A 54,252-nucleotide genomic window follows, 5' to 3' on the forward strand; every position below is an offset into this window, starting at 1 on the left:
CCACAACGTGGAGACCGTGCCCCGGATTTTCAAGCGGATCCGGCCCGCGTTCCGCTACGAGCGGTCCCTGGACGTGATCACGCAGGGCCGGAACCTGGGCATGGTGACCAAGTCCAACCTGATTCTGGGCATGGGCGAAACCCGCGAGGAGATCTCCGAAGCCCTGCGGGACCTGCACGGGGCCGGCTGTGACCTGATCACCATCACCCAGTACCTCCGCCCGTCCGAACGGCACCTGCCGGTGGACCGCTGGGTCAAGCCGCAGGAATTCGTGGACCTGCAGGACGAGGCCACAGAAATCGGGTTCCTGGGCGTCATGTCCGGCCCGCTGGTCCGCTCCTCCTACCGCGCCGGCCGGCTCTGGGCCACCGCAATGCGCAAAAAAGGCCGCGACATCCCCGCCGAACTCGCCCACATCGCCGACGGCATCCAGGACTCCGGCACCACCCGCCAGGAAGCCAGCACCCTGCTCGCCGCCGGCTAAACCACAACGCGGGGTCACATCCGACCCAAAAATCCGCCAACATCGGGCCGGGAGTGACCCCGCGTTGCAGTCCCCAACTGATGTCCGAGAAAACTGATGACCAGACAGGACCAATGATGTTCCCCATCAGAATCGAAATCATCCCTTCCGAAGGAATCGTTGAGCAGGTCCAGGCCCTGGTGCCCCGGACCACCACGCTCAGCGTCACGTGCCTGCCGCACCACGGCATTGAGCGGACCATGCGCACCGCGGTGGAGGCGGCAGACCTCGGTTACACCGTGGTTCCGCACCTGGCCGCGCGGAGCATCCGCAGCCGCGCCGAGCTCACCGAGATCATCCGGGGCTGCAGCGCCGCCGGTATCGGTGAGGTGTTTGTCATCGGCGGCGACCGGAAACAACCGGCAGGCACCTACGACTCGGCCCTTCCGGTGCTGGAAGACATTGCCCAGTACACCGGCGGGACCATGCGGGCCGGAGTTGCCGGCTACCCGGAGGGCCATCCGCTGGCCAGCCCGCTGGACCTGCTGGACGGCCTGCTGGCCAAGCAGCACCTGGCCTCGCATGTGGTCACCCAGATGTGCTTCGTGGCGGGAAAAATCCATGACTACGCGGCACTGTTGCGCCGCGAAGGCGTGCGCCTGCCCCTCTGGGCGGGCGTGGCGGGGTCCGTCCCACGGACGAAGCTGGTGGCACTCGCCACGCAGATCGGCGTCGGAAGTTCCCTGAAATTCCTCAGCCGCAAGGGCCCGCTGGCCCGCAAACTCCTGAGCGGGGACCGCTACTCGCCGGACAGCCTGATCAGCGGGCTGGCAACACGGCCGGGCAACATTACCGGCATCCACCTTTACAGCTTCAACAGCCTGGCTTCGGCGCCGGACTATGGCGTCCACCCAGCGCCGGAACAGGCATCCCCTTCCGCAGCACTCCACCCAGCATTGATTCGAGGAGCAGCACGTGAGCACTAAATCCACTACTTCCCACCAGGAGCCGCATCTCGAGCGGCAACTGACCAACAGGCACATCCAGCTGATAGCCATTGGCGGCGCAATCGGCACGGGGCTGTTCATGGGCTCCGGCAAAACCATCTCCGCGGCCGGTCCGTCCGTCATTTTCGTCTACATGATCATCGGCTTCATGCTGTTCTTCGTCATGCGTGCCATGGGCGAACTGCTCCTGAGTAACCTGAACTACAAATCCTTCAGCGACTTCGCCGCGGACCTCCTTGGCCCCTGGGCAGGGTTCTTCACCGGCTGGACCTACTGGTTCTGCTGGGTGATCACCGGAATCGCGGACGTCATCGCGATCGCCGGCTACTCCAAGGAACTCTGGCCCGGCCTGCCGCTCTGGATCCCGGGCCTGGCCACCGTGGCCATCCTGCTGCTCCTCAACCTCGTCACCGTGAAGGCGTTCGGCGAGACCGAGTTCTGGTTCGCGCTGATCAAGATCATCGCCATCGCGGCGCTGATCATCGTGGGCATGTTCATGATCTTCACGGGCTTCCAATCCGACGCCGGCCCTGCCACCTTCACGAACCTGTGGAGCCACGGCGGCATGTTCCCGCACGAGTTCATGGGTTTTGTGGCCGGCTTCCAGATTGCGGTGTTCGCGTTTGTGGGCATTGAGCTGGTGGGCACCACGGCCGCCGAGGCCAAGGACCCGGAGAAGAACCTGCCCAAGGCCATCAACTCCATCCCCATCCGCGTGCTGCTCTTCTACGTGGGTGCCCTCATCGTCCTGATGTCCGTCACCCCGTGGACCCAGTTCCAGGCCGGCCACAGCCCGTTCATCGCCATGTTCTCCCTGGCCGGCCTCGGCGCCGCAGCCACCGTGGTGAACCTGGTGGTGCTCAGCTCCGCCATGTCCTCGGCCAACTCCGGCATCTACTCCACCTCCCGGATGGTGTACGGGCTGGCCCAGGAGGGCGACGCGCCCTCGGCCTTCGGTGCCCTGTCACGCCGCAAGGTTCCGCAGAACGCCCTGTTCCTCTCCTGCGTCCTGCTGCTCTCCGGCGTGATCCTGATGTACGCCGGCCAGGATATCGGCAAGGCCTTCGACATGGTGACCACCGTCTCCGCCGTCTGCTTCGTGTTCGTCTGGTCCATCATCCTGGCTAGCTACCTGGCGTTCCGCCGCCGCCGCCCGCACCTGCACGAGTCATCGAAGTACCGGATGCCCGGCGGCGTGCCCATGGTGTGGGCGGTGTTCGCGTTCTTCGCCTTCGTCCTGTGGGCCCTGACCACGCAGCCGGATACGCTCCTGGCGCTGCTGGCCACACCGGTATGGTTCGTCATCCTCGGCGTTGCGTGGCTGGCCATCCGCCGCCGCCCGGCCCACCTTGCCCGCTACGCGGAGTTCCAGGCCGACCTTGCGCGGGAAGCGGAAACGTCCAAGGCCAGGGAACTGGAGAAGGTGCAGAAATGAGCACGGCCACCACGATCACCCCCAACATTCCCGCGACCACCCCTGCACACGATGCGGCGGCGCCGGACCCGGCCGCCGCCGTCGAACATGTCCTGACGGTTGACTGCGTTGAATCACCCGGGATTGTCCACGCGATCTCCGCCTTCCTGCTGGAGCAGGGGTGCGACATCATCGACATCAAGCAGTACGGTGACAAGGCGCAGGGGCACTTCTTCATGCGGGTGCACTTCGGGTCAGCGCAGGAACTGCAGAGCACTGAAGACCTCCGCCGCGGCTTCACGCCCGTTGCGGAGAAGTGGCAGATGAACTGGCAGCTGGAACCGCACGGCCGGAAGCGCCGGGTGCTGGTGATGGTATCCAAGATGGGGCACTGCCTCAATGACCTGCTGTTCCGGGCGCGGACGGGCGATATCCCGGTGGAGATCGTGGCTGTCGTCTCCAACCACCGCGACCAGGAGGGCCTGGTCCAGTGGCACGGCATTCCGTTCTTCCACGTACCCGTCACCAAGGACACCAAGGCCGACGCCGAGTCCCGGCTCCTGGAGCTCGTTGAGGCGTTCGACGTGGAACTGGTGGTCCTGGCCCGCTACATGCAGGTCCTGAGCGACGATCTTTCAGCCAGGCTGGCGGGGAAAACCATCAACATCCACCACTCGTTCCTGCCGAGCTTCAAGGGCGCGAAGCCCTATCACCAGGCGTACGAGCGCGGCGTCAAGACCGTGGGTGCCACTGCCCACTACGTCAACGCGGAATTGGACGAGGGCCCCATCATCTCGCAGCAGGTCATCGAGGTGGACCACACCTACACTGCCGATGACCTGGTGGCCGTGGGCCGGGATGCTGAGTGCGTGGCGCTGCGGAACGCGGTCCGCTGGCACTGCGAGGGCCGGATCCTGCTGCTGGGCAACCGCACCGTCGTCCTGCGGTAGGTTCCGCCGTCCGTCTCGCCTTAGGCAGGTGGACCGGTTGTTGACTGCCCCGCCAGCAACCGGCAACGATGAGGTATGACTGACTCCGGTGCGGGCCGGAAACGGCGGATAACAACCTGGATTAGTGCGCTGGCCGTGTTGGGCGCATGGCTTTCGAAGTCATACCGGTGGTTCAGGTGGCCCGCACTTTTGGAGCTGTGGGGCCAGGGATCTTGTTGGAGGTTCCTAGGGCCAGTCGGCAAGGCGGAACTGTACGGGCTGCATGATTCCGAGCAGGAGGTCGCCTGTCCATTCGGCCACACTGCGCTGGCGGTCATCGGGCGGGTCGGGAATCAGCGGCTGCCGGGGGTCCTCGAACGCCGTCTCCCGTGGAGCGTCGCTTGAGCTTTTCATGGTTCCCCCTCGGAGTGGTTGTGAAGCCACACTAGGCAGGCGGCAATGCCATGGGAAGGGGGTTTACCTACCGACGGGATAAGCTTCGCAAATCTTGAGGAACTCCCTTAAGGCAAACGGGCGACGGCGGGAGGTCCCGTCGTCGCCCGTTTGCTGGCTGTTTCCCCGGGACGTTGGCTGGTCCCCGCGGTGTTGCCTAGTCTTCGTACGTGTTGGCGATGTAGACATCGCAGGGCGCGTTGTGCGCGACGCTGTTGGCCACGCTGCCCAGGAGACGGCCGATGCCGCGCATCCTCCGGTTGCCCACCACGATCAGCCGGGCGTCCAGGCGCATGGCTTCCTTGATGAGGGAGTCAGCGGGTTTTCCGCGGGCGGCGAAGTGGGTGACCTCCACTCCCGGCCGCGTGTCGGCCAGCGATTTCGCGACGTTTTCTGAGGCATCGGAGTTCCAGACCCTCACCTCGTCCGAGCCGACGCCGAAGGTCTCGGAACGGTCGACGTCGAATGCTGTCACCACGTGAAGCGAAGCTCCCAGCGCCTTTGCAAGGTCCAGCGCTTTCTCAGCGGCCTTCAATGCCGAGGGGCTGCCGTCCACCCCTACTACCACTACTCCACTCATGCCTGGCTCCTTTGCTCGTGTACTTTCAGCGTTCACTGCCCAGTCTAGGGAAGTTCGGGCTGACGCCCTCCCTCAATTTGCGGATGGCATCGCTTTCGAGCCCGCTCAGGGCTTCCGGCTACTTGGGCAGGCCGGGTCATTTTCTTGCCGTCGCGGAGGGCGCGCGCGACCTGTTGGTTCAGGGGAGGCTAGAGCCCGGCACAGGCGAACGCTTTGCCACAGAACGCCCCCGGCCCGTCCGCGGCCGCTTGGGCTTCCGCTTCGGACGTATGCCGCTGCAGGGTTGGTCTCGGCGCGGCGGCAGGTCAGGGACGGGCATGCAAGACCTTGTCTATTGCATCTTCCGCTGGGGACTGCCCGATGTAAGCAAGATCCGGAGGACAACAAGGTGGGCCACCGCGCACTGTCTGCAGTTGTTCCGGGTTCCCTGGCCACCAGGGTGGTTCCCAGTCGCGATGTTCGGCTTTGTAGTGGCGGCCGGCGGGCGAGATCCAGCCGGGCGGCTCGTTTTCGGCTGCTGGAATGGGTGTCCAGCCGCTCGCATGTTTGAGGCGGTGGTGTTTGGGGCAGAGTTGGGCCAGGTTGCTGATGCCGGTGGTTCCGCCGTGCTGCCAGGCGGTGAGGTGGTCGGATTCGTTGTCGAGTGAATGGTTGTTGCAGCCGGGGAAGGTGCACTTTTCGTCGCGGAGGCGGAGTGCTTGTTTCATGGCTTTGGTGAGGCGGTAGCTGGTGCGGCCGATTTCAAGGGGTGCGCCGTCGCGGGGGTCCACCAGGACGCGGTGGAACGAGGTGGCGCCGTCGGCGACAAGTTTGCGGGCCATGGAGGCGGGAATGGGGCCGTACCCGTCCAGGTTTGCGGGTTCGTCGGTGAGGCCGAGCAGGGCGAACACCGGGACTGTGACGAGGACGTCCGCCTTGGGCGCCGGGACCTCGCCCAGGCGCGCAACGTTCCCGTTTGCAGGGGCCGCGTTTGCATGTGCAGCGTCCTCGTGTGCTGTGCCCCTGGTGCTGCTGCTGCGCGTGCCCGGTGTGCTGAGCAGCAGGCTTGCGGCGGTGTCGGGGCGGAGCTGGGTGAGGGTGCGGGACTCAGTGGGGCCTTGGAGTCCGCGGGCGAGGGCGGTGGTGCGGTTCCAGATGGCGGATGCGGTGTCACCGGGGAGGTACAGCGAGAGCCAGGCCATGCCGTCGCGGTCAGCGGAATATTCCATCCGCCGGTCCGCTGCTGCCTTGGCGTGGCGCCTTTCGAGGGATTCGGGGTGGTGGCGTTCGCGCCAGGCACGCACCTTTGCCCGGAACCGTGACGGGACCAGGTCACCGGGTGCGGCTCCGCGGGCCGGGTGGGGCGCGTCTGCGTCCAGGAAATGGGCGACCATGGCGGCGCCCGCGGCGCCAAGGCTGTGGGTTTCGTCGGCGAGGATTTTGGCGTGCTGCCAGGAGATGGTCCCGGCGGACAGGGCGGCCAGGGCCACAGGAAGGGAACACAGCTGCCGGGCTTGGCTGATGAGCGCCCCGGCAGCGGCGGAGCTTACGGTCAGGACACCGGCGATTTCCTCGATAATGGACATTTCCTGGAATGACCTGTCCTGCAGGGAGGCGTTCGGCGGGGTCATGGCGTGCTGGAGTTCGAGGATCTCCGCCGCGTCCCGGGCCTTGGCCGCGGCCAGTTGTGCTTCCAGCCGCGATACAACCGCCAGGCGCTCCAGCCGGTTATCGATCTTCTGCTGCAAGACATCCACAACAGGGGCCGGGCCGGCGGGAGCAGCAGGACCAGAATCAGTAGCTGGACCGGAACCAGCAGCAGTCACAGCATCCAGCCGGGCTTCCTCGAGGAACAGCGCGTTAAGGGCGCCAGCAGAGGCATGAATACCCTCCATCACCACTGCAGTTCCCCCGCCGTTTCCCATACCCATATCCTCGCGGGAGGGTCTGACATTCTTCCTTGGCAAGCAGGCAGGGCAAGTACGCAGCTAGCGCCGGGAACCTATGCAGCTAGCCCCGGGAACCGGGGTTGGCCAGCGGGATGATTTCCAGCCGCGTCGCCGGGCCCAGAATTACCAGGACGTGCCGGGCGGTGACGTTTTCCAGCGCCGCAGCGATCCGCGGAATGACGTCGCCGGCCGGGGTCGAAGTTTCCGCCGCAGCAGGCGTAGCCGCAGCAGGCGCACCCGCAGCAATGCCACCCGCCGCGGTACCAGCCCAGCCGGAACCAGTCCCGGCGGAGGCCGGACCCGCCTCCGGAAGTGCGGAGCCGCCGTCGTCCGCCCGGAGCCATAAGGTGACCCTGGCACCGCCCGTGGCCTCAGCGATGCCCCTTGCCAAAGCCTCCGCATCAGCCTGGTGCGCAGTGACCAGCGTGACTGCCTCGATGGTGTGTTTCCTGGCGGGCCGCGCAGCGGCGAGGAGGGCACGGTGGTGCCGCCACAGCGCGAAGTGGTAGCCCGCTACGAGGCCGGCGGCCACCAGGAGCCCGAACGGAGCCCGGATGCGGTCCAGGAGGCTGCCGCCGGTGACGTCCCCGAGCAGGAATTCGAAGAGCCGGTAACCGATCACCAGGAGCGTGATGAGTGCAACCACCGCGCTGACCCCAAAGAACGCGATGAGGTAGACGCGGCGTCCGGGCGGAATATCCTCGGCAGCCTGCGGCTGTTGCAGGGGCTTCCACGCCAGCCACCAGACAGGCCCGCCCACCAGGAGGGAACTGATGCCGCCGAGCAGCAGGGTGCGCGTGGCCCCTCCCGCCAGCGGCGACACTGCCGCAGCCAGCAGCGCATTCACTACAACGCCCACCCCGGACGCGGCGGCAGCGAGGGCCACGGCCGACGTGACCAGCAGGCTTGCCCGCATGGTGCCGGGGGAACGGCGGATCGAGGCCGTGCGGTGATACCGCCACACCAGCGCCCCCACGAGCGCCGCGGCAATGGCCGTGGCCAACGGCTCGAGCAGCTCGTTCAGGGGATTGTTCCTGTCGAACGCCAGGCGCAGGAACACAAACAGGACCGCGCCCGCGCCGCCAAGGGCAGTGATGCCGGCAGCGAAAATCCCGACGGCGATCATGATGACGTCTACGAGGCCCGTCTGGAAGCGGCGTCCGCCGTCCCTGAACCAGTGCCACCACCACACGATGGCCCCGCCGGCCGCCCACACCAGGGAACGGAGCACGGAGTACCACCAGGGTTCAACGGTGACGGTCAGCGGGAAGCCGCGAATGGCGACGTCGAACAGCCCGCCCAGGGCTGCGATCCCGGCGCCGGCGCCGAGCAGCAGGCCGAACACGGACCCGACGACGGCCCGCACGTCCTCCAGATGCGCCGTGGGCTTCGTGGGGTGTTTCCACATCCACCGGTGCCAGGCCAGGATGGCTGCCCACACGACGCCGTTGGCGAGCGTGGGCGCCCAATCGTTGCCCCGCTGCCCTATGAACGACGTTGCCAGCCCCAGGAAGGAAATGGTGAAGATGATGAGCGAGACACCGTACATGGCGGTGATATAGAGGCCCCAGCCGGCAGAGGTGCGTTCGGCCCCATCATCGAGCCGCCGCCAGACAAACCACCACGAAAGCAGGGCAAGCGGGCCGCCGATCAGGGTAAATGCCAAGGACCGGGCGAGCCCAGCCACGTCCGTGGAGGCCAGGACGGCCCCCGACGTGAACAGGCGTTCCAGCAGTCCGCTGAGGCCGGAGGCCGCGATCACCACCAGGGCAAACAGCAGGGCGTACTGGATCAGCCGGCGCAGGGTGGCCTGGGCGTGCCCCGACGCCGGGGCCGTCACCTCCGCGGGGGACGTCATGGCTTCACCGGTGTTCCCGAACAGGCCATCAGCATGTAGGGGGCCTGGCTGATCTTCCAGTTCCCGTTCTCCTTTACCAAAGTGAAGATGTCTTCCATCTCATACTCTGAGGGGCCGAAGGGGCCGTCCTGGTACGAGCTCACCATGGAGACCTTCACGGTGGCGGACTGGTCCCGCTCCGACGTTGACACCAGGACCACACGGGCGGGGCGGGGCTCGCCGGAGAAGGAGCCGCGGCAAGCCGTCCGGGCAGAACCGGTGAGGTAGGTCTCTGCAGTCGCCACGTCGCCGTCGATCACCGCCGTGCTGTAACGCTGGACAACGCCTGCCGGGCTGGCCTCGTCCAGCGGCGCGGGGTCTCCGCGGGAAAACACCACGGCAAGGGCAACCGCCACCAGCACGCCGATGATGCCTAGCAGCACGAGGATGATCCGGTCCGGTTTTCGCGCTGCATCAGTCATGGCGCAAGTATGCCGTTTTTGGACTACTTCCGCTGGTGTCTTTAGGCCCGACTCTTCCTGTTCACTTTTCCGCAACCGTGGGGTCCTCAGGTGTTATTGCGCGCCGACAATTCTTGTCACGCACACTCTGCCCCAACCCAACAACCGGGCAGTGATTCCCCCAGCTGTATCAAGGAGAACTTCGTGTTCGTGAAAAGCGCCGTCACCGCCCTCGTTGCCCTGGCATCCCTAACAGGGACCGCCGCGGCCCCCGCGGCCATTGCCCAGCCTTCCAGCCCTTCACCGGTCCTGGGACAGCCGCTGGCCGCCGCCCACGCCCACAATGACTACGAGCATGACCGGCCCCTTTTTGATGCTCTGGAACACGGCTTCACCAGTGTTGAAGCCGACGTCTGGCTGGTGGACGGCGAACTGCTGGTGGCGCACGACCTCGAGGATGTGAAGGCCGGCGTCACGCTCGAAAGCCTCTACCTTGACCCGCTGGAAGACCTGGTCCGCGGCCAGCAGGGCCACAGCGTATACCCGGGGTGGGACGGCAGCCTGCAGCTCCTCATCGACATCAAGAGCGAAGGCGAGGCCACCTACGCCGCCATCGAACAGGAGCTCGCTGAGCACCGCGACATCATGAGCCGCTACAGCCAGGGCAAAACCAAGACCGGTCCCGTCACCGCCGTAATCAGCGGAAACCGTCCGCTGGCCACCATGCAGGCGCAGGACCAGAGGTTCGGGTTCTACGACGGCCGCGCCGCCGACCTCACCTCCGGCATGCCGGCCGAGCTCATGCCCCTGGTCAGCAACAACTGGACCAAGCTCTTCACCTGGCAGGGCGTCGGACCCATGCCGGAGGCGGAACGCACCAAGCTGCACGCCTACGTTGCCGAAGCCCACTCCAACGGCTACCGCGTCCGCTTCTGGGCCACCCCGGACCAGGCCGGCCCGGCCCGGGACGCGCTGTGGAACGAGCTTGTCGACGCCGGAGTGGACCACATCAACACGGATGACCTCGCGGGGCTGCAGCAGTTCCTGACGGCCCGCACGCAGTAACCGCCCCCTGCCAGAGACAGGAACCACCCATGGCCTTGAAGACCCTCGCAACAACGACGACGGCGGCCCTCCTTGCGCTCGGCCTCCTTGCGTCCCAGCCGGCACACGCCGCCGACAACACCCCCAAAGAGGCCGACGGGCAGGACGCCTTCAGCTTCGGCGTCATCGGCGACATCCCCTACGGCGAACAGGAAATCGCGAAATTCCCTGCCCGCATCCAGGACCTCAACGCGGACCGCAGCCTTGATTTCGTGGCCCACGTCGGTGACATCAAGAACGGATCGTCCGTCTGCTCGGACGGGTATTTTGCCTTCATCCGCGAACAGTTCGACACCTTCGAGCTCCCGCTGGTGTTCACGCCGGGCGACAACGAGTGGGTGGACTGCCACCGCGCCAACAACGGCGCCTACAACCCGCTCGAACGGCTGGACAAGCTGAGGGAAGTGTTCTTCAACGAACCCGGCAAGACCCTCGGCGCCACAATGCCGGTCAAATCCCAGGAGGCCCTCGGTCTTCCGGAAAATGTCCGTTTCACCGAGAACCGGGTTGCCTTTTCGGTGGTGAACGTCCAGGGCAGCAACAACTCGCTCCAGCCCTGGAGCGGCCTCGGAGAAACCGCCGTGACGCCCGAACAACAGGCCGAAGTGGAGTACCGCACCGAGGCTGTCCTGGCGCAGATCCGTGCAACTTTCAGCGACGCCGCCCGGCGCAACGACAGGGCCGTGGTGCTGATGACCCAGGCCGACATGTTCGACCCCTCGCTGCTCGCTGCCGCCTCGGCCAATCCGGCGGTAGTCTCCGGCTTCCGGGAGATCGTGGACGCCATCGTTGAGGAAACCAACCGGTTCGACGGCCCGGTTTACCTCATCAACGGCGACAGCCACGTCCTCGCGGAGAACCAGCCCCTGGCGCCGGGCTCGCCGTGGCTGGACATCTACGGCCAGGCGGAAGCCGCCGACGACCTTCAGCGCGTCACGGTGGACGGCTCTGCCAATGCCACCAACTATGTCCGGTTCACGACGTCAGGGAACAGTGCGGGCGGCCCGGTCCTGTCATGGGAAAAGGTCCCCTACACCCAGTAGCCCCACACTTCTGAAGCGGACGACGGCGGGAGGTCCCGCCGTCGTCCGCTTGCTTCCTGAAGGCGGCAAGAGAGGGAGCCTGCCGCCCTGTCCTGGTGCCCTGTTCAATGCCCCTGTATCAGGTGGTTCTGCAGGACATAGACGGTCCGCTGGGCGCACTGCTTGATCCGCCGGAGATGGGCCGCCGCGATCAGGGGCAGGGCCACGGCCGGGTCCGCACTCCCGGCTTGGCGGCGCAGGGCCTGCTCGAGTTCGGCGGCATACGTTGCCAGCCTCTCGGCACCCACCATCTGGCTGGAGGTCTTCAGGCTCAGGACCGCGTCCATGGAGCCCGCCACGTCACCGGTGGTGAGCGAAAGCCGCACTTTTTGCAGCCGCTGGGGCATTTGCGCAATGAAGTTCTCCACAAAGACTTTCCATACGCCCTCGTCATCCTCGAGATCGTCACGCAGCCGTTCGAGTACGGCGGGGTCCAGGAGTGGCCGGGCATAGGCGTCCGGCTGAGTCACGGCAGAGCCTCCGTGCCATTCATGACCGCCCCTTCACAGCCGGAACACCCGCGGTGTTTGTACGCAGGACTTTTGAAGGACGGTACGTGCCGGGAGGGTGGAGGGCACGAGTGGTGGGTACTCGAATTTTCGCGGGTACTGCTCGTGCCCGCCGCCGTCGTCCTTCCTTGCGTCCCTCCGGTAGCCTGTTGCAATGGTGAGTGGAATGGCCGATTTGGGCGCGGAGGCGATCCTGCTTGCCGGAGCAGGGCGGGCCATTCTGCTGCAGCTTGCCGAGCCGGGGGTGGCGCGGGGCGTCGCCGAGCACAGCACGTTCACGGACCGTCCCATCAACAGGCTCAAGGGCACCCTGACGTACGTCTACGCCGTGGTTTACGGCACCGACGAGCAGGTGAAGGAAGTCCGCCGGAGGGTCAACCGCGCCCACGCACCTGTGCGCCGGGCTGCCGATGACAAGTCCCCGGGGTACAACGCGTACGACGCCGGGCTGCAGCTGTGGGTGACAGCGACGCTTTATGACACCGCGCTGACCATTATCGAGAAGGTCTATGGTCCACTCGACGACGAGTCTGCCGACGCCATGTACCGCGATTACGCGAAGCTGGGCACGGCCCTGCAGCTGCCCGGGCAGATGTGGCCGGAGGACAGGGCTGCTTTCGGACACTACTGGGATGAGAAGATGCGTGCACTGCGGGCTGATGAGAATGCCGTGCGCTTTGGCCGGGGACTCCTGTATCCGAAGCGTGCAGCGCTGTGGTACCTCGCCATCATGCCCTTCGCCAGGTTCCTCACCGCAGGCCTCCTGCCGGACCAGTTGCGCCAAGACTTCGGCCTGGCCTGGAGCCACCGCCATGAGCGCCGCTTCAACCGCACTTTCAAGATCCTGGCGTTGACCTATCCGAAGCTGCCCGTGGGCATCCGGCACTGGTTCAAGGACTACTGCCTGAACCAGCTCGACATCAGCTCCCGCCAGGCAATGGCTGCGTAGTCCCACCCCGCTGGAGTCGGCGTGGGCGCCGTGGGGCCTGGCGGTATTCGGTCATGCGGGCGCCCCTGGTATTTGATGGCTGTTTTGGTCGGCAGGACTGGACTGCGCCCGGCTGTAGCGGCTTACGGGACGGTCCAGGCCGAAATGCCCACGCAGTGTCCGGCCCGTGTACTCGGTGCGGAAGAGGCCGCGGGACTGCAGGATGGGAACCACTTCCTCCGCGAAGGACTCGAAGCCGCCGGGCAGCCACGGCGGCATGATGTTGAATCCGTCGGCTGCGCCGTCCTCGAAGAACAGGTTGAGTTTCAGCTGCCGGCCCATCAGAATGCACCGCCGATCGAGGCCAGTTCGGCCGCCGCCGCACCCGCGAAGCGGTTCTCCGGACGGGCCAGGCCGTAGTGCTCGCGCAGGGTGGCCCCGCTGTATTCGGTGCGGAACAGGCCGCGCTCCTGCAGGATGGGCACCACCTGGTCCACGAATGCTTCCAGCCCCGAGGGCAGCACGGGCGGCATGATGTTGAAGCCGTCCGCGGCGCCGCCGTCGAACCATTCCTGGATGGCGTCCGCCACCTGGACAGGCGTGCCGGTGAAGGTCCGATGGCCGCGGCCGCCGCCCAGGCGTCCGATCAGTTCCCGGACTGTGAGCTTCTCCCGGCGTGCCAGCTGGACGATCAGGGTGTAGCGGCTCTTGGCGCCCTCGATCTCATCCTCGCTGGGCAGGTTGTCCGGCAGCTGGCGGTCCAGGGGCAGGTCCTCGGGCGCTACGCGGAGAGTCTTGGCCAACTGGATCCTGGCGTACTCGGGCTTGATCAGCCGGTCCAGTTCCCGCTCCAGCTCCAGCGCCTCTTCCTCCGTGGCGCCGATGACCGGCACGATGCCCGGAAGGATCTTGATGGCCTCCGGGTCGCGGCCGGCGGCGGCGGTGCGGGCCTTCAAATCGCGGTAGAACTCCTGCGCGTCGGCGAGGGTCTGGTGGGCGGTGAAGACGGCGTCCGCGTACCGGGCGGCGAGTTTCTTGCCGTCCTCGGAGGATCCGGCCTGCACAATCAGCGGATGCCCCTGCGGCGGGCGGGGGACGTTGAGGGGGCCGCGGACCTTGAAGTGCTTGCCCTCGTGGTCGATCACGCGGATCTTTTCGGCGTCGCCCCAGACGCCCTCCGCCTTGTCCGCGGGCACGGCGTCGTCCTGCCAGCTGTCCCACAGCTTCTGCGCCACCTCGATAAACTCTGCGGCACGTTCGTACCGGGTAGCGTGGGCGGGCTGGTCGTCCACGCCGAAGTTGCGGGCGGCGTCCGGACCGGCGGTGGTGACCACATTCCAGCCGGCGCGGCCACCGCTCACCCAGTCCACGGAGGCGAAGCGGCGGGCCAGGTTGAAGGGATCGTTGTAGGTGGTGGAGGCCGTGGCGATCAGCCCGATGCGTTCCGTGGCGCCGGCGATGGCGGTCAGCAGCACCGTGGGCTCGAGCTTGCCGGCCGGGCGGCGGCCCACCTCGCCGAAAAGGACGGGTGAGTCGGCGAAGAAGATGGAGTCCAGCTTGCCGCGTTCGGCGGTGCGGGCCAGTTGCCTGTAGTGCTCCACGTTGGTGTTGGAATGCGGGTCGCTTTCGGGCAGCCGCCACGATGCCTCGTGGTGGCCGGTGCTCATCAGGAAGGCGTTGAGGTGGAGTTGGCGGTAGGGACGAGTGGTGGCAGTCATGGGGTAATCCTTCGGGTCTGGAGGTTCAGTGACTGGCGCCGACGACGCCAAGATCGGTGAGGAGGTCGCGGCGGAGGGCTTCGTGGCCGGCTGCGTCCCTTGCCGTTCCGACGTCGGGAGAAACGGTGCGGACGGTGGCAACGCGGCCGCTGTCGAGGACAACGATCCGGTCCGCGAGTGCGATGGCCTCGTCCACGTCGTGCGTCACGAGCAGGACAGCCGGCCGGTGGGCGGCAACGAGGTCCCGGAGGAGTCCGTGCATCCTGATCCGGGTGAGGGCGTCGAGGGCGCCGAACGGTTCGTCTGCCAGGAGCAGTTGCGGCTCACGGACCAGCGAGCGGGCCAGTGCCACGCGCTGCTGTTCGCCGCCGGACAGCTCGTGCGGCCAGGACTTCTCACGGCCGGCGAGCCCCACTTCGGCGAGGGCCTTGCGTGCCCGGGCCTCGGCGTCGTGCTCCCGCAGCCCCAGGGTGACGTTGCCCAGCACGCTGTCCCACGGCAGGAGCCGGGAGTCCTGGAACACCACGGACACGCGCTCGGGGACCGTGATCACACCGCTGCCGCGCACGTCGTGGTCCAGCCCGGCGAGTGCCCGCAGCAGGGTGCTCTTGCCGCAGCCGCTGGGACCGAGCAGGGCCACGAACTCGCCCGGCGCAATGTCAAGGTCCACGCCGTTCAGGACGCCTTTGGGGCCAAAGCTGCGGATCAGGTTGCGGACCGCAACTGCGTTGACCGCGCCGGAAGGGGCCACGGCGGAAGGGGCGACGCCGGAAGGGGCGACAGCGGTCAGCCCGCCAGTGTGCGCTGCGGTCAGCCCGCCAGGGTGCGCTGCCATGAGAGGGCCTTTCGTTCGAAGAAGCGGACGGCGCCGTCGGACAGGAGCCCGAGAAGGCCGTAGACGGCGAGTCCGAGGACGATGATGTTGGTCTGGCCATAGGTGCGGGCGAGCTCCATCATGTAGCCGATGCCGCTGGTGGCGTTGATCTGCTCCACCACCACCAGCGACACCCAGGCGCCCGTGACCGCGAAGCGCAGGCCGAGGAAGAAACCGGGGAGGGCGCCGGGGAGGACCACCTTGCGGATGAAGGCGGCGCGGCCAAGGCCCACGGTCTGGGCAAGCTCCACATAGCGCAGGTCGATCCCGCGAAGGCCGGCATGTGTCTGCAGGTAGATCGGGACAAAGACGCCCAGGGTGATGGTGAGGACCTTCATGGTCTCGTCGATGCCGAACCACAGGATGAGCAGCGGAACCAGGGCCAGGCCGGGGATGGCGCGCTTGATCTGCACCGGCCCGTCGATGAGCGCCTCACCCACGCGGCTCAGCCCGGACAGCAGGGCCAGCAGTGCGCCGACGACGATGCCGAAGAACAGCCCCAGCCCTGCCCGCTGGGCGGAGATGGCGAGGTTTTCCTGCAGCCGGCCGTCGGCGAGCAGTTCCCCGGCGGTTGCCACCACCGTCCAAGGCTCGGAGAGGATCCGGGGATCCAGCAGCCCCGTGGCGGATGAGACTATCCAAAGCCCCAGCAGGGCGGAGGGGCCCAGCAGCCAGGCCAGCTGCCGCCGTCGTCCCGGTCCCAGCCGGCGGCCGGTGGGCCGGACATCCTCCCGCGCGGCGAGCGCCGGGTCCAGGTGCGGTTCGACGGCGGGGCGCTCCAGCACAGGGGCGGCGCTCACGCTGCACCGCCCTTGCCCGCCGCAGCGAACGCCGTGCCTGCGATGGCCTCGAAGCGGGTGTCATAGAGGTCAGCCGCCTTCAGTTGGGGCTTCTTCTGCTCCCGCGCCAGCAGGTCGATGGTCTGCTGGTGGCGTTCGACGGCCTCGGTCCAGGACGTGGGAACGTCCCGCTTGCCCGCGGCGTCGATCAGGTACTGCCCGTCCTCGGCGGAAAGTCCCTGGTCCTTGATGTAGTAGCCCTCCAGCCACTCCCTGGGGTGGTCCTCGATCCACCGCTGGGCCTTTCCCCAGGTCTCCACGTACTTGGCCAGGGCGGCGGCCTTAGCGGGATCTGCCAGGACCTTGGCGGGGGAGTACAGGTGTCCCGGATCATCCCGCAGGCCGTGCCGGAGGGTGGTGGCGCCGTCGGCCTTGTACTTGGCGAGGTAGCGCTTGATCTGCACCCCGCCCAGCGGCGCCGCATCCACCTGCTTGCTGGACAGCGCCGAGGAGTAGGCGTCACCGGTGCTGGGGAGCTCCACCAGTTTGACGTCCTCCTGCTTGAGCCCGGCCTTCTCCAGGATCCGCAGGACCAGGGCGCCCTGTGCCTGTCCGGGGCTGTACGCCACCTTCTTGCCGCGCAGGTCCTCCAGCTTGCCGATGCCGGCTCCGGGAGCGACGCCCAGTTCGTAGAGCGGGTGGTTCACGGCGTCCTGGCGGTAGGCGCTCGCGATGATCCGCACGTCCAGGCCGGTCCATGTTGCGTGGATGGGCGGGATGTCCGCCACGGAACCGACGTCCAGGGCGTTGGCCCTGAAGGCCTCCGTGGTCTGCGGGCCGCCGGAGATGTTGGCGAATTCCACGTTGATGCCGTTCAGGTCCTTTATCAGGCCGGACAATTCCAGGGCCACGCGGATGCTGGGGTCGCCTACCTTGATGGTGGTCCCCGCGGGGACTGAGGTGGCGAGCGGGGCAAACGACGCCTGGCTGGCCGGGTTGCCGGCTGTGGCGGTGCCGCCGCAGGCCGTCAGGAGGCCGACGACGGGAATGGCCAGGAGTGCGCCCAGCGCCTTGCGGCGGGTAAACGGCCGGACGGAGGTCGGCTGGGGCGGGGAAAATGCAGGGAAGGTCATGGCATGCCTTTCGAAGGGTGGAATGGCGGGTGACCGGGCGCGGCGAATCGCCCGGTGACCCGGGAAAGCGGGGAGGGATAAAGGAGGGTACCGGCGTCGGGCGAATGCGCCCGACGCGCCGGAACCCTGTGCTGGAGAACCTGTGGAACTGCTGCCGAAGCTAGCGCCGGTCTGCTGCCATTCGGCGGGTCGGAACCATTCGGAAGCTGCGACAGCACGGACCCCACGTGGCGGCGCTGTCCGCGCGGCTGGAGATGTCAGGCATCGGGTCCTCCTTCTCGTATCAGGTGCTGTTTTCATGGGCCTGGCCGGTGCCGTTGAATCACCTAAGCACGCCTGTCCAGGCCTTGGCCAGCAGTACGAAACGGAAGCTCAACAGGACGAAACGGAAGCTCAACAGGACGAAACGGCGCTACTCATTGCGCCATTCGCGGGTCACAACGGGCAACGCGGCGCCATGGTCCGCAATGCGGGTTAATGTGGCTGGAAGGGTTGTGGGACGTTGCTGACAGGAGAAACACATGGATCGCCGGGTCCTCGCCGCGGCAGCCGCGGGAACATGCATCCTGCTGGCTGGCTGCACTGCCGCCCCGGCTCCCGCGCCGGCAACCACGTCCCCTGCACCGGCGACCTCCGCCACGCCTCCCTCCGCTCCGGCGTCCTCCGTCCCCGCAACTGACCCCGCGCCCGCAGCGGCAGCCACCATCGCCGGCACGCCCCAGCCGGTTGCCACAGGCCTCAAGGCTCCGTGGTCGGTGGTCTTCCGCGACGGGACGCCGCTGGTCAGCGAGCGGAACAGCGGGCAGGTCCTGGAACTTTCCCCTGATGGCTCGGCGCGGTCCATCGGGACCGTCCAGGGTGTAGCTGCACGGGGAGAATCAGGGCTGTTGGGCCTTGCCGTTGGCAGCCAGGGCGACCTGTACGTGTATTCGACGGCGGCGGACGGCAACCGGGTCCAGCGGTTTCCGGTCAACGGCGAACCGGGCTCACTGTCGCTGGGGCAGCCGGACACGCTCCTCGAACGCATCCCGTCCGCGAGTATCCACGACGGCGGCCGGATCGCCTTCGGTCCCGACGGCATGCTCTACGTGACGGCCGGTGATACGAGCCGGCGCGACAGCGCCCAGGACCGGGAGTCGCTCGCCGGAAAGATCCTGCGGATGACTCCCGACGGTGGCGTCCCGGCGGACAACCCCTTCCCGGGATCGCTGGTCTACAGCTACGGCCACCGCAACCCGCAGGGCCTGGCGTGGGCGGACGACGGAACCATGTTCGCCACCGAGTTCGGCCAGAACACGTGGGACGAGCTGAACATCATCACCCCCGGCGCCAACTACGGCTGGCCAACGGTGGAGGGCATCGCCGGCAGGCCGGGCTTCGTGGACCCGGTGCAGCAGTGGCAGCCCGGAGCCGCAAGCCCCAGCGGCATGGCCCGTGCGGGCGGAACACTGTTCCTGGCCAACCTGCGCGGACAGGTCCTGCGGTCCGTCCCCGTCTCCAGCCCCGCCACATCCACGGAGCATTTCAGCCGTGAGTACGGCAGGATCCGGGACGTGGCGCTGGCCCCTGACGGCCGGCTGTGGATCCTGACCAACAATACCGACGGCCGCGGCGATCCCCGCCCCGGGGATGACCGGATCCTCGCCGTCGACCTCGAATGGTGAGCCGGCGCCCCGTTAGGTCCGCGCGCCGGCCTGGGCCAGTTCCACGATGTTCTCGGTGGCGGCCCAGGAAGCGAGGAGTTTGAGGGCCTCATCGGAGGGGCTGCCGGGTGTGGCCGGGTAGACGGTCAGCGAATGCCCGGGGTCCTCCTCCAGCCCCAGCACCTGGAAGTTCAGTTCCAGGAGCCCCACCACGGGGTGCTGGAAGAGTTTTGTTCCCGCGTAGTGGCGGCGGACGTTGTGCGCAGCCCAGCGCGTCCGGAACTCGTCGCTGCGCATGGAGAGCTCCCCAATGAGTTCGGCAATCCCCTTGTCGTGCGGATTCCGGCCCGCCTCGCGCCGCAGGATGGCAACATTGGTGTTCGCTGCCCGTTCCCAGTCGATATAGAAGTTGTGGGCCCGGGGATCCAGGAAGATGAACCGCGAGTGGTTCGCGGGCCTGGCCGTGCTGCGGTACATGTCGGAGTACAGCGCGTAGCCCAGGGTGTTGGCGGCCACGATGTCCATCCGGTTATTCCCGATGAATGCCGGCGCGCCGGTGATGGTGTCCAGCAGGAACTGCAGCTCCGGCCGGACCCCTGACGGCACCGGGGGCGCCGCCCGCTTGCGTCCCGACGTGTTGGCTGTCCGGGCGAGGTCGTAGAGGTGGTCGTGCTCGGCGCGGTCCAGCTCCAGTGCGCGGGCGATGGCGTCAAGGACACTGTCCGAGGCACCCGTGAGGTTTCCGCGTTCCAGGCGCGTGTAGTAGTCAACGCTGACGCCGGCAAGCCTGGCCACTTCCTCCCTGCGGAGCCCGGGGACTCGGCGGCGCCCGCCGTAGGGTTCAATTCCTGCCTGCTCGGGCGTGATGCGCCCACGTCGGGTGGACAGGAACTGTCGTACCTCGGCTCGGTTATCCATAAAGGACACGTTACGACGAATCGGAAAGCCGTAAGGAGGGTCTGCCAAAACCCGTTTCAGCGGGGCCCTCGCTCCGCCTTCCGGCGGCCGGTTTGATGGGAACAACCCTTTTCAGCCATCAAGCGGATGGAGCATCAACCCATGCTGCCTACCACTGTGCGGGCGCCGTCAGCGAGCACCGTTCCCGCAACCCTGGTGGCCACGGTCATCTTCCTGACGGCCGTGGCGCCGCTGGCAACGGACATGTATGTTCCGGCCTTTCCCCGCGTTTCGGCGGAGTTCAGCACCACAGCGTCCGCCGTGCAGCTGACCCTGACCACGTTCTTCGCCGGGATGGGGCTGGGACAGCTGGTGGGCGGGCCGTTCAGCGACCAGCGCGGCCGGCGGCTGCCGCTGGTGGCCGGCACCCTGCTGATGACGGCGGCATCGGTTGCGTGTGCCGTTTCACCGGACGTCGGAATCCTGATGCTGGCCCGCTTCGTGCAGGGCTTTGGCGGCGGCTGGGCCATGGTCATCGGCCGAGCCGTCATTGTTGACCTGGCCCACGGTCCACAGCTGGTCCGGGTACTCAACATCGTGATGGGGATCGGCGGTGTTGCGCCCATCATCAGCCCGCTGCTCGGGGCGGTCATCCTGCAACTGACCGGGTGGCGGATGACGTTCTGGACGCTCGCCGCCCTTGGCATCCTCATGACGCTCTGTGCCCTGTTCGTCGTTCCGGAATCGCTCCCGCCGGAGAAGCGCCACCCGGGCGGGCTGGCTGAATTCGGCCGCGCGGCCAAGTCCGTGCTCTCAAACCGCCGTTTTGTTGGCTACGTGGTGGTGGCGTCGTCGGCCTTCATTGCCTTGTTCGCGTATGTGGCGACGTCCGCGTTCATCCTGCAGGGCATGAACAGCCTGTCTCCGGTCATGTATTCGATCGTGTTCGCCGCGAACGCCGGCGGCATGACCATCGCGGCCCTGCTGTCTGCCCGCCTGGCAGGCCGCGTATCAACGAGGAAAGTCATCTTTGTGGGCCAGCTCCTCGCCCTTGCCGCGGGGGTGGCCATGCTCGCCGGGGCGCTGTGGTGGGACACTACGCTGCTGGTGGCCATGGGCTGCTTCTTTGCCCTCATGGTGGCCCAGGGCCTGATCAACACCAACGGCGGCGCCCTCGCCTCGGCGGAGGTACCCGAGCACCCGGGGACCAGCTCGGCGGTCCTGGGACTCGTGCAGTGGACCACCGCCGGAATCGTGGCGCCGATCGCGGGCCTGGGCGGCGAGGACACGGCCATTCCCATGGCGCTGCTGATGATTGGCGGCGCACTGCTGTCCCTGGTGGGACTCCTTGTCCTGGCCCGCCCGCACAACCCCTAAGGGTAGGACTGCCAGAACCAGTTACAACAGGGCCACCGCTACGGACCTCGGAAGCCGGTGTGATGGCATTGCCCGCCTGTACCATTTCAATAATCCCCCAAAACAGACCTCAGGAGACCCATGACCACCGTCAAGGCTTACGCATCCCCGTCCTCGACTGAGGACCTCATTCCCACCACCATCGAACGCCGCGAAGTCGGCCCCAACGACGTCCTGATTGAGATCAAGTTCGCTGGCATCTGCCATTCGGACATCCACACGGTCCGCGGCGACTGGGGCCCGCAGCAGTACCCGCTGGTTCCCGGCCATGAGATCGCGGGCGTCGTCACCCAGGTAGGGCCCGCCGTCACCCGGCACGCCGTGGGCGACCGCGTCGGCGTTGGCTGCATGGTCAACTCCTGCAAGGAGTGCGCCAACTGCCTGAAGGGCGAGGAGCAGTACTGCCTCAAGGGCAACGTCGGCACCTATGGGGCCGTGGACCGCGACGGCACCATCACCCAGGGCGGCTACTCCACCCACGTTGTGGTGACCGAAGACTTCGTGGTCCGGATTCCCGAGGGCATCGAACTCGACGCCGCCGCGCCGCTCCTCTGTGCCGGCATCACCACCTACTCGCCGCTGCGCCACTGGGGTGCGGGACCCGGCAAGAAGGTCGCCGTCGTCGGGCTCGGCGGGCTCGGCCATATGGCCGTCAAGCTTGCCCACGCGATGGGCGCCGAGGTGACCGTGCTGTCCCAGTCGCTCAAGAAGCAGGAGGACGGCCTGAAACTGGGCGCCGACCACTACTACGCCACCAGCGATGAAAACACCTTCGCCGACCTGGCCGGCAGCTTCGACCTGATCATCAACACCGTCAGCGCCTCAATCGACATCAGCTCCTACCTGCAGCTGCTGACCCTCGACGGTGCGCTGGTGAACGTCGGCGCCCCCGCCGAACCGCTCCCGGTCAACGCATTCGCGCTCATCACGGGCCGCCGCTCCTTCGCCGGTTCCATGATCGGCGGCATCCGCGAAACGCAGGAGATGCTGGACTTCTGCGCCGAGCACGGCCTCGGCGCGGAGATCGAGGTCATCCCCGCGGAGAAGATCAATGAGGCCTACGAGCGCGTCCTCGCCTCGGACGTCCGCTACCGCTTCGTGATCGACACCGCCACCCTCTAACAACGCAACGCGTTCGACGGCGGCCGGTCCCGGAAAGGGGCCGGCCGCCGTCGTGCGTGCGGGCGCCTTCTCCGGCAATCCCGTGCCAGGGACGCAACGAATAACCGGCATGAACTACTACACCCCGGCGGCGCAGGACCGGGCCCGGGACGCCGCATCCGATGCCATCGATAAAGTGCTCAACGGCATGTCCGAACCGTTGAGCAGGCACGCCCTGAACGCGCGCTGGAAGAAGGCGTGCGAAGCCATGGACAGGTACCTGGAAGCGCAGGACACGGGCGAGGAATAGGCCCCGCTCCGGTCAGGGCCGCAGGGCTGCGAGGATTTTCGCCGCCGGGCCATCGACCGTGTGCTTAAAACCCGTTCCGGCCCACAGGCTCATGTATTCCGGATCCCCGGCAGCCGATGCTGCCGCGCGCAGGGGAGCGGTGAGGTGGTGGATCTCCGGGTATCCGTAAGGGGCGTCACCGTCATGCCGGCGCATGAATTCGTTGTGCAGCCCGCGTGCGTTCCGTCCCGAGAAGGACCGGGTGACCGAGGTGGCGGTGAAGCGGCCGGAGGCCAGGGCCATCCGGTGCGGTGCCTTCGTTCCCGCCTCGTCCGCACGCAGGAAGGCTGTTCCGGCCTGGACCGCCACAGCTCCGCGGGCGAGGGCGGCCTGTGTGTCGGCAGCGGTGGTGATTCCGCCGGCTGCTATCAGTGGGACCCGGAGATCCGCCAACTCCTCAAGCAGTCCGTGCAGGGACTCATTTTCCGGCCGCCGCGCGGGGTCGAAGGTGCCGCGGTGTCCGCCGGCCTCGGGTCCCTGGACGCAGAGCGCGTCAACGCCTGCGTCCACTGCCCGGAGTGCTTCAGGCCGCGAGGTTACTGTGCTGATGACGTAGACGCCCCGCTGACGCAGGGCGGCCACCACGGCTGGGTCCGGAAGATCGAAAGTGAAGGAGGCGACGGCGGGCGCCTCCTTCAGCAGGACGTCCAACTTGGCGTCCCATTCGTCGTCGTCGTGGCGCGGATCGCCCAGGGCGGCGCCCAGGCGTTCCGCCTCCGGCGCCAGGGAACGGGCGTACTGGTCCAGTGCCTGGGGGCTGATCATCGAGGGCTGCGGGACGAACACGTTGACGCCGAAGGGGCTATCGGTCAGCCGACGGGTGGCCTCGATCTCCGCCTTCACGGCTGAGGCGGTCTTGTAGCCCGCTGCAAGGAAGCCCAGTCCTCCTGCCGTGCTTACCGCAGCCGCCAGTTCCGGCGTTGACGGACCGCCGGCCATCGGCGCCTGGACCACGGGCGCCGGCAGGGAGGAGATATTGAATAGGGGCTTGTTGGTGGCGGGAGAATCCAAGATGTCAGGCCGCTTTCTGGCTGGGGGTCAGTACAGGAAAATGCTGATCCACTCGCGGTTGTGCGCGTGGATCAGCACCAGGAACAGGACAAAGTCGAATAGCAGGTGGACGCTCACAATGTAGGACAGCGACTTGGTGACCGTGAACAGCCGGGCCTGCAGCAGGGCAAACGGGAAGATGAAGAAGGGCGCCCAGGAGTGGAAGCCCAGCTCCCACAGGAAGGACGTGAACAGAACGGCCTGCAGCAGGTTTGCCTGCCAGTCCGGGAGGTGCCGGCGCAGCAGGGTGAACGCGGTGCAGATGAAGAAGAGCTCGTCCCAGATGCCCAGCACGTTCGTCCCCAGGAAGAGACGGACGATGCCGTCAGGGTCGCTCACTGCCGGCCAGTTGTTGTAGACGCCGGTGCGGATCATGTACACGGGCATCAGGGCATAGCCGATCACCAGGACAGCAGGCAGGTACCATTTTTCGGCGCGCGTCCACGGCGTTCCGGTCCTGATCGGGAACCGGATGGCGTGGTCCTTGGTGACGAACCGCGAGACAGTGTAGGGAATGCCGACGGCCAGGACCATGGCCGTTCCCATCACCACCATGTGCTCGGTGCTGATATCCGTGGTGATGGGGACCAGGCTCATGGCCGTCAGTCCAACTCCGATCAGGGCAAGGTCAACCAGCAGGCGGCGGCTGATGAAGCCGGCCACCGCCAGCGCGGCGGCCAAAAGCAGGAAACCCGAAAGGCGGTCCTGCCACGCGAAGAGCAGGAAGCCCGACGCCGACACAAGGGCCGCCGGGAGCAAGGAAAGTGATGCCGCGGCCGGCTGTCCAGTGCCCGCCATGGCGGTGTCGGCTTGCGCTTGTGGTTGCTGCCTCATGGTTACCTTTGTTGCTCGGGCGGCGCTCCGGCCTGGATGCCACACAGTCTACTTGCCGCCCACCAGAGCAGGGAAAGGCCAGCGTCAACCCCTCGCCGGGCGGGCGGTTAACGCAAGCGGACGACGGCGGGAGGTCCCGGCGTCGTCCGCTTGCGTCTTGGTGTGGCCGCCTAGGCGGAGGCCAGCGCCTTGCCCTCGCCGCGCAGGCTCAGGGTGAAGGTGTTGGGGCCGCTGCAGGTGACGGCGACGCGGCAGGTGGTGGTGTTGTGCCGCGCGGAAAGGTCGCTGACCGCGGAGTCAAGGGTGTGGTGGAGCGTGGACCGGTCCCAGATTTTGAGGGTCACGGAGTCATTGGCATCGAACGTCATTATTCAACTTCCATTTCTTGCGGTTGGCGGCCTGGAGCTTCATTGCCCGGGCCGTGTCCTCGTCTATGAGGACGGACTGCAGGTGGGAAAGCGCATTCCCGTACTTCAATAGTGGCGGCTGCCGAAAGGGTTGGCAACCGAATCCGGGCCGATGTGACCAAGCACACCGGCCGCCGGCGGGCTGCGGTCTTCTTTGGGTGCAGGCCCGGCCGACATCTTCCATAGTGCCCAGCCGGCAGCATTGCCCTCAACATTGTTGCCAGTGAATCTCATCACGTCCGCCGGCGCAGGCCGATGCCCGCGCCGGGGTGTTAGGCGTCGAAGTAGGTCTTGATTTCCTTCTCGCCGGAGATGGAGGCGATGACCGCCGCCGCCACTTCGCGGAGCTTGATGTTGCGCGTGCTGGAGGCCTTGGTGAGGATTTCGAACGCCGTTTCCCGGCTGCACCGGTTCTCGGCCATGACGGCTCCGACGGCCATGTCGATGATGGTGCGCGACTGCAGGGCGGTGGAGAGGTCGGCTTTCGCCTCGCTGAGTTGTGTGATGCGAAGGACCAGCCTCAGCGATCCCGCTGCCTGGCGGGCAAAGGACTCCACCGTGGAGATGTCTTCAGCTGAAAAGCCGTCGCTGCGGCCTGAGTAGAGATTCAGGACGGCGTCGGCATCACCGGCCAAATCCAGCGGCACGGCCAGGATGGAGCCGACTCCCTCTGCCCGGGCCACTTTCACGTACGGGGCCCAGCGGTGCTCGCCCGCCAGGTCTTGGACCAGCAGCGGACTTTTTGTGCGCAGGGCCGTAAGGCAGGGGCCGTCACCGAAACCGTTCTGCAGTTCGTCCAAGGCACGCGCTTCGGCGTCACTGCTGGCCACCGCTTTGGGTCTTTTGTGGCGGATTACAGTGACTCCGGCGTGGACCTTGCTGCCTGGCATGGACAGCCGGTCAGCGGCAACCACGGCAAGGTCGGTGAGAAAGCCGGCGATGTCCTGGCTGTCCAGGACCAGTTCCTGCAGCGTTATGTCTATTTCCGCAGAATTCGGCGTGACGGGAGTACCGCCCGCCCCGTTCGCGTGGGTTGTCATGAAGCATCACCATCTGTCAGTTCCGTCATCGCCGTGGCAATCAAGCCCACTTGCGCGGCCCCTCTGCGCTCTTCGGCTGCCCGGTCCGGTTTTTCGGGTCCCCCGGCCCCAAGGGGGTTCATCCCTTACCCTCCGTCGCCGTGCCTCGTTGGGAGATCTGCTCCCTGCACGATGTCGTGGGCGATTTCGTGAATCTTGCGGTTGCTGGACTTCGCAGCCATGCGGAGGAGTTCCAGGGCACCGTCCCGCCCGCCCCTGTGCTGAAGCATTATCAGGGACACGGCAGCATCGACGATTGCCCTCGATTTGAGCGCCGCCCTGAGGTGCTCGGGGTGGACCTCCACCCCGTGCAGGCGCATTGCTATCCGGAGGACCCTGGACATGGACGCTGCATGCTGCTCCAGGAGGACCACTGTTTCCTCATCGAATGCACTGGCCGTCCCTGCATAGCAGTTCAAGCTCGCCCGGGATGACCTTCCTGTGGGGATGGGGACAGCGAGGACGGAGCGGACGCCCTCCTGGAGTGCCGCCTCTGCGTAGCCACTCCAGCGCTCGTCGCCCAAGAGGTCCGGAACCCACACCAGGCGCTGGTGCCGGGCCGCGGAGAGGCAGGGGCCCTCGCCGAACGAATACTGGGTTTCATCCAGCCGCCGGCCCTCTTCGCTGCTGCTGGCGACCGTTGACAATCCGCCGTCGCGCTCAACGGTGATGGTGCATGTGACCGGGCCGTCGGCACCCGCCATGGATGCGGAAAGGGTGGCCAGTCCCAGGAGGAATTCAGGGAAACCTGGACTTTCGAGCAGCAGGTCCTGCATCTGGTCCGACGTAGTGAGTGTGCTTTCCTTGGCCATCAGGCCTCGATCTCCCTGGGTGCACCAGAAGCCTGGCCTCTGGCTGGCGGCCGCTGCTCTCTACGCTGGCTGGCCCGAGTATTCAACCTCCGGATGGTTTCTGTCCCGAAAATCTCCTACTACCGACATTACGCCCCTGCAGGGGCTATTGATATGCGGCCGCCCAGTGGAGCTACTCGTCCCGGTCCGGCTGCCGGCTGGTGCTGTCTTCGCTGCCGGGTTGCCCCTCGCCTACGGAATCGGGAACACCGGAATGGGGGCCGCTGGAATCGGGGCCGCTGTCGAAGTCGTCAGAGTAGGGTGCGCGCGGCCGCGGGAGATCGTCAATCAGCTCGTTTGCCGCCAGCGCCAGCAGGTCGCGCTGGACCGGGGGCAGGGAGAGGAGCCCTTGAAGATAGGCTTCCACCTCATATTCCCCTGCGTCTCCCGACAGGCTGAAGTATTTCAGCCACAGTTCTGATGCCGGGATATCCGCTGCCTTCATGGCTGCCCGGAGCCGGCGCCGCTGTTCCGGTTCGTTGGGATCAAAGCCCATTGCAGGTCCTAGGCCCCGGGAGGCAGCGTCCCGGCGAGGACGCGTTCGCTGACGTGCTGCAATGCTGTGTTCTCGTTGCGGGCAAATTTCATCAGCTGCTGCAGGGCGGCTTCATGGGTTAGGCCCAACCGCTCCATCAGCGCTCCGCAGGCACGGTTCACCAGGTCCCGGGTGTAGAGGGATGCCTGCAGGCCCTCGGTCATTCGGTGCGGGGCTTCGCTGGCCTGGATGTGGGCGAGCAAGGTGGCCGCCGGGGCCGCGAAGAGCTGGAGCAGGGCCGCGCTGGATTCGTCATAGACGCCGGGAGCGGCGGCGTACAACTTAAGTGCGCCAAGGGATTCGCGGCCGGCAATCAGGGGTGCGCTGACCACTGACGTTATGGGCAGGCCCCTGACGGCCTTCCGCCACTCAGGCCACCGCTGCTCACGCGCCAGGTCACTGACCAGCATGGGTTCCTCTGCCGCCCACGCGGTCAGGCAGGGTCCTTCGCCGCACTCGTATTGGATGGCATCGGCCTTGCTCACAATCCCGTCGGTGTACCCGCTGCTGGTGCGGCGCCCGCGGGCGTCCATGAGCGAGACGCCGGCCCCAATGGTGCCGGCAACCGACTCCTTGGCGGCCTGCGCCAGGAGCCGGACAGCCGTGGTGGCCTTTTCCTCCGTCAGCAGCAGCCCCTGAATCCGAGCAACGAGAGTGCTGAGCTCGTCAAGGGGAAGTTGCTGCGCCATAGTCTCAGCATAGGGCCAAGCCCCGGAGGTCTTCCCTTCCCGCATCGGGAATTTCCCGCGGCCGGGCCCGCCCAAACGTCGGCTGTGGTCCGCACAGCGCGGGGTTCCCGCGATGGGGGCGGCGTACCCGCAGCCCATCAGCAGGCGGGACAGTAAGATGGGCCCATGTCGAGTTCACCGGATAGAGAACAGATCGAAGAGCTTCAGAGCATTCTGGTGGGCGCAGACAACGTTGTTGAGTTCCTGACCGGACTCGCCGGGCTTGCTGCAGCATCTGTTTCCGACGTTGCGGGCGACCACATTGAATGTGCAGTCACCCTGAAACTGCGGCGAAAGCCCACTACTGTCGCCGGCAGCAGCCAGCGCGCAGTCGAACTGGACCAGGTTGAACAGTCCGTGGGGGACGGTCCGTGCATCAAAGCGCTGCGGGAGATGTCCCCGGTGATCGTGGACGATGTTGCCACGGATCCCCGGTGGCCGGAGCTGACCCGACAGTTGGCAGAAGCAAACGTCCGCAGTTCCCTGGGGGTGCCGCTGGAGATCAGCAACGAGGCCAGCGTTGCCTTGAATTTCTTTGCGTCGAAGCCGGGCATGTTCACCGCCAATGTTTACGAAAAGGCCCTGGGCTTCGCTGCAGCCGCGCACAACACGCTCCATCTGTCGGTCCGCCTCGATACTGCGCAAAGCCGCGCGGACAACCTGGAGGCGGCCATGCAAAGCAGGACCGCCATCAATCTGGCATGCGGAGTCATCATGGCCCAGAACAGGTGCTCCCAGGCAGAAGCGATGGACATCCTCACCAAGGTTTCCAGCAACCGCAACAGGAAGTTGCGGGACGTCGCAGCGGAACTGATCGAACAACTGACCGGTGACAGCGTCCAGACGCACTTCGACGCATAAGGAAGGGCTGCCCTGCCGTCCGGATCCTCAGGCCGCACGCAGGACGGATACGCTGCAGCCCGTCCCGGACCTGCGGATGTCCCAGCAGTTGCCGCTGCCGAGCACCTCAAAGCCGTCATCCCCCGGTGCAGCCAGGACCAGGGCTGTGTTCTCATCGATGGCTACAGCCCTGTCCACCAGGCCCCCGGCCACGGCACCCACAGCCCGGCTGAGCGTGCCCGCCTGGGCCGCATGCACATCCACGGCGAACGGGGCCAGGCCCAGTCCGCCCCGGATCTCGACGTCCGCCAGGCCCTCTGAGCATTCCCCGCCACAGACTTCTATGCCGCGAATGACGTGACCCCCTATCAGTGCCCTCCGGGGCGCCACCATGGCCCCTGCGGAAAAGCCGAGGTACGGCGTACCGGCACCAATCACCCGTGAGATGGCGGCCGCAGAGGTGCTGAGCCCGTCCCAGTACGCCGGCGTCAGCCCGCCGCCCACCACCACGCCGTGGACGCCGTGAAACACGGCCGGATCCGCCGGACAATCCGAAGTGAGCAGGACCGGCACCAGCGCAATCGGTGCGCGGGCCAGGAGCGGTTCCGCGTACTCCCGCAGGGCTTCCTCAGGGTTCCCGCCGCGGTGGTGCACCGCCACGGCAATCCGGACGGGACGTTCCCCGCCGCTGTGTTCCTGGACGTCGCGGACGAAGCGGTCGAACAGTTCAGGGAAGGCTGCAGGGTCCGGACCGGCGCCCGCCAGAAAGATGCTCATGGGCTTCAAGCTACCGGGAAGCGGGGCCTTTGCGGCGGAAGGGTGGAAAGGCTATCGGCGCCCATTGACACCGGGGCCGCGCGGGACTATCGTACAACCAAATGGTTGTATATCAGTCCAGCGAAACCGAACTTGACCGCCTGTTCCAGGCGCTCGCCGACAGCACCCGGCGCGATATTGTGCGCCGGGTGACGGTGGGGGAGTATTCGGTATCCGGCCTCGCTGGCCTGTACGCCATGAGCTTCGCCGCAGTCCAGAAGCACGTTGCGGTGTTGGAGCGCGCATCCCTGGTGACCAAGGAAAAGCGCGGAAGGGAGCAGATTGTGCGGGGTAACCATGAAGGCCTGCAAAAAGCCCGGCGGCTGCTCGACGAGTATGAGGCGATCTGGCGGCAGCGCGTCGACCGGATCGCAGACATCCTGGCTGAAGGATAGGAAGGTTGCGCAATGCCTGTTATCAGTTCCACCAAGAATCTCGAGGCCCTCAGCCTCACCCTCGTAGCGGAGTTCGACGCCGGCGTCGAGCGCGTCTGGCAGGTCTGGGAAGACCCGCGCCAGCTGGAGCGCTGGTGGGGTCCGCCCAACTATCCGGCCACGTTTGACCGGTTCGACTTCCAGCCCGGCGGGAAGGCCGACTATTACATGACCACCCCCGAAGGTGAGAAGCCCCGAGGCTGGTGGAAATTCAGGACCATCGAGCCGCCGCGCAAGCTCGAATTCGATGACGGCTTCGCTGACGAAACCGGAGCGCCCTTGGACGCCATGGGCAGTGCCCACGCCGCTGTTGGCCTGGAGGACATCGGCGGCCGCACCCGCATGACCATCATGTCCACCTTCGATTCCGAAGAGCAGATGGAAGAGATGGTCAAGATGGGCATGGAAGAGGGCATGAAGGAGGCTTTAGGCCAGATCGACGCGATCCTGGCCGAGCACGCCAACGCCTGACCCGCTCAGCCTCACGGCACCAGGGAAAGCGTACGACGACGGGACGTCCCGCCGTCGTACGCTTTCCTTTGTCCGCGGGCTGGCTGCGCCGGGCAGGCGTTGAACGGGGCCGCGAGCTTCTGAATACTGGAAGGAAGCATCATTCCTAAGTGAGGCGGTGGCGGCGGTGGGCGGCGGTGCGAAGGATATCCGGAGGCGCCTGGAGCGCGCCGCTGAGGTCCGGTCCTACCGCGGAGCCGGCATCAGCGCCGAGGAGGAAGCCGCGCTCGACGCCCTCGATGCGCAGGAACGCGAGAAGCGCAAGAAGGTAAGTGACGCAGCCCGGGCAGAATACCTGGTCCGCGATGCCATGGCGCAGGGCAAATTCGACAACCTCAAATACGCTGGCAAACCGATTCCGGGGCTGGGGGAGCGGTACGACCCCGACTGGTGGGTCAAAGGGCTCATCCAGCGGGAGAACCTCAGCGGGCTTGGCCCCGCCGCGATCCTGCTCCGTACCGAGGACGCGGAGCTTGATGCCAGGCTCGATGCCCAGTACACGGAGCAGCAGGTGCGGGACATCCTGCAGGACTTCAATCGGCGGGTCATCGATGCCAGGCGCCAGCTTCAGGGTGGTCCGCCGGTGGTCACCAAGACCCGTCTGGTGGACGAAGAGGTGGTGCGGTGGCGCGAACGCCGTGCCGCCCGTCCTGCAGAGGCGCCGCCGGAACCGGAACCGCGGCACTCGTGGTGGCAGCGGCTGTGGAAGGGGACCGGCTAGCGGGTTGCTTCCACGACGGGTGGTTTCCGCCTATGGGCGGGCGCTGGGTGAGGGACTCGGGCCGATCATCGATGGTGGAGGAGGCGGGAACGGCCCGGCGGGATAGAGCGGCACTACCTTAAGCATGTAATTGGCCCACTGCGGTCCGGCGATCATGTAACCGTCAAGGCGGGGGTAGAAGGTGCCGTTGATGGTGACGTTCTGCCCGGGCCGCTTCTGTCCCTCGAGTGCGTCGCCGAAGAACGATGCGGTGGCGAGGCCGGTGGTGTAGCCGACGATCCACGTGGAACCGTTGGTGTTCGAGGTGCCGGTCTTGGCCGCCACCGGGAATTTGTTATGGGTTTTGGGGTTGATCCAGACGCCTGAGCCCTTGATCAGCACGTCCTGCAGCACACTGTTGACCCCGCGGGCCACATCCGGCTTCACTGCGTTCCGGCACTCGACCGGCTGGGCCGGCAGGGTGCCGCCGGTGGCATCCTTGACGTCTACCAGCGCAATGGGTGTGCAGTAGCGGCCGTCGTTGGCAAAAGTGGCAAAGGCATTAGCCAGGTGAAGGGGAGCAACTCCGATCGCCCCCAAGAGGTTGCCCAGCTGGTGCATGTTGATCGGGGTCCCGTCGAGCCCGCTGTGGAGGCCCACAGCGTCCACCATCTTCTGGATGCCGCAGAAATCAAGCTGTGCGGCTGTGGCAAACGTGGCCGTGTTGATCGAGTTGTAGAGCCCATAATTGATGGGCATCTTCCGGTAGAAGCCCTCCTCGGCGTTCTGCAAGTCATCAGCGGCGCCCAGCTCCGGGTTATTCTGGGCGGTGCTGTAGGCGCCCAGCACCTTTCCGCAACTGGACTTCCATGGGAATCCCAGCGGATACACGCGCCGGGACGCGTCCACTTCCGCTGTCAGCGATTTGCCCTCGTTGAGCCACTCGGCAAAGGTGAACGGCTTCATGGTGGACCCGGGCTGGAAACCGCCGGCTCCGTTCAGGTCGTTCCCCTGCGGATCCTTGGCATCCACGTTGAAGTTCAGTTGGGTGTCGAACTTCCCCGGTTCGGGAAGGAACACGGTGTTCTGGGCCATGGCCAGGATCTTGCCGGTCCCGGGCTGCACCGTCACCAGCGCCGCTCCCCACCGGTCCGGGTTGGGCCCGGCCGTACCGTCCACCTGCGCCTGGGCGGCCGCCTGCAGCCTGCTGTCCAGGGTAGTGACGATGGTGAGGCCCCCGCGGTACAGCTTCCTCTGCCGCTCTATCAGGCTCGCCCCGTAGGCAGGGTTGTTCAGGATGAGATGCGAGATGTAGTCGCAGAAGTAGGGCGCCATCGAGGCGTTGGCGCAACCTTGCCGCTCCGGACTGATTTTGAGTTCAATGGGCGTAGCCACGGCTTCGTCGTGCTGGGCCTGGGTGATCATGCCTTGGCGGAGCATCTCCGAGAGCACCTGGTTCCGGCGGACAATCGACTTGTCAGGGTTGACCGCCGGGTTGTAGAACGTCGGGCTGTTGACGAGTCCGGCCAGCAGGGCTGCCTGCGGAAGGTTGAGGTCCTTGGCGGTGGTGCTGAAGAAGTAGCGTGAGGCTGCCTCGATGCCGTAGGCGTCGCTGTTGAAGAACACGATGTTCAGGTATCCCTCGAGGATCTGCTCCTTGGTGAACTTCTTCTCCAGCGCAATGGCCAGTTTCATCTCGCGCAGCTTGTCGCCGACGTCTTTTTGCCCGCTCAGGATCACTTCATCCGGCCTGTCCTGCGAAAGGCGGGCCTCATTTATCACGTTGGTGACATATTGCTGCGTGATGGTGGAGGCGCCCTGCTGGCTGCCCTTGGTCAGGTTCGATATCAGGGCCCGCACGATCCCTTGGGGATCAATGCCGGCGTGCTCGTAGAACCTGCTGTCCTCAATTGCCACGATGGCATCCCTGATATAGGGCGACATCTGGTCCAGGGGGATCCTGACGCGGTTCTCCGCGTAGAAGGTGGCGATCGGCTGGCCGTCGGACGTGAGGACCTTGGTGGATTGCGACGGCGGCTGGACGGTCAGTTCCTCCGGCAGGCTGTCGAAGAAGCCAATGGAGTTGCTGACACCGAAGCCGGCGGCCGCCACGGCCGGAACGACCAGGCTGGCGGCCAGGACGCCGCACAGGGCACTCGCTGCCAGGAATCCGAGGAACCGTCCCAAGGCAAGGCTGAAACCGCGGCTGCGCTTCCTCTTCTTCGCCATTCTTCAGCCCTCAAGCCTAGGGGTGCCAAAAGACTACGCCGGTGGGAGGGTGCGATCCACACCTGGAAGATCAGGATTTGGTCACGCCGAAACCATTGACTGGCCGATAACTAGCGACATATCGTTAACTATCGCTGAAAAGCGAAGCGAATACTACAAAAGTGAAGGGAGATGCCACCATGAAAGGCATTCCTGAAGGAAAATTTCCAGGGCCTGGATTCGGCAGGGGTCGGTTTGAGCGCGCCCGGGGCCTGAGGGGTCCGCATGGGCACCGGGGCGGCGGGTTTGGCCCTGGCTTTGGACCCGGGTTCGGACCGGGCTTTGGGCCTGGCTTCGGCCCGGGGCTGGGGCGTGGTCCACGAAGGGCCAGCAGGGGTGACGTCCGTGCCGCCATCCTCTCGCTCCTGGCGGAAGCGCCCTCCAATGGTTACGGATTGATCAAGGCGATCGCCGAAAAAACAGGAGGAACGTGGCGGCCCAGCCCCGGGTCCATTTATCCAACCCTTCAACAACTCGTTGACGAGGACCTGATCTCAGCGCTCAGTGAGGGCCGCGGGACGGAGTTCACCCTTACGGACGCGGGCCGGGCCTACGTTGCGGAGCATGCAGAGGAGATGGAAAACGCCTGGAACGCCGGGCAGGACAGCCCGGACCGCGACTTCCACCAGAGCATCGGGAAACTGATGGGCGCCATTCACCAGTTCCGCAGCGGGGTCACCGAGGAACAGCGCGCCGCCGCCATCGAAAAGATGGATGAGGCCCGCCGGGCGCTGTACAAGATCCTGGCCGACTGATCAGGCGAAAGAGTCTTCCTTGCTGTGCTGTGCAGTCGCCCCGGACACCGCGTTGGCGGACCTGTCAGGGGCGGACACTGCGGCAGGGGAGGGGGATGCGGCATGCGGCAGCGGGTTGAAGCCCGCTCCGATTTCCCCGAACGCATAGGCACTCTCGGCATGTTCGGCCAGGTCTACACCGGCAGCCTCCGCCTCGTGGCTGACCCGGAAGCCGATGGCCTTGTTGATGGCACGGCCAATGACAAGGGTTCCGACGCCGGAAAGCAGCAGGGTGATCACTACGGCCGCGGTCTGCGCGATGAGCTGCTGGACACCGCCGCCGTAGAAGAGCCCGCCGCCCAGGCCGTCTGCCGGGAGGGCGATGAAGCCCAGCGCGAGGGTGCCGATGAGCCCGGCGCCGAGGTGGACGCCCACCACGTCCAGGGAGTCATCCAGGCCGAACCGGTACTTGAGGTCCACGAAGACCGCGCAGGCAGCTCCCGCCACCAGGCCCAGGCCCACTGCAGCCAGCGGGCTGATGTTGGCGCAGGACGGGGTGATGGCCACAAGCCCGGCCACCACGCCGGACGCCGCGCCGAGGGAGGTGGGGTGGCCGTGGCGGATCTTCTCCGTCACCAGCCAGCTGAGCATGGCGGCGGCCGGAGTCACCAGCGTGTTCACCCAGATCAGGCCGGCCTGTTCCGCAGATGTTGCGGCCCCGCCGTTGAAGCCGAACCAGCCAAACCACAGGATGGCAGCGCCGAGCATGATGAAGGGGACATTGTGCGGCCGGTGGTTGGGGTCTTTCGCGAACCCGTGGCGCTGTCCCACGATCAGGGCCAGGACCAGGGCGGCCGTTCCGGAGCTGATCTCCACCACGGCGCCGCCCGCGAAGTCGATGACCTGGCCGAACACGGCGGTGACTGCGCCGCCGGCGCTCATCAGCCCGCCGCCCCACACCATGTAGGCGAGCGGGCAGTACACAACCGTGATCCAGACGGGTACGAACAGGGCCCAGGCCCCGAACCTGGCGCGGTCCGCGATGGCTCCACTGATCAGGGCAACGGTGATGATGGCGAAGGTGGCGCTGTATCCGGCCTTGATCAGGTCGGCGGAGCCCATCAGGTTCTGCAGGCCGAAGTTGGCAAACGGGTTGCCGAAGAGGCCCAGCACGCCGTCGCCCGTTGTCATGGAGTAGCCCCACAGGACCCAGACAACCCCTACGATCCCGGCGGAGATGAAGCTCATCATGATCATGTTCAGTGCGGCCTTGGCCCGCGTCATGCCGCCATAGAAAAGGCCAAGCCCGGGCGTCATCAGCAGTACCATCGCGGCTGAAATCATCAGCCAGACATGTTGGGCAGAAATCTCCACCTGCGGGTCCCTTCGCGTTGCGCCTCGAAGCGGGGCGCTCTTCCAGGCCCTCGCATTTCCCCCGCTGTCCATCTTTCGGGTTTTGTGTTTCGGGAAATGCGCCTCAAAGTTGCGTCCGCGTTACAGAAACGGCCGGTGTGTGAAGTCCCCGTGTCCGTTATGTTTCGGCTGTGTAAACAGCTGCCATCCGCAAGGGCGCGGGGTTGCCGGTCTTCGCTCCGTAGACCCCGCAGTACAGGGGCGGGCGGGATACAGAAGGTGAGAAGCGTCGTCGCACGCTGGACATGGGGAGATTACGGCGCGGTGAACGGGAGCTCACCGCTCCGGCGCGTTGAAATGCCCGGCCTAGAACTGCCGGGCGTTGGCCAAAACCGGAAGTTTGGCGCGCACGTCGTCCACCAGGGACGGGTCGATATCGACGACGGCGAGTTCCGGCTTTCCGCCCAAGGTTGCCACGGCGGTGCCAAAGGGAGTGATTACGGCACTGTGGCCGATGCCCGTGGGGGCTGTGCCTGCAGGGCCGACGCCGATGGTTTCGGGATCGCCCTGGCCGCAGGCAACCACGAAGGTGGTGCTGTCCAAAGCGCGTGCCCGCACCAGGAGGTCCCACTGCTCGGCCTTGCCCTCTCCCGCGCCCCACGACGCGCACACGATGTTGACCTGTGCACCCCGGCGGGCGTTGGCGGTGAAAAGGGCGGGGAAGCGGACGTCGTAGCAGGTGGCAAGTCCGAACACCGTGCCATTAAGTTCAAAGGTCACCGGAGCCAGGCCCGCGTCCACTGTCTTGGATTCGGCGAAACCGAAGGCGTCAAAGAGGTGGACCTTGTCGTATGAGGTGTCCAGGCCGGGGCCTGTGACCAGGAGGGTGTTGCGGACCCGGCCGTCCTTTCCGGGCGTGAACATCCCGGCCACGATCGCAATGCCCAGTTCCCTGGAGATGGACCGGACTTCCCCGGCCCACGGACCGTCCAGCGGTTCGGCGATGTCGCGGAGGGAATGGCCAAAGGCGCGCATGGCGGCCTCGGGGAACACCACCAGCTCCGCGCCGGCGGCCTTGGCCTGTGCAGCGTAGTCCCGGATCAGCTCCAGGTTGGCTGCGGGATCTGCGCTGCTGATGATCTGGGCGACTGCAAGGCGCATGGAACTCCAATCTCTTCACGGCGCGGTGCGGCTCCGGTGCAACGATGCCGTGCAGCTACTGCTTGTAGCCTTCGACTTCGTTGACCGGGCGGGTTTCGGCGTCATTGGGGTTCTCGCCGGAACCGGCTTTGGCCCTGCGCTGTCGCAACAGGTCCCAGCACTGGTCCAGGCTTTCTTCCACCTGCTTCAGCCGCGCCTTGTCCGGCACCTGGCCGTCTCCGGATGCCTCGCGGAGGGAGTGCTCCTCTTCCACAAGGGACCGGATGCGCGCCAGGAGATCTTCATCGTTCATGTCTACCCCTTAGGCCGGAACGGTTTTCCCTCAGCGTACGCCTGTAACATCAGAATCATGCCCACTGTGCTTGATATGGCAGGTCCAATCCTCGAGATGCTCACCTGGTTGTGCCTGCCCGCAGGGCTCGGACTGCTCTTCTATACCGGGTTCCTCCGCCGCTTCGTTCATCCCTGGGCAGTAGCCGAGGCCGTGGTGTATTCCGACAGCACAGGGGTGGGCTTCCGGTGGTTCGACCGCAAATTCCAGGTGCACCACGCGCCCATGTCGCCCCATGACATCAGGGAGCTGGCGGTGGGCGATACCCTCCCCATCTACTATCACCCCAAGCGCCCCACCCAGTGGCAGACCTCGGCGCCGGAAGAAGCAGGGAGGACTGCATCCGTGCTGGGCCGCTGCCTCACCGCCATCGGCGCTGTGGCCCTGCTCGCCGGCTTTGTCCTGCCGATGTTCTAGGTGTCCGCCGACGGCTTCAGCCGGCAAGGACCACGCCGATGCCCAGGCCGCCCAAGGCGACCCCTGCGAAAGCCGTCCAAAGCACCGCGGTGATGTCGGCGTCGAGCCTTTCCCGGGAAAGTCCGCGGGACCTGGCACTGTACCGGCGCCGTTGGGTCAGGTAGATGGCCAGCGCTGCGGCTGCGGAGACGGCGAACAGCAGCAGGATGGGAAGGCCGTGCTGCGGGAGCCAGCGCAGGAAGATGGCGCTGACCGTCACCAGGGCCAGCATGGTCCGGCCCCAGGCGAGCGAGGTTCGCTCCGGCTGCAGGCCGGGGTCGCCGTGGCCGCCGGCGGTGCGTGACGCCGCCACCAGGTCAGCGCCAGAGGATGAAGACGAGGACGACGGCGGCCGCCAGGGCGCCTGCCCCGGCCAGCAGCGGAACAATGAGCGGCAGCGGCAGCGGCGCCTTGTTCCGCATGCTGCGCTCCACGCGGAGCCACCGCACGGCCGATCCCGCGCTCAGCAGCAGTCCCAGCAGGAGCAGCAGCACCGCCAGGCCCTTGCGGACCGGTTCCAGGAAGAGCCCGGCGGTGAATGCCTCGATGGCGATCCCACCGGCCAGCAGCGCGAGCGACGTGCGGATCCATGCAAGGAAGGTGCGTTCGTTGGCGAGGGTGAACCGCGGGTCCGGTTCTTCTCCGCCCGGCAGCAAACGCTCGGCGATTTTCCCGCGCGAGGGTGGGACGGAAGCGCTGGCGGGCTGCTCGCTGTTGGTCACGGTGCCAGTTTAGCCATGGGCCGGCCTGACTGGACGGCGGGAATGCCCGGGGCGCCGGTGCAGTTGGGGCAGGTATGGAGCGCATCGGATTTCTTTCCTTCGGCCACTGGGGTCCCGGGCAGGGCTCCCGCACCAGGACCGCCGGCGACGCCCTCCTTCAGGCCATTGACCTTTCGGTGGCCGCGGAGGGGCTCGGACTGGACGGGGCGTTCTTCCGCGTGCACCACTTCGCCCGGCAGCAGGCCTCGCCGTTCCCGCTGCTTTCCGCGATCGCCGCCCGCACCAACAGGATCGAGATCGGGACCGGCGTCATTGACATGCGGTACGAGACCCCGCTGTACATGGCAGAGGAGGCCGCGGCCACAGACCTGATCAGCGGCGGCAGGCTGCAGCTCGGCATCAGCCGCGGTTCCCCCGAGCCCGCCCGCCAGGGTGCGGCAGCTTTCGGGCACGTTCCCGAGGCGGGGGAGACTGACGCCGACATGGCCCGCCGGCACACTGCCCTCTTCCGGAAGGCAATCACCGGCGCGGGGGTGGCGGAGGCGGACCCTCGGTATACAGGCGGAACCAGGGGACTCCTGCCCGTCCAGCCCCAGTCACCCGGGCTCGCGGAGCGGATCTGGTGGGGAGCCGGCACCAGGAAAACTGCGGTCTGGGCCGCGGAGCTGGGCATGAACCTGATGAGTTCCACCCTGCTCACTGAAGATACCGGTGTTCCCTTCCACGAACTGCAGGCCGAGCAGATCCGGCTGTTCAGGGAGGCCTGGACCGCAGCCGGCCATGCCCACCAGCCGCGGGTTTCGGTGAGCCGCAGTGTCCTCCCCATCGTGGACGCAGAGGACAACATGTACTTCGCCGGCAGCGCCCTGCGCGACAGCCGGGACCAGGTGGGAACCATTGACGGACTGACTGCCAGGTTCGGGAAAAGCTATGCAGGCGCCCCGAATGTCCTGGCGGAGCAGTTGGCGGCCGACACTGCCGTGCAGGCCGCGGACACCCTCCTGCTTACCGTCCCCAACCAGCTGGGTGTGGACTTCAATGCCAAGCTTTTGGGCAACATCGCCCGCTATGTCGCACCGGCACTTGGCTGGAAGGCGGCCCGCCCCTGACGCGCTAAGTGCATGCCGTAACCTTGCCGCCTTCCCGGTTAATATCAGCCGGCCCACGCGTAAAGCGGTAAAATAAGCATACTTACTGAAGACTGGGGAACCTTCTGCACACCGCAGCCGTTACTCTTATAGTGCGGCTTTGGGGGGCTTAGCGCCCTCATTACAGCGTGACTGCGGAACGGTCATATAACGAAGAGAGAGAAATATGGCCCGCGCCGTTTTAGGCTTTATCCCATGATCCGGCTACGTCAGCTGGCCCAGGCGGCCTCCGTCCTCACCACGCCCTTGGCGCCGGAGGACATCCTCGCGCTGTTCAACCCCGTCTATTCTGCGCGGCAGCTTCGCGGCGTGGTCACCCGTGTGGTCCAGGAGACGGCGCAGTCCGCCACGATCTTCTTCCGGCCGGGCCGCGGCTGGCACTCCCACCTGGCAGGCCAATGGGCGCGCATCGGCGTCGAACTTGACGGCGTCCGCCACTGGCGGTCCTACTCCCTTAGCGCCCCTGCTGGCAAGGACCCTGCCATCACCGTCACCGACGTCGGGGCGGTGTCCGGCACCCTGGTGCGCACCACGAAGCCGGGCGATGTCCTGTTCCTCGCACCGCCGCAGGGCGACTTCGTGCTCCCCGAGCACCCCCGGCCCCTGCTGATGGTCACCGCGGGGAGCGGCATCACTCCGGTGATGTCCATGATCCGTACCCTTGTTCCCCGGCGTCCGGATGCCGACGTCGTGCTGGTCCACTCGGCCCGCACGCCCGGTGACAGCCTGTTCCGCGAGGAACTTGCCGAGCTCGCGGACCAGTTCCCCAACTTCCGCCTGGCCCACTGGTACACCGGCGAACAGGGCCGGATGGACCTTACCAACACCGACCAGCTGGACGAGATCTGCCCGGACTGGAAGGAACGCTCGGCGTATGCCTGCGGTCCGGACAGCTTCCTGGACGACGCCGAAGCCCTCTGGAAGCGGGCCGCGCTGACTACCGCGGCTCCGGGCTCGGACGTTGCTGTGGCAGGTGACCCCGGGAACCTAATGATTGAACGGTTCAACACCACGTTCAACGCCGGCGTAGGGCACGACGGCGGCCTGGTCACCTTTGAAGCGTCCGACAGGGAAGTGGAAGCCGACGGCGACACTCCCATCCTGGACGTCGGTGAGGACGCCGGCGTGCTGATGCCCAGCGGTTGCCGCATGGGTATTTGCCACAGCTGCCTCACACCCCTCCTGGCCGGACAGGTCCGGGACCTCCGCACCGGGGAAATCCATGGCGAGCCCGGCCAATTGATCCAAACGTGTGTCTCGGCAGCCGCCGGACCCGTCAACCTCGAAATCTGAGGAGCACCACGGTATGTCTGTAGTTACACCCAGCAAAACCACCGCCGGAGATGCCTCCCACCAGGAGAAACCTGCCGCGGGAAGCAGGACGCGCCCCGGGAAGCTGGCCGAATCCGGCAGCCCCACGGTGCGGCCCCCGGCCGCCGCCCACCTGAGTGATGAACAGGTGGCGGAACTCGGGCGCGAACTGGACGCCATCCGCGACGAGATCCTGGCCAAGCGCGGGGCATCCGACGCCGCCTACATCCGCCGCGTCATCAAGGTCCAGCGCGGCCTGGAGATTTCCGGCCGCGCCGCGCTGCTGGTCAGCAAGAACAAGGCAGCGTGGGTCACCGGCACCACGCTGCTGAGCCTGGCCAAGATCCTGGAAAACATGGAGATCGGGCACAACGTCCTGCACGGCCAGTGGGACTGGATGCGGGACCCTGACATCCACTCCACCACCTGGGAATGGGACTTCGTCACGCCGTCGCGCTCCTGGCAGCACACCCACAACGACCTTCACCACCGCTGGACCAACGTGGTGGGCAAGGACAACGACGTCGGATACAACCTCCTGCGGATGGACGAGAACCAGCCGTGGAAGCCCTTCAACCTGGGCAACCCGCTCTACAACGCGATCCTTGCTCCCCTTTTCGAGTGGGGCATCGCCATCTACGACCTCGAGCTGACCGAGTACCAGGAAGGCAAGAAGTCCAAGGAAGCGCTGCTCAAGGACCTCAAGGCCCTTGGCAAGAAGGTTGTCACCCAGTTCACGAAGGACTACGCCGCAACCCCCGCGGTGGCCATGCTGACCGGCTCCGGCAAGCAGGCGCTCTACGGAACCCTGACAGCCAATGCCGTCCGCAACGTCTGGGCCCACGCGGTCATCTTCTGCGGCCACTTTCCCGAAGGCACTGACACCTTCACGGAGGAAATGGCCGAAGGCGAAACCCGCGGCGACTGGTACATCCGCCAGATGATCGGCTCAGCCAACATCTCCGGGTCCAAATTCATGCACATCATGACCGGTAACCTCTCGCACCAGATCGAACACCACCTCTTCCCGGACCTGCCCTCCAACAGGTACGCCGAGGTGGCGCCCAAGGTCCGTGAAATCTGCCAGCGCTACGGCTTGAACTACACCACCGGACCGCTGCTGAAGCAGGTTGGCTCCACCTGGGGCAAGATCTTCAGGCTGGCCCTGCCCGGCAAGGCCGCGAAGGCCTGACCCGCCACGTCTGCAATTGCACTGCGATGCACCCCCGGTTCCGGATCATCCTGGAACCGGGGGTGCATTTGTGTTCCCTGTGCTCTCGCATTTTCCGAGGTCAACGGCGCATAATTGATCCACACCCGCCGCCGTGGCCAATGGAGGACTCATGCGGATTGTCGGAGCACTGATTGTCATTTGGCTGATCATCGGCGGCGTGGCTGCCTGGCAGCGCGGCTACTTCGGGGGAGCGCCCGGAAACTGCGCAGAGGCGGGCACCATTGCCATCACCATTGCCGCCGGCCCGTTGAACTACATGGGAGCCAATCCCCAGATCAACTGCGAGCTTCCGCAACCTTCCCAGTAGCGGGACCGCACCGGGGACCTGGCACCAGCCGGGCCTCCCGCCTGGGCTGTACTGGACGGCGGACCGTCCTAGAGTAGGTACTGCGAGGGCATTGCACTGCGGCCCGCTCCGCATCGATCCCACAGTCTCGAAAGGACCCGCCGCGATGGCTTTCATCACCGTAGGAACCGAAAACAGCACTGACGTCGAGCTCTACTACGAAGACCACGGGTCCGGCCAGCCCGTTGTGCTGATCCACGGCTACCCCCTGGACGGCTCCTCCTGGGAGAAACAGACCGCCGCCCTGCTGGACGCCGGCTATCGCGTCATCACCTACGACCGCCGCGGCTTTGGCAAATCGAGCAAGGCCACCGGGGGCTACGACTACGACACGTTCGCAGCGGACCTCGACACCGTGCTGACAACCCTGGACCTGAACGACGCGGTCCTGGTGGGTTTCTCCATGGGCACCGGAGAGGTGGCCCGCTACCTGGGCACCTACGGCTCCGCCCGGGTGGCACGGGCAGCCTTCCTTGGCTCCCTTCAGCCCTTCCTGCTCAAGACCGGTGACAACCCCGACGGCGTTCCGCAGGAAGTCTTCGACGGGCTGAAAGAATCCGTCACGGCTGACCGGTACGCCTTCTTCACCGACTTCTTCAAAAACTTCTACAACAGTGACGCTTTCCTCGGTACTGACCGACTCAGCCAGGAGGCCGTCAATGCCAGCTGGAACCTTGCCGCCGGGGCCGGGGCCACTGCTTCCGTGGCAGCCCAACCCACCTGGCTCACCGACTTCCGCGCGGACATCCCCAAGATCGACGTCCCAGCACTCATCCTCCACGGCACGGCGGACAACATCCTGCCCATCGATTCAACGGGACGGCTGTTCGCCAAGGCGCTGCCCAGTGCCGAGTACGTGGAGATCGAGGGCGCCCCGCACGGCCTCCTGTGGACGCACGCCGCCGAGGTCAACGAAGCGCTGCTGCGTTTCCTCGCCAAATAGGGCCCCTCGGAAGTGAGAGAGCGTCGGGCCGAAGGCCGCGTTAAGTGAGAGAGCGTCCGGCCGGGTTTATGTTGTTGTCTCTGCGGGGACGCCATGCCTCATATCCAGGCAGGCAGCCAGGCTGGCAGGGGGATTTGCCGGATATGTGAGGGGCCTGTGAAAGCTATCCGTCGTAGTGGGTCCGTGCAGGCCCCTGCCCCAGCGAATTGACCACAACGGCGGCCACGTCATGCAGCTTTGAATTACGGGTGCTGGACGCCGTCTTCAGGATCTCGAAGGCGTCCTGCTGGCTGCACCGGTTCTGCGCCATGATGATGCCCACTGCCATGTCGATGACCGTACGGGATTCCAGGGTGGCGCGGAGGTTCGCCGCGGTTTCGCTGTAGTGGGCAAAGCGGACCGCAAGCCGCAGGGCAAGGGACGTCTGGCCCACGAAGTCTTCGGCAAATTCAAGGATGCGTGACTCAAAGCGGTGCGGCCGGGGCGAGTACAGCAGCAGCGCCGCCTTCGTTTCGCCCTCCAGCTGGAAGGGCAGGGCAAGGACGGAACGGACGCCTTGGGCCAGGACGGCAGAGGAATATTCAGGCCAGCGGCCGTCATGCTGCGCATCCGGAACGCTGATGGACTCCTGCGTGGTGGAAGCTGCCAGGCTGGGCGTCTCGCTGAACTCGTACTCAAGCTGCGCGATGGCCTTCGCCTCCGGGCTGCTGCTGGCTACCGTGGCTGCCTTGCGCTGCCGCAGCAGGGTGATGGCGCACATGATTTCGTCGCCGGGCTCGGAAAGGTTGCGGGCGGACACCTGTGCCAGTTCATTAAGGAAGTCCTCAACGTCAGGGCTGCTGAGGACCAGTTCATGCAGGTGCTCGGTGATGGATGTATCGGGTTTTGCTGTTGACTCGCTGGCCACGGTTTTTTGGTGCCATTCGCTCAGGACAACCCGGCGCCTTCGAGCATCCCGCCGCAATGCCGGCCGGTTATGAAGGTCGCTGGATCGAAGAACTCTCCAACGGCCTGCTGCTAAACCGATATCCAGAAGTATATACATCCTCCGGCGGGGGGAGGCGTCACTTTGACACACGGGAAGGCGGGGTTCTCTGGCGCCCGCCGGGAAGATACCGGCAGAATGAAGCAGGCGCCGGTGCCCCGGCGGCAGGGCCCGAACCGGCGGCCGGCACGCCCCGAGGGGGCAGGAAGTGGGACAGGATCATGACCAGGCTGCTCATCATCGGCCCGCCGGGTTCCGGCAAAGGTACGCAGGCGGAACAGTTGGCACGGCACTTCGGCGTCCCGGCGGTCTCCACCGGAGAAATCTTCCGGAGCAACGTCAGCCAAGAGACTGAGCTGGGAAACCAGGCTGCCAGCTACCTCGACGGCGGCGATTTCGTCCCGGACCACCTCACCAACGCACTGGTCAAGGACCGCCTCCTGGACAACGACCTGCAGGCGGGGTTCCTGCTGGACGGCTATCCGCGGACAGCCCTCCAAGTGACGGAACTGGACAACATGCTCGCCTCGCAGGGGTACGCCCTGGACGCGGTCATCGAATTGTCCGCCCCGGACGCCGTGCTGGAAGAACGGATGCGGCGGCGCGCGGCGGACCAAGGGCGCACGGACGACACGGTGGAGGTGTTCCGGCGCCGCCTTGATCTCTACCACCGCGAGACGCATGAAGTAGTCTCGGTCTACGCCGGGCGCGGACTCCTAGTGTCCGTGAACGGAAGCGGGGATCCCGGTGAGATTACCGGACTGGCGATCGCCGCCGTCGAAAAGTTCCTTGGAACGCCGCGCCGCGGCAACTGACCCGCGTCTGACCTGGCGACCAACCCGGCGCAAGCCACAAACATAAAGGAAAACTGATGAGAATTGCGGTAACCGGCGGTAGCGGAAAACTCGGGCGGCACGTGGTCCGCAGGCTCACGGAGGACGGCCACCAGGTCCTCAACCTGGACCGTGAGGGCAGCCGCAGCCCGGGCCTGGTTGTGGTGGACCTGCGCAACTACGGCCAGGTCCTGGATGTCCTGTTGGGGCTGGATGACAGGCACGAAGGTTTCGACGCCGTGGTGCACCTTGGTGCCATCCCTGCACCGGGCATCATTCCTGACGCCGCGACGTTCGAGAACAACATGCTTTCCACCTACAACGTGTTCCAGGCGGCACGCAGGGCCGGCATCAAGAAAGTGGTGTATGCCTCCAGCGAGACCGTGCTGGGACTGCCGTTCGACGTCGACCCGCCATACATCCCGGTGGATGAGGAATACCCCGCCCGGCCTGAAAGCACGTACTCCCTGGTGAAGCACCTGGAGGAGCAGATGGCGGTGGAGCTGACGCGCTGGGATCCGGAACTGAGCATTGTGGGACTGAGGTTTTCCAACGTCATGGACGTGGCGGACTACGAGAGGTTCCCTTCCTTCGACTCCGACGCCGCCCTCCGGAAGTGGAACCTTTGGGGATACATCGATGGCAGGGACGGTGCCCAGGCGGTGGCCCGGGCCCTGGAGAACGGGAAACCGGGGTTCGAGGCCTTCATCATCGCCAACGCGGACACCGTCATGAGCCGCTCAAGCGCAAGCCTCGCCGCGGAAGTGTTCCCGCGGGTCAGCGTGGTCAAGGACCTGGGCGAACACGAGACCATGCTGTCCATTGACAAGGCGCGGCGGCTGCTGGGATTCGAGCCGGAACACACATGGCGGACGCACGTTTCCCCCAGTGCTGGCGGTGCCAAAACCGGCTGAACCGGTCCGGGCTCAAGGTTCACCAAGGGTTGCCGAAGGATCCCGCAAAGACCACGTGACGGCGCGTTGCGGGCTCCTATCCTTTTGGTAGGGCCGGGGGAAATCCCCGCCCCCGCAGCCCGAAAACGCCGAACGAGGACCCCAAAATTCGCACTTCATTCCTTGCGCTGCCCGCCGCAGCAGTGTTGGCCTCCGCAGTCCTGTCCGTCACCGCACTGCCCGCCGCTGCCGTTGCGCCGGCTGACCCCGGGGCTTCCGGACGCTACATCGTCCAGTACGCGTCCGGCACCGACGTAGCTGCGGAGGCGGCCAGGCTGCGGTCCCAGGGCCTCGCCGTCGGCCGGACCTTCACGCACGCCTTCCGCGGCGCCGTGGTCACTGCCAATCCTGCCCAGGCAGCGGCGCTGGCGAAATCCGGCCGGGTGGTGTCCGTGGAAGCCGATGCCCCGGTGGGTATCTCCGACACCCAGCAGCCCGCGCCCTGGGGCCTGGACCGGGTGGACCAGAGGCCGCTGCCGCTTTCCGGCTCCTACTCCTGGACGTCCTCGGGAGCAGGCGTGACCGCATACGTGGTGGACTCCGGAGTCCTGGCCTCGCACACCGAGTTCGCCGGGCGCATCACCTCCGGGTGGACCGCAGTAGCTGACGGAAGGGGCTCAAGCGACTGCAACGGCCACGGCACTCACGTTGCCGGAACCGTTGCCGGCACCACCTACGGGGTGGCCAAGAGCGCCACCATTGTTCCCGTCCGGGTGCTGGACTGCAACGGATCCGGCTACAACTCGGATGTGGTGGCAGGCCTGGACTGGGTCGCAGCGAACCACGCCGCAGGGGCTCCGGCCGTGGTGAACCTCAGCCTGGGCGGGGCCGCCAGCTCAGCCGTGGACACCGCCATCCAGTCCGTGGTGAACGACGGCGTTGCCGCCGTGGTTGCCGCCGGCAACTCCGCCGTGGACGCGTGCGGAAGTTCACCGGCACGGGTCCCGGCGGCGGTGACAGTGGCCGCCAGCGATTCCGCCGACAGGCAGGCGTCCTTCTCCAACTTCGGTTCCTGCGTGGACCTCTACGCCCCCGGCGTGGGCATCAGCTCGGCGTACCACACGTCCTCCACCGCCACCGCGTCAATGTCCGGCACCTCGATGGCCGCACCGCACGTGGCCGGGGCAGCAGCGGTCCTGCTCTCGCAGAACCCGGCGCTCACCCCCGCCCAGGTCTCCGGTGCGCTCGCCTCCAACGCCACGGCAGGGGTTGTGGCGGGGGCCAGCAGCGGCACGCCCAACCGCCTGCTGTACTCTGCTGCGGCCGCTCCAGCGCCCGCTCCGGCCCCAGCCCCCGCGCCAGCTCCCGCTCCCACGGTGACAGCCGTGACGCCGGGCGCCAATGCCACTGCCGTCGCGGCAGGAACCAGCGTCACTGCCACCTTCAGCACCGCAGTCCAGGGCGTCACCGGCGGGACCTTCGTGCTCAAGGACTCCGCCGGCGCCACCATCCCTGCCGCCGTCTCCTACAACGCGACTACCCGGACGGCAACCCTGGACCCCGCCGCCGGCCTTGCCGCGGACACCACCTTCACGGCCACGCTGGTGGGCGGTGCGTCCGGCATCCGGGACAGCGCCGGCACCCCGCTTGCCTCCGTCAGCTGGAGCTTCCTCACCGGCCCCGCGCCCGCCATCACGGCGTACACGCCCGGCAGCAACGCCTTGCTGGTGCGCCGCGGCAACAACGTCAGCGTCACTTTCAGCGAGGCCGTCCAGGGCGTCAACGGAACCACATTCACCGTGAAGAACACCGCCACCGGCGCCCAGGTGCCGGCAACCGTCTTCCGGAACGGCACCACCAACCAGTGGATCCTGGATCCCGCACAGCCGCTGGCCGCCAAAACCAAGTACACCGTGACGGTCACCGGCGGCGGAACGGCCGTCCGGGACCTTGCGGGCAACCAGCTCACCAGCCGGACCTGGCAGTTCACCACCGGTTCCTACTAGGCGCCCACGAGCACGAACTCGGCGTGCCTGTCCACGGCGCCGTTGACCTGGAGTTCCAGGGCATGGAGGCCGGGATGGTGCACCCTGGTGGTCATCTGCCGGAAGGCGTGGCGTTTGGACAGGCTCCGGCCCTCACCGGGTGCAAGGGTGAGGGTTGAGGCCTTGAAAACCTTGGCCGACTGGCTGCCGTTCGCCTTGCGGTAGTGGATGAGGTAGTCCACCGCCAGCAGCGCAAGGGCGCCAGGATGTCCCTTCTTGACGAGCGTGCGGAGGCCGTGGCGGACCACCCGTCCCGTGTTGGAATCAGCCGCTGAGAACCACTCCCGGGCGGTGGCCACCACCGCCGAAGGCGCGTGCCGGGCAAGATCGTTCAGGTGGTTGGCAACGGACCGCCGCACGTACTCGGACGGGTCGCGGTAGGGGGAACCGAGGATGGGCAGGTTGGCTTCGGGACGCTGGACGGCAAGTGTGGCGCGGAAGCTGCCCGCCGCCGTCGGATATCCCGCGCCCGGGACGCTTCCAATGTCATCCTGCAATGCCTGGGCCACCAGGCCAGTCCTGGCGCGCAGGTTGAGGTCCTGAAGCACGTGCGCGGCGGCTGCCGTGTGGTCCCACTGCACCTGCGGAGCGGATTCCGCCGGGATGGCGGCAGCTGATTCCACGGCAGGCGCGTCAATCAGTTTCGTTTATGGCACCCATACAGACAGGCTGCCCCGGGGCTGTTGCAGGGGATGGGCACCGTCGCCGCGGGAAAAATACGGCCAACCGGCGCCAACGCGGCCCAGCCGGGATAATCTTCACCCTAGGCAAATCTTCACGGCGCAGGGACGGGTATGACAGTGGGACAACAGGGATCAGCAGGCTCGGGAACAAAGCAACATACCGGCAGGTGGCGTGCCTTCCACGACAAGTTCGTGGTGGAGGAACGCTACGTGGATCCCGCCGACCGGCGCGGGCTGTACCGGGCAGCCATCATCCTGGCGGCGGCGGGAACCCTTCTATTCATTGCCACCCTGGTCAGCGTGCTGCAGGCCGATGGCCTGTCCGCAGCCGACGTGCCCGTCCGGGATTGGCTGCTCGGGCTGCGGTCGCAGGCGCTGACAGTCATCATGATCTTCCTGGCCGTGGTCTTCGGCCCGATCGCCTTGCCCATCATTGTCCTGGTGGTGATCCTGGCGTGGGGGTTCGCCGCAAAGCACGCCTGGCGCCCCATCCTTCTGGCGTCCGCGATGATCACCGGCGTGATCGTTTCGCAGATCATCCTCCAGATCGTGCGGCGCTCGCGGCCGCCCGTGGAGCAGATGCTGTTCGGGATCGACCACACCTTCTCGTTCCCCTCAGGGCACGTCCTGGGGGCATGCGACTTCCTCTTGGTGGGGGCATTCCTCATCTTCTCCCGGCGCCGCAATCCCCGTGCCGCCGTCCTGGGCTTCGTGGGGGCGGGGATCGGTATCTTCCTTGCCGCGGTAAGCAGGCTGTACCTGGGGTACCACTGGCTCAGCGACGCCCTCGCGTCGTTGTCCCTTTCACTGATCATCCTCGGCGGGGTCATAGCCCTGGACACCTGGCGCACTGCCCGGATCCCGGGGGAGAGGATTACCGGGGAACTGTCCAAGGCCGACTCGCCCAAGGACTGAGCCGGGACCGCCCTAGCCCGTGGGCCGCGACCGGGCCCGCTTCAGAGCCCGGTGCAGCTTGACGTTGGCGGCCTCAAGTTCCAGTACTTTGGCCACGCCTGCGAGGTTAAGGCCCTGTTCAAGCAGTTCGCCGATCCGCAGCAGGACGGCGATGTCGTCATCACTGTACTGCCGTGTTCCGCCGGACGTCCGCGACGGGGTCAGCAGGCCCTTGGTCTCGTAGAGCCGGATGTTCTGCTGGCCGGTTCCCGCTAACTTTGCAGCAACGGAGATGGCATACAGCGCGCGGCTGCTGCCATTGGGGCCGGGCGGCCGCCCGGTTTCCTGCGTTGCCATAAGTTCTCCAAAATCCGTCCGGTAGCCTTGCCTCAGTTTCCCACGAGTGCTATAAAAAATCTATATCCATCACCATAGATTATGGAGATGGATATGACACGGTAAACACCTATAGAGCTGAAGGAGTGGGAAATGATGTTGATGCGCACGGACCCGTTCCGTGAGCTGGACCGGCTCACGCAGCAGGTCTTTGGCACTGCCGCCCGCCCGGCTGCCATGCCCATGGACGCCTGGCAGGAGGACGGCGAGTTTGTGGTGGCGTTCGACCTTCCGGGCGTGAAGATTGATTCGCTGGACCTGAACGTTGAACGCAACGTCCTCACGGTCCGGGCGGAACGCAAGGACCCCACGCAGCCCAATGTGGAATTGGTGGCCTCCGAGCGTCCCCGCGGTGTCTTCAGCCGGCAGCTGATCCTCGGCGACACCTTGGACACTGACAACATCAAGGCCAGCTACGACCAGGGCGTCCTGACCCTGCGGATCCCGGTGGCGGAACAGGCCAAGCCCCGCAAGATCGAGATCCAGACGCAGCAAAGCGAGATGCACCAGATCGGAACCTAGCCGCAGCCGGCGGGCACGGGCAACCCTTGGCATTGCCCGTGCCCCGGCGTTCCTGCAGCCATGACAAGCACCCCCGACTACTACGCCATCCTGCGGGTCCAGCCACACGCCACCCAACAGGAGATTTCCCGCGCCTACCGGGCACTGATGCGCAGCCATCATCCGGATGTCGACGGCGGCACCACGCCTGAAGGGGAGCTGCTGGAGATCATGCAGGCATTCAATGTCCTGCGGGATCCCCAGCGGCGCGCCGCCTATGACACGCAGCGGGCAGCAGCCGCTGCACAGGCCATCCCCGTCCGCAAGGTACGCAGCCGGGCCGGTTCCTCCGGACCCGCTATCCGGGTCACCCCGGTGCGGTGGGAGAGCGGGCCATGGGCCTGACGCAGGGTGGCGGTGGCAGCACGACCACAACCACAACCGCGAGGAGGCGGAGAACTGAATGAGCGAATGGCGCCGCTACGACTCACCCCTGATCCCGGCATTCCACGAGCGCTTCGAACAGCGCTGGGGCACCGGCACTGCCCCCTTCCTGGACCCGGAGGCGCATGAGCAGCCCCTGCCCCGCGCCCAATGGATCAATCCGGCCACCGGCGCTGCACTGGCCGTTGTGCCGGTCTGGACGGCCGACGAAAAGCAGCAGCGGTCCTTTGGGGTCTTCTACCTTCCGCCCGCGGGGGACATCTGGGTATTGCGCCCCGGCTATACCGGATACCTGGAACCTGCCGACGGCGAATCGGAGCATCTGGTGACGCTCCGGAATGACGCGTTCCGCAAGGCCGTGGTGCACGCCAAGGAGTTCCTGTTCGGTACCCAGTAGCTACCGGTGGTTCCGCTCGTCAGTTGCCCTCAGCTGTGCCATCCTGAGACGTACTCACACGCTCCGTCACAAAAGGCCCGCCGATGCATATAACCGCCAAAGACCTCGCCGCACTCATCCCGCCCGGATTTACGCTCGGCGTGGCCACGGCAGCCTTCCAGATTGAAGGCGCCCTGGATGAGGACGGCCGGGGGCCGGCAGGCTGGGATATCTTCGCGGCCAAGGACGGCGCCATCGTCGAAAACCACAGCCCTGCGACGGCCTGCGACCACTACCACCGCATGCCCCAGGACGTTGCCCTGATGAAGCAGCTGGGCGTGGACTCCTACCGGTTCTCCTTCGCCTGGCCGCGGATCCAGCCCACCGGGCGCGGGCCGGCCAACCAGGCGGGCCTGGACTTCTACGACCGGCTCCTGGACGAGCTGCTGGCCAACGGCATTTCCCCCATGGCCACCATCTATCACTGGGACACGCCGCTGGCCCTGGACGAAGCCGGCGGCTGGCTGAACCGCGACACCGCCTACCGGCTGGGGGACTACGCAGGCATCCTGGCAGAGGCATTCGGCGACAGGGTGGCCAGGTGGGTGACCATCAACGAACCCGCCACAGTCAGCACCAACGGCTACTCGCTCGGCCTGCATTCGCCCGGCAAAGAACTGCTCCTGGCCGCCTTTCCCACAGTCCACCACCAACTGCTGGGGCACGGACTGGCGGTGCAGGCCCTTCGCGCGGCCAAGGTGCCCGGCGAAATCGGCATGTCCAACGTCTACTCGCCCATGGTTCCGAACACCATCAACCCGCTGGACTACATCAGCGCGGGGCTGATGGACCTGGCCCAGAACCGGCTGTACGCCGATCCCGTGCTGACCGGAAAGTATCCGGACCTCATCCGTGCCGCCAAGTTCTTCAGCTCGTTCGAGCACCCGGAGGAGGACATGGAGCTCATCTCGCAGCCCCTGGACTTCTATGGGCTCAACTACTACATGCCCACCAAGGTGGCTGTTGGGCCGGGCGGCGGCGCAGTGCCGGCGAGCATGGCCGAGGCCATGGGCAGCGACCTCAGTGCGGCCGGTAACGGCGGAACACCCTTCCATGTGGAGACCTGGCCGGAAGCGGACATCACCTCCTACGGCTGGCCCGTTAAGCCTGAGTACATGGCAGTGGCCCTGAAGGAGATGGGCGAGCGGTACCCCAACCTCCCGCCGGTCATCCTCACCGAGGGCGGTGCCAGCTTCGAGGACATCATCGTCCGGGACAAGTCCACCAATACCAGGTTTATCCCGGATGAGCGCCGGCTGAAGTACCTCTCCGACCACCTCGAGGCCGCCCTGAGGGCAACAGCGCCGGGGGGAGAGGCGGAAAAGGTGGACCTGCGCGGCTATTACGTCTGGTCGCTCATGGACAACTTCGAATGGTCCGCCGGCTACAACCAGCCCTTCGGGCTCCTGCACGTGGACTTCGAAACCCTGGAGCGGACGCCCAAAGCCTCCTACTTCTGGCTGCAGGAACTGATCGAGGAGCGCGACCTCGCCGCGGCGGCGGGTACCGCAATCGCGGAGGCCATGGCTGCCGACGTTCTTGACGTTGATGTCATAGGCACCGAGGGTGTTGGTGCTGACGCGTCCGACGACGACGACGTCACGGCCTTGGGTGCCAGCGCCTAGGCAGGTTCACGCCAGGTCCTGGGACAGGGTTCACGCCAGGTTCAGAGCAGGTCCAGCGTGGCGAGCTGCTTGGCGATCCCTGCCCCGTCCGGTGAGTAGATCCACGGCACCCGGGATGCGGTGTGGTCCCCGTCCTCCGAATGGCCGCCGGCGAACACCGATTCGCTGATGGACAGCTGGCGGATGGCGATTGCGGCTACCTTGTCCGGGTTCTCCTGCGCGAATTCGGAATAGATGGCTTCGTCGTGCTGGCCGTTGTCGCCGATCAGGAGCCAGCGCATGTCAGGGAATTCCTTGGCGAGCCGTTCCAGGTTGCGGTGCTTGTGGTCCTGTCCGCTGCGGAACCACCGGTCCTGGGTCAGGCCCCAGTCGGTCAGGAGCAGGGCCCCGGACGGGTACATGTTCCGGGTCAGGAAGCGGGCCAGGGTGGGCGCGGCATTCCATGGCCCCGTGGACAGGTAGATTACCGGCGCGTCCGGGTGTTCGACGGTCAGCCGGTCCAGCAGGACCGCCATGCCGGGGGTGGCCATGCGGGCCCGCTCGCTCAGGACGAACGTGTTCCACAGGGCCAGGAAAGGCCGCGGCAGGGCCGTGACCATCACGGTGTCATCAATGTCGGAAACGATGCCGAACTTTACGTCCGGGGCAATGACCCGGATCTTCGCCTCAACAGGTTCAGTGCCTTCGCCCCGCAGGACGGCAGTGTGCCAGCCGGGCGTGAGCTGAACGTTCACTTCGGTGTCAATCAGCCCGCCCCGGTCGGCCCGGACGTGGGTGACAACATCGCCTATGGTGATCTCGACGTCGGTGAACTGCAGCGGCACGCTGGTGAATGCGCGCCAACCGCGGACGTTCTGGTTGCCGTTCAGGGCTGCATGTTCTGCCTTGCTGCCCGGCGACGGCTTCTGGGTCAGCAGGACCCGCCCCAGCACGCGCACCATGCTGGTTGAGCCGTAGCCCTGGTAGGCGATGGTCTGGGGAACGAACTTCCAGCGTTTGGCCAACTGGATGCGCACGGTGTTGACGGCATCCGAAATCCGGTGCGCAAACCTGAACACCTGGTTTCCATAGAGCTGGGTGTGGTCCGTCCCGCGCTGGTCCGGGGGTGTTGCTGCATGCCC

58 protein-coding genes and 2 pseudogenes (1 of these 60 only partly in view) are annotated in these 54,252 nt (G+C 66.2%); 30 read left to right on the forward strand and 30 right to left on the reverse strand.

Annotation, left to right across the window (positions count from 1 at the left end):
- The 4 genes and pseudogenes from Q9R30_RS11590 to purU form a co-directional block, all read left to right on the forward strand.
- Positions 1 to 484: pseudogene (locus Q9R30_RS11590) on the forward strand (lipoyl synthase); the annotation flags it as partial.
- 113 nt (positions 485 to 597) lie between these two features.
- Positions 598 to 1,449, forward strand: coding sequence for a methylenetetrahydrofolate reductase (locus Q9R30_RS11595; protein ID WP_311217672.1), 852 nt, complete (start codon positions 598 to 600; stop codon positions 1,447 to 1,449).
- A complete protein-coding gene (cycA, locus tag Q9R30_RS11600) occupies positions 1,439 to 2,905 on the forward strand; it encodes a D-serine/D-alanine/glycine transporter (RefSeq protein ID WP_311217673.1) in 1,467 nt (488 codons plus the stop codon). Before Q9R30_RS11595 ends, cycA begins: the two co-directional genes overlap by 11 nt.
- Positions 2,902 to 3,834 (forward strand): formyltetrahydrofolate deformylase, encoded by a 933-nt coding sequence (gene purU / locus Q9R30_RS11605; protein WP_311217674.1) that lies wholly within the window; start codon positions 2,902 to 2,904, stop codon positions 3,832 to 3,834. Before cycA ends, purU begins: the two co-directional genes overlap by 4 nt.
- 225 nt (positions 3,835 to 4,059) lie before the next feature.
- On the opposite strand, the gene Q9R30_RS11610 is transcribed toward purU, so the two are convergent.
- The 5 genes from Q9R30_RS11610 to Q9R30_RS11630 form a co-directional block, all read right to left on the reverse strand.
- Positions 4,060 to 4,227, reverse strand: coding sequence for a hypothetical protein (locus tag Q9R30_RS11610; protein ID WP_158677279.1), 168 nt, complete (start codon positions 4,225 to 4,227; stop codon positions 4,060 to 4,062).
- Positions 4,228 to 4,423: 196 nt separating this feature from the next.
- Positions 4,424 to 4,846: a universal stress protein gene (locus tag Q9R30_RS11615; RefSeq protein WP_104999110.1), complete on the reverse strand. Its 423-nt coding sequence runs from the start codon at positions 4,844 to 4,846 to the stop codon at positions 4,424 to 4,426.
- A gap of 305 nt (positions 4,847 to 5,151) precedes the next feature.
- Positions 5,152 to 6,750, reverse strand: coding sequence for a DUF222 domain-containing protein (locus Q9R30_RS11620; protein WP_311217675.1), 1,599 nt, complete (start codon positions 6,748 to 6,750; stop codon positions 5,152 to 5,154).
- 85 nt (positions 6,751 to 6,835) lie between these two features.
- Positions 6,836 to 8,632, reverse strand: a complete 1,797-nt coding sequence (locus Q9R30_RS11625) for a DUF5671 domain-containing protein (RefSeq protein WP_311217676.1) — start codon at positions 8,630 to 8,632, stop codon at positions 6,836 to 6,838.
- Positions 8,629 to 9,093: a hypothetical protein gene (locus tag Q9R30_RS11630; protein WP_104999107.1), complete on the reverse strand. Its 465-nt coding sequence runs from the start codon at positions 9,091 to 9,093 to the stop codon at positions 8,629 to 8,631. Before Q9R30_RS11630 ends, Q9R30_RS11625 begins: the two co-directional genes overlap by 4 nt.
- 183 nt (positions 9,094 to 9,276) lie before the next feature.
- On the opposite strand from Q9R30_RS11630, the gene Q9R30_RS11635 reads away from it, so the two are divergent.
- Both Q9R30_RS11635 and Q9R30_RS11640 read left to right on the forward strand, forming a co-directional pair.
- The gene (locus Q9R30_RS11635; RefSeq protein WP_104999106.1) at positions 9,277 to 10,137 is read left to right on the forward strand and encodes a phosphatidylinositol-specific phospholipase C/glycerophosphodiester phosphodiesterase family protein; all 861 of its coding nucleotides are present in this window, start codon (positions 9,277 to 9,279) and stop codon (positions 10,135 to 10,137) included.
- Positions 10,138 to 10,166: 29 nt separating this feature from the next.
- The gene (locus Q9R30_RS11640) at positions 10,167 to 11,219 is read left to right on the forward strand and encodes a metallophosphoesterase (RefSeq protein WP_311217677.1); all 1,053 of its coding nucleotides are present in this window, start codon (positions 10,167 to 10,169) and stop codon (positions 11,217 to 11,219) included.
- Positions 11,220 to 11,323: 104 nt separating this feature from the next.
- Here Q9R30_RS11640 and Q9R30_RS11645 read toward each other — a convergent pair whose 3' ends face one another.
- Positions 11,324 to 11,728, reverse strand: a complete 405-nt coding sequence (locus tag Q9R30_RS11645; RefSeq protein WP_311217678.1) for an Hpt domain-containing protein — start codon at positions 11,726 to 11,728, stop codon at positions 11,324 to 11,326.
- A gap of 193 nt (positions 11,729 to 11,921) precedes the next feature.
- Between Q9R30_RS11645 and Q9R30_RS11650 the strand changes: the two genes are divergently transcribed.
- Positions 11,922 to 12,716 (forward strand): oxygenase MpaB family protein, encoded by a 795-nt coding sequence (locus Q9R30_RS11650; RefSeq protein WP_104999103.1) that lies wholly within the window; start codon positions 11,922 to 11,924, stop codon positions 12,714 to 12,716.
- A gap of 51 nt (positions 12,717 to 12,767) precedes the next feature.
- Here Q9R30_RS11650 and Q9R30_RS11655 read toward each other — a convergent pair.
- The 5 genes and pseudogenes from Q9R30_RS11655 to Q9R30_RS11675 all read right to left on the reverse strand — a co-directional run.
- A pseudogene (locus Q9R30_RS11655) lies at positions 12,768 to 12,998 on the reverse strand (LLM class flavin-dependent oxidoreductase); the annotation flags it as partial.
- A 38-nt stretch (positions 12,999 to 13,036) separates the two neighbouring features.
- A complete protein-coding gene (locus Q9R30_RS11660) occupies positions 13,037 to 14,413 on the reverse strand; it encodes an LLM class flavin-dependent oxidoreductase (RefSeq protein WP_311217679.1) in 1,377 nt (458 codons plus the stop codon).
- Positions 14,414 to 14,438: 25 nt separating this feature from the next.
- Positions 14,439 to 15,248, reverse strand: a complete 810-nt coding sequence (locus Q9R30_RS11665) for an ABC transporter ATP-binding protein (RefSeq protein WP_311217680.1) — start codon at positions 15,246 to 15,248, stop codon at positions 14,439 to 14,441.
- Positions 15,224 to 16,087, reverse strand: a complete 864-nt coding sequence (locus Q9R30_RS11670; protein WP_311217681.1) for an ABC transporter permease — start codon at positions 16,085 to 16,087, stop codon at positions 15,224 to 15,226. The genes Q9R30_RS11665 and Q9R30_RS11670 overlap by 25 nt, the downstream gene beginning before the upstream one ends.
- Positions 16,084 to 17,199: an ABC transporter substrate-binding protein gene (locus Q9R30_RS11675; protein WP_311217682.1), complete on the reverse strand. Its 1,116-nt coding sequence runs from the start codon at positions 17,197 to 17,199 to the stop codon at positions 16,084 to 16,086. The genes Q9R30_RS11670 and Q9R30_RS11675 overlap by 4 nt, the downstream gene beginning before the upstream one ends.
- A gap of 521 nt (positions 17,200 to 17,720) precedes the next feature.
- On the opposite strand from Q9R30_RS11675, the gene Q9R30_RS11680 reads away from it, so the two are divergent.
- Entirely contained in the window at positions 17,721 to 18,863 is a 1,143-nt protein-coding gene (locus Q9R30_RS11680; protein WP_311217683.1) for a PQQ-dependent sugar dehydrogenase, read from the forward strand.
- Positions 18,864 to 18,875: 12 nt separating this feature from the next.
- Here Q9R30_RS11680 and Q9R30_RS11685 read toward each other — a convergent pair whose 3' ends face one another.
- On the reverse strand, positions 18,876 to 19,760 hold the full coding sequence (locus tag Q9R30_RS11685; RefSeq protein ID WP_311217684.1) for a helix-turn-helix transcriptional regulator: 885 nt from the start codon (positions 19,758 to 19,760) through the stop codon (positions 18,876 to 18,878).
- Positions 19,761 to 19,901: 141 nt separating this feature from the next.
- Between Q9R30_RS11685 and Q9R30_RS11690 the strand changes: the two genes are divergently transcribed.
- The 3 genes from Q9R30_RS11690 (at position 19,902) to Q9R30_RS11700 (ending at position 22,566) form a co-directional block, all read left to right on the forward strand.
- The gene (locus tag Q9R30_RS11690; RefSeq protein ID WP_311217685.1) at positions 19,902 to 21,116 is read left to right on the forward strand and encodes a multidrug effflux MFS transporter; all 1,215 of its coding nucleotides are present in this window, start codon (positions 19,902 to 19,904) and stop codon (positions 21,114 to 21,116) included.
- A gap of 120 nt (positions 21,117 to 21,236) precedes the next feature.
- On the forward strand, positions 21,237 to 22,277 hold the full coding sequence (locus tag Q9R30_RS11695) for an NAD(P)-dependent alcohol dehydrogenase (protein ID WP_104999096.1): 1,041 nt from the start codon (positions 21,237 to 21,239) through the stop codon (positions 22,275 to 22,277).
- A gap of 109 nt (positions 22,278 to 22,386) precedes the next feature.
- Positions 22,387 to 22,566 (forward strand): hypothetical protein, encoded by a 180-nt coding sequence (locus tag Q9R30_RS11700; RefSeq protein WP_104999095.1) that lies wholly within the window; start codon positions 22,387 to 22,389, stop codon positions 22,564 to 22,566.
- A 12-nt stretch (positions 22,567 to 22,578) separates the two neighbouring features.
- Here the strand turns inward: Q9R30_RS11700 and Q9R30_RS11705 are convergent, their stop codons facing one another.
- The 7 genes from Q9R30_RS11705 to Q9R30_RS11735 all read right to left on the reverse strand — a co-directional run bounded on the left by Q9R30_RS11705 (position 22,579) and on the right by Q9R30_RS11735 (position 28,050).
- On the reverse strand, positions 22,579 to 23,616 hold the full coding sequence (locus Q9R30_RS11705) for a nitronate monooxygenase (RefSeq protein WP_104999094.1): 1,038 nt from the start codon (positions 23,614 to 23,616) through the stop codon (positions 22,579 to 22,581).
- 27 nt (positions 23,617 to 23,643) lie between these two features.
- The gene (locus Q9R30_RS11710) at positions 23,644 to 24,453 is read right to left on the reverse strand and encodes a type II CAAX prenyl endopeptidase Rce1 family protein (protein ID WP_311217725.1); all 810 of its coding nucleotides are present in this window, start codon (positions 24,451 to 24,453) and stop codon (positions 23,644 to 23,646) included.
- 206 nt (positions 24,454 to 24,659) lie between these two features.
- Positions 24,660 to 24,857 carry a hypothetical protein gene (locus Q9R30_RS11715; protein ID WP_157240975.1) on the reverse strand — a complete coding sequence of 66 codons (198 nt, stop codon included), beginning with the start codon at positions 24,855 to 24,857 and terminating at the stop codon, positions 24,660 to 24,662.
- Positions 24,858 to 25,168: 311 nt separating this feature from the next.
- Entirely contained in the window at positions 25,169 to 25,936 is a 768-nt protein-coding gene (locus tag Q9R30_RS11720; RefSeq protein ID WP_311217686.1) for a GAF and ANTAR domain-containing protein, read from the reverse strand.
- Between the two features lie 125 nt (positions 25,937 to 26,061).
- Positions 26,062 to 26,787, reverse strand: a complete 726-nt coding sequence (locus Q9R30_RS11725) for a GAF and ANTAR domain-containing protein (protein WP_104999091.1) — start codon at positions 26,785 to 26,787, stop codon at positions 26,062 to 26,064.
- 172 nt (positions 26,788 to 26,959) lie between these two features.
- Entirely contained in the window at positions 26,960 to 27,322 is a 363-nt protein-coding gene (locus Q9R30_RS11730) for a hypothetical protein (protein WP_311217687.1), read from the reverse strand.
- A gap of 8 nt (positions 27,323 to 27,330) precedes the next feature.
- Positions 27,331 to 28,050 (reverse strand): GAF and ANTAR domain-containing protein, encoded by a 720-nt coding sequence (locus Q9R30_RS11735; protein WP_311217688.1) that lies wholly within the window; start codon positions 28,048 to 28,050, stop codon positions 27,331 to 27,333.
- A gap of 165 nt (positions 28,051 to 28,215) precedes the next feature.
- On the opposite strand from Q9R30_RS11735, the gene Q9R30_RS11740 reads away from it, so the two are divergent.
- The gene (locus Q9R30_RS11740; protein WP_104999089.1) at positions 28,216 to 28,950 is read left to right on the forward strand and encodes an ANTAR domain-containing protein; all 735 of its coding nucleotides are present in this window, start codon (positions 28,216 to 28,218) and stop codon (positions 28,948 to 28,950) included.
- Positions 28,951 to 28,977: 27 nt separating this feature from the next.
- Here the strand turns inward: Q9R30_RS11740 and Q9R30_RS11745 are convergent, their stop codons facing one another.
- A complete protein-coding gene (locus Q9R30_RS11745) occupies positions 28,978 to 29,706 on the reverse strand; it encodes a hypothetical protein (protein WP_104999088.1) in 729 nt (242 codons plus the stop codon).
- A gap of 101 nt (positions 29,707 to 29,807) precedes the next feature.
- On the opposite strand from Q9R30_RS11745, the gene Q9R30_RS11750 reads away from it, so the two are divergent.
- The 3 genes from Q9R30_RS11750 (at position 29,808) to Q9R30_RS11760 (ending at position 31,410) form a co-directional block, all read left to right on the forward strand.
- Positions 29,808 to 30,140, forward strand: a complete 333-nt coding sequence (locus Q9R30_RS11750; protein ID WP_311217689.1) for a metalloregulator ArsR/SmtB family transcription factor — start codon at positions 29,808 to 29,810, stop codon at positions 30,138 to 30,140.
- Between the two features lie 12 nt (positions 30,141 to 30,152).
- Positions 30,153 to 30,650 (forward strand): SRPBCC domain-containing protein, encoded by a 498-nt coding sequence (locus tag Q9R30_RS11755; RefSeq protein WP_104999086.1) that lies wholly within the window; start codon positions 30,153 to 30,155, stop codon positions 30,648 to 30,650.
- Positions 30,651 to 30,816: 166 nt separating this feature from the next.
- Complete coding sequence (locus Q9R30_RS11760) at positions 30,817 to 31,410, forward strand: DUF1992 domain-containing protein (RefSeq protein ID WP_311217726.1); 594 nt, start codon at positions 30,817 to 30,819, stop codon at positions 31,408 to 31,410.
- 30 nt (positions 31,411 to 31,440) lie between these two features.
- Here the strand turns inward: Q9R30_RS11760 and Q9R30_RS11765 are convergent, their stop codons facing one another.
- Positions 31,441 to 33,618, reverse strand: coding sequence for a transglycosylase domain-containing protein (locus Q9R30_RS11765; RefSeq protein ID WP_311217690.1), 2,178 nt, complete (start codon positions 33,616 to 33,618; stop codon positions 31,441 to 31,443).
- A gap of 179 nt (positions 33,619 to 33,797) precedes the next feature.
- On the opposite strand from Q9R30_RS11765, the gene Q9R30_RS11770 reads away from it, so the two are divergent.
- The gene (locus Q9R30_RS11770; protein ID WP_104999859.1) at positions 33,798 to 34,412 is read left to right on the forward strand and encodes a PadR family transcriptional regulator; all 615 of its coding nucleotides are present in this window, start codon (positions 33,798 to 33,800) and stop codon (positions 34,410 to 34,412) included.
- Here the strand turns inward: Q9R30_RS11770 and Q9R30_RS11775 are convergent, their stop codons facing one another.
- The 3 genes from Q9R30_RS11775 to Q9R30_RS11785 form a co-directional block, all read right to left on the reverse strand.
- Entirely contained in the window at positions 34,413 to 35,765 is a 1,353-nt protein-coding gene (locus Q9R30_RS11775) for an ammonium transporter (RefSeq protein WP_311217691.1), read from the reverse strand.
- Positions 35,766 to 36,110: 345 nt separating this feature from the next.
- Positions 36,111 to 36,905, reverse strand: a complete 795-nt coding sequence (locus Q9R30_RS11780) for a carbon-nitrogen hydrolase family protein (RefSeq protein WP_311217692.1) — start codon at positions 36,903 to 36,905, stop codon at positions 36,111 to 36,113.
- Positions 36,906 to 36,960: 55 nt separating this feature from the next.
- Positions 36,961 to 37,197 carry a DUF2630 family protein gene (locus Q9R30_RS11785; RefSeq protein ID WP_311217693.1) on the reverse strand — a complete coding sequence of 79 codons (237 nt, stop codon included), beginning with the start codon at positions 37,195 to 37,197 and terminating at the stop codon, positions 36,961 to 36,963.
- A gap of 57 nt (positions 37,198 to 37,254) precedes the next feature.
- On the opposite strand from Q9R30_RS11785, the gene Q9R30_RS11790 reads away from it, so the two are divergent.
- Positions 37,255 to 37,653, forward strand: a complete 399-nt coding sequence (locus Q9R30_RS11790) for a hypothetical protein (protein WP_311217694.1) — start codon at positions 37,255 to 37,257, stop codon at positions 37,651 to 37,653.
- A 16-nt stretch (positions 37,654 to 37,669) separates the two neighbouring features.
- On the opposite strand, the gene Q9R30_RS11795 is transcribed toward Q9R30_RS11790, so the two are convergent.
- Positions 37,670 to 38,005 carry a DUF202 domain-containing protein gene (locus Q9R30_RS11795; RefSeq protein ID WP_104999081.1) on the reverse strand — a complete coding sequence of 112 codons (336 nt, stop codon included), beginning with the start codon at positions 38,003 to 38,005 and terminating at the stop codon, positions 37,670 to 37,672.
- 4 nt (positions 38,006 to 38,009) lie between these two features.
- On the reverse strand, positions 38,010 to 38,414 hold the full coding sequence (locus Q9R30_RS11800) for a DUF202 domain-containing protein (protein ID WP_311217695.1): 405 nt from the start codon (positions 38,412 to 38,414) through the stop codon (positions 38,010 to 38,012).
- A gap of 74 nt (positions 38,415 to 38,488) precedes the next feature.
- On the opposite strand from Q9R30_RS11800, the gene Q9R30_RS11805 reads away from it, so the two are divergent.
- The 5 genes from Q9R30_RS11805 to Q9R30_RS11825 all read left to right on the forward strand — a co-directional run bounded on the left by Q9R30_RS11805 (position 38,489) and on the right by Q9R30_RS11825 (position 43,396).
- Entirely contained in the window at positions 38,489 to 39,523 is a 1,035-nt protein-coding gene (locus tag Q9R30_RS11805) for an LLM class flavin-dependent oxidoreductase (protein ID WP_311217696.1), read from the forward strand.
- Positions 39,524 to 39,757: 234 nt separating this feature from the next.
- Entirely contained in the window at positions 39,758 to 40,855 is a 1,098-nt protein-coding gene (locus tag Q9R30_RS11810) for a ferredoxin reductase (protein WP_104999078.1), read from the forward strand.
- A gap of 13 nt (positions 40,856 to 40,868) precedes the next feature.
- Positions 40,869 to 42,065 (forward strand): acyl-CoA desaturase, encoded by a 1,197-nt coding sequence (locus Q9R30_RS11815; protein WP_104999077.1) that lies wholly within the window; start codon positions 40,869 to 40,871, stop codon positions 42,063 to 42,065.
- Positions 42,066 to 42,216: 151 nt separating this feature from the next.
- On the forward strand, positions 42,217 to 42,414 hold the full coding sequence (locus Q9R30_RS11820) for a hypothetical protein (RefSeq protein ID WP_104999076.1): 198 nt from the start codon (positions 42,217 to 42,219) through the stop codon (positions 42,412 to 42,414).
- Positions 42,415 to 42,559: 145 nt separating this feature from the next.
- Positions 42,560 to 43,396 carry an alpha/beta fold hydrolase gene (locus Q9R30_RS11825; protein ID WP_104999075.1) on the forward strand — a complete coding sequence of 279 codons (837 nt, stop codon included), beginning with the start codon at positions 42,560 to 42,562 and terminating at the stop codon, positions 43,394 to 43,396.
- Positions 43,397 to 43,559: 163 nt separating this feature from the next.
- Here Q9R30_RS11825 and Q9R30_RS11830 read toward each other — a convergent pair whose 3' ends face one another.
- Positions 43,560 to 44,303: a GAF and ANTAR domain-containing protein gene (locus Q9R30_RS11830; protein ID WP_104999074.1), complete on the reverse strand. Its 744-nt coding sequence runs from the start codon at positions 44,301 to 44,303 to the stop codon at positions 43,560 to 43,562.
- Between the two features lie 299 nt (positions 44,304 to 44,602).
- Between Q9R30_RS11830 and Q9R30_RS11835 the strand changes: the two genes are divergently transcribed.
- The 3 genes from Q9R30_RS11835 to Q9R30_RS11845 all read left to right on the forward strand — a co-directional run bounded on the left by Q9R30_RS11835 (position 44,603) and on the right by Q9R30_RS11845 (position 48,113).
- Complete coding sequence (locus tag Q9R30_RS11835; protein ID WP_104999073.1) at positions 44,603 to 45,196, forward strand: adenylate kinase; 594 nt, start codon at positions 44,603 to 44,605, stop codon at positions 45,194 to 45,196.
- A gap of 56 nt (positions 45,197 to 45,252) precedes the next feature.
- The gene (locus Q9R30_RS11840; protein ID WP_104999072.1) at positions 45,253 to 46,128 is read left to right on the forward strand and encodes an NAD(P)-dependent oxidoreductase; all 876 of its coding nucleotides are present in this window, start codon (positions 45,253 to 45,255) and stop codon (positions 46,126 to 46,128) included.
- 182 nt (positions 46,129 to 46,310) lie between these two features.
- Positions 46,311 to 48,113 carry a S8 family serine peptidase gene (locus Q9R30_RS11845; protein WP_311217697.1) on the forward strand — a complete coding sequence of 601 codons (1,803 nt, stop codon included), beginning with the start codon at positions 46,311 to 46,313 and terminating at the stop codon, positions 48,111 to 48,113.
- Here the strand turns inward: Q9R30_RS11845 and Q9R30_RS11850 are convergent.
- Positions 48,110 to 48,775: a hypothetical protein gene (locus Q9R30_RS11850; RefSeq protein WP_311217698.1), complete on the reverse strand. Its 666-nt coding sequence runs from the start codon at positions 48,773 to 48,775 to the stop codon at positions 48,110 to 48,112. The genes Q9R30_RS11845 and Q9R30_RS11850 overlap by 4 nt on opposite strands.
- Before the next feature lie 171 nt (positions 48,776 to 48,946).
- Between Q9R30_RS11850 and Q9R30_RS11855 the strand changes: the two genes are divergently transcribed.
- On the forward strand, positions 48,947 to 49,750 hold the full coding sequence (locus tag Q9R30_RS11855) for a phosphatase PAP2 family protein (protein ID WP_104999070.1): 804 nt from the start codon (positions 48,947 to 48,949) through the stop codon (positions 49,748 to 49,750).
- Positions 49,751 to 49,762: 12 nt separating this feature from the next.
- Here Q9R30_RS11855 and Q9R30_RS11860 read toward each other — a convergent pair whose 3' ends face one another.
- Positions 49,763 to 50,086: a MerR family transcriptional regulator gene (locus Q9R30_RS11860; RefSeq protein ID WP_104999069.1), complete on the reverse strand. Its 324-nt coding sequence runs from the start codon at positions 50,084 to 50,086 to the stop codon at positions 49,763 to 49,765.
- A gap of 135 nt (positions 50,087 to 50,221) precedes the next feature.
- Between Q9R30_RS11860 and Q9R30_RS11865 the strand changes: the two genes are divergently transcribed.
- The 4 genes from Q9R30_RS11865 to Q9R30_RS11880 all read left to right on the forward strand — a co-directional run bounded on the left by Q9R30_RS11865 (position 50,222) and on the right by Q9R30_RS11880 (position 53,131).
- Entirely contained in the window at positions 50,222 to 50,647 is a 426-nt protein-coding gene (locus Q9R30_RS11865) for an Hsp20/alpha crystallin family protein (protein ID WP_104999858.1), read from the forward strand.
- A 60-nt stretch (positions 50,648 to 50,707) separates the two neighbouring features.
- A complete protein-coding gene (locus Q9R30_RS11870; RefSeq protein WP_104999068.1) occupies positions 50,708 to 51,031 on the forward strand; it encodes a J domain-containing protein in 324 nt (107 codons plus the stop codon).
- Between the two features lie 58 nt (positions 51,032 to 51,089).
- Positions 51,090 to 51,467, forward strand: coding sequence for a hypothetical protein (locus Q9R30_RS11875; protein WP_104999067.1), 378 nt, complete (start codon positions 51,090 to 51,092; stop codon positions 51,465 to 51,467).
- Between the two features lie 83 nt (positions 51,468 to 51,550).
- Positions 51,551 to 53,131, forward strand: a complete 1,581-nt coding sequence (locus Q9R30_RS11880; RefSeq protein WP_104999066.1) for a glycoside hydrolase family 1 protein — start codon at positions 51,551 to 51,553, stop codon at positions 53,129 to 53,131.
- 41 nt (positions 53,132 to 53,172) lie between these two features.
- Here Q9R30_RS11880 and Q9R30_RS11885 read toward each other — a convergent pair whose 3' ends face one another.
- On the reverse strand, positions 53,173 to 54,252 hold the 3' portion of the coding sequence (locus tag Q9R30_RS11885; protein ID WP_104999065.1) for an App1 family protein. It continues 27 nt past the right edge of the window; 1,080 of the gene's 1,107 nt are visible here — the last part of the coding sequence; its start codon lies beyond the right edge, outside the window; the stop codon is at positions 53,173 to 53,175.

The sequence above is a fragment of the Arthrobacter sp. AB6 genome (assembly GCF_031844545.1).
In the GTDB taxonomy this organism is placed as follows: Bacteria; Actinomycetota; Actinomycetes; order Actinomycetales; family Micrococcaceae; genus Arthrobacter.

Coding starts and splice junctions, on each gene's coding strand:
- Q9R30_RS11595 (WP_311217672.1), top strand. CDS start 598: ATGATGTTCCCCATCAGAATCGAAATCATCCCTTCCGAAGGAATCGTT.
- purU (WP_311217674.1), top strand. CDS start 2,902: ATGAGCACGGCCACCACGATCACCCCCAACATTCCCGCGACCACCCCT.
- Q9R30_RS11610 (WP_158677279.1), bottom strand. CDS start 4,227: ATGAAAAGCTCAAGCGACGCTCCACGGGAGACGGCGTTCGAGGACCCC.
- Q9R30_RS11615 (WP_104999110.1), bottom strand. CDS start 4,846: ATGAGTGGAGTAGTGGTAGTAGGGGTGGACGGCAGCCCCTCGGCATTG.
- Q9R30_RS11620 (WP_311217675.1), bottom strand. CDS start 6,750: ATGGGAAACGGCGGGGGAACTGCAGTGGTGATGGAGGGTATTCATGCC.
- Q9R30_RS11625 (WP_311217676.1), bottom strand. CDS start 8,632: ATGACGTCCCCCGCGGAGGTGACGGCCCCGGCGTCGGGGCACGCCCAG.
- Q9R30_RS11630 (WP_104999107.1), bottom strand. CDS start 9,093: ATGACTGATGCAGCGCGAAAACCGGACCGGATCATCCTCGTGCTGCTA.
- Q9R30_RS11640 (WP_311217677.1), top strand. CDS start 10,167: ATGGCCTTGAAGACCCTCGCAACAACGACGACGGCGGCCCTCCTTGCG.
- Q9R30_RS11650 (WP_104999103.1), top strand. CDS start 11,922: ATGGTGAGTGGAATGGCCGATTTGGGCGCGGAGGCGATCCTGCTTGCC.
- Q9R30_RS11660 (WP_311217679.1), bottom strand. CDS start 14,413: ATGACTGCCACCACTCGTCCCTACCGCCAACTCCACCTCAACGCCTTC.
- Q9R30_RS11665 (WP_311217680.1), bottom strand. CDS start 15,248: ATGGCAGCGCACCCTGGCGGGCTGACCGCAGCGCACACTGGCGGGCTG.
- Q9R30_RS11675 (WP_311217682.1), bottom strand. CDS start 17,199: ATGACCTTCCCTGCATTTTCCCCGCCCCAGCCGACCTCCGTCCGGCCG.
- Q9R30_RS11680 (WP_311217683.1), top strand. CDS start 17,721: ATGGATCGCCGGGTCCTCGCCGCGGCAGCCGCGGGAACATGCATCCTG.
- Q9R30_RS11685 (WP_311217684.1), bottom strand. CDS start 19,760: ATGGATAACCGAGCCGAGGTACGACAGTTCCTGTCCACCCGACGTGGG.
- Q9R30_RS11690 (WP_311217685.1), top strand. CDS start 19,902: ATGCTGCCTACCACTGTGCGGGCGCCGTCAGCGAGCACCGTTCCCGCA.
- Q9R30_RS11695 (WP_104999096.1), top strand. CDS start 21,237: ATGACCACCGTCAAGGCTTACGCATCCCCGTCCTCGACTGAGGACCTC.
- Q9R30_RS11700 (WP_104999095.1), top strand. CDS start 22,387: ATGAACTACTACACCCCGGCGGCGCAGGACCGGGCCCGGGACGCCGCA.
- Q9R30_RS11710 (WP_311217725.1), bottom strand. CDS start 24,453: ATGGCGGGCACTGGACAGCCGGCCGCGGCATCACTTTCCTTGCTCCCG.
- Q9R30_RS11715 (WP_157240975.1), bottom strand. CDS start 24,857: ATGACGTTCGATGCCAATGACTCCGTGACCCTCAAAATCTGGGACCGG.
- Q9R30_RS11720 (WP_311217686.1), bottom strand. CDS start 25,936: ATGACAACCCACGCGAACGGGGCGGGCGGTACTCCCGTCACGCCGAAT.
- Q9R30_RS11725 (WP_104999091.1), bottom strand. CDS start 26,787: ATGGCCAAGGAAAGCACACTCACTACGTCGGACCAGATGCAGGACCTG.
- Q9R30_RS11730 (WP_311217687.1), bottom strand. CDS start 27,322: ATGGGCTTTGATCCCAACGAACCGGAACAGCGGCGCCGGCTCCGGGCA.
- Q9R30_RS11735 (WP_311217688.1), bottom strand. CDS start 28,050: ATGGCGCAGCAACTTCCCCTTGACGAGCTCAGCACTCTCGTTGCTCGG.
- Q9R30_RS11740 (WP_104999089.1), top strand. CDS start 28,216: ATGTCGAGTTCACCGGATAGAGAACAGATCGAAGAGCTTCAGAGCATT.
- Q9R30_RS11745 (WP_104999088.1), bottom strand. CDS start 29,706: ATGAGCATCTTTCTGGCGGGCGCCGGTCCGGACCCTGCAGCCTTCCCT.
- Q9R30_RS11750 (WP_311217689.1), top strand. CDS start 29,808: ATGGTTGTATATCAGTCCAGCGAAACCGAACTTGACCGCCTGTTCCAG.
- Q9R30_RS11755 (WP_104999086.1), top strand. CDS start 30,153: ATGCCTGTTATCAGTTCCACCAAGAATCTCGAGGCCCTCAGCCTCACC.
- Q9R30_RS11765 (WP_311217690.1), bottom strand. CDS start 33,618: ATGGCGAAGAAGAGGAAGCGCAGCCGCGGTTTCAGCCTTGCCTTGGGA.
- Q9R30_RS11770 (WP_104999859.1), top strand. CDS start 33,798: ATGAAAGGCATTCCTGAAGGAAAATTTCCAGGGCCTGGATTCGGCAGG.
- Q9R30_RS11780 (WP_311217692.1), bottom strand. CDS start 36,905: ATGCGCCTTGCAGTCGCCCAGATCATCAGCAGCGCAGATCCCGCAGCC.
- Q9R30_RS11785 (WP_311217693.1), bottom strand. CDS start 37,197: ATGAACGATGAAGATCTCCTGGCGCGCATCCGGTCCCTTGTGGAAGAG.
- Q9R30_RS11790 (WP_311217694.1), top strand. CDS start 37,255: ATGCCCACTGTGCTTGATATGGCAGGTCCAATCCTCGAGATGCTCACC.
- Q9R30_RS11805 (WP_311217696.1), top strand. CDS start 38,489: ATGGAGCGCATCGGATTTCTTTCCTTCGGCCACTGGGGTCCCGGGCAG.
- Q9R30_RS11810 (WP_104999078.1), top strand. CDS start 39,758: ATGATCCGGCTACGTCAGCTGGCCCAGGCGGCCTCCGTCCTCACCACG.
- Q9R30_RS11815 (WP_104999077.1), top strand. CDS start 40,869: ATGTCTGTAGTTACACCCAGCAAAACCACCGCCGGAGATGCCTCCCAC.
- Q9R30_RS11820 (WP_104999076.1), top strand. CDS start 42,217: ATGCGGATTGTCGGAGCACTGATTGTCATTTGGCTGATCATCGGCGGC.
- Q9R30_RS11825 (WP_104999075.1), top strand. CDS start 42,560: ATGGCTTTCATCACCGTAGGAACCGAAAACAGCACTGACGTCGAGCTC.
- Q9R30_RS11835 (WP_104999073.1), top strand. CDS start 44,603: ATGACCAGGCTGCTCATCATCGGCCCGCCGGGTTCCGGCAAAGGTACG.
- Q9R30_RS11840 (WP_104999072.1), top strand. CDS start 45,253: ATGAGAATTGCGGTAACCGGCGGTAGCGGAAAACTCGGGCGGCACGTG.
- Q9R30_RS11855 (WP_104999070.1), top strand. CDS start 48,947: ATGACAGTGGGACAACAGGGATCAGCAGGCTCGGGAACAAAGCAACAT.
- Q9R30_RS11860 (WP_104999069.1), bottom strand. CDS start 50,086: ATGGCAACGCAGGAAACCGGGCGGCCGCCCGGCCCCAATGGCAGCAGC.
- Q9R30_RS11865 (WP_104999858.1), top strand. CDS start 50,222: ATGTTGATGCGCACGGACCCGTTCCGTGAGCTGGACCGGCTCACGCAG.
- Q9R30_RS11870 (WP_104999068.1), top strand. CDS start 50,708: ATGACAAGCACCCCCGACTACTACGCCATCCTGCGGGTCCAGCCACAC.
- Q9R30_RS11875 (WP_104999067.1), top strand. CDS start 51,090: ATGAGCGAATGGCGCCGCTACGACTCACCCCTGATCCCGGCATTCCAC.
- Q9R30_RS11880 (WP_104999066.1), top strand. CDS start 51,551: ATGCATATAACCGCCAAAGACCTCGCCGCACTCATCCCGCCCGGATTT.